The sequence below is a fragment of the Actinacidiphila glaucinigra genome, assembly GCF_035918135.1.
Classification (GTDB): domain Bacteria; phylum Actinomycetota; class Actinomycetes; order Streptomycetales; family Streptomycetaceae; genus Actinacidiphila; species Actinacidiphila glaucinigra.
In genome coordinates this window covers 7614959-7669038 of the sequence record NZ_CP109144.1, presented here as the reverse complement: position 1 = coordinate 7669038, position 54080 = coordinate 7614959, and the positions used below count along the sequence as shown (strand labels likewise).

General features: G+C 74.0%; 57 protein-coding genes, 1 pseudogene and 1 riboswitch (2 of these 59 running past the window's edge). Of the genes and pseudogenes, 34 read left to right on the top strand and 24 right to left on the bottom strand.

Annotation, left to right across the window (positions count from 1 at the left end):
- The 3 genes from OIE69_RS34580 to OIE69_RS34570 all read right to left on the bottom strand — a co-directional run.
- Positions 1-573: the 5' portion of a hemerythrin domain-containing protein gene (locus OIE69_RS34580; RefSeq protein WP_326578532.1), read on the bottom strand. 117 nt of this gene lie to the left of the window's left edge; only the first 573 of its 690 coding nucleotides appear in the window; the start codon lies at positions 571-573; the stop codon falls past the left edge of the window.
- A 150-nt stretch (positions 574-723) separates the two neighbouring features.
- Complete coding sequence (locus OIE69_RS34575) at positions 724-1068, bottom strand: hypothetical protein (RefSeq protein ID WP_392567604.1); 345 nt, start codon at positions 1066-1068, stop codon at positions 724-726.
- 159 nt (positions 1069-1227) lie between these two features.
- The gene (locus OIE69_RS34570; protein ID WP_326578530.1) at positions 1228-1932 is read right to left on the bottom strand and encodes a TetR/AcrR family transcriptional regulator; all 705 of its coding nucleotides are present in this window, start codon (positions 1930-1932) and stop codon (positions 1228-1230) included.
- A gap of 132 nt (positions 1933-2064) precedes the next feature.
- On the opposite strand from OIE69_RS34570, the gene OIE69_RS34565 reads away from it, so the two are divergent.
- The 5 genes from OIE69_RS34565 to OIE69_RS34545 all read left to right on the top strand — a co-directional run bounded on the left by OIE69_RS34565 (position 2065) and on the right by OIE69_RS34545 (position 6873).
- A complete protein-coding gene (locus OIE69_RS34565; protein WP_326578528.1) occupies positions 2065-3510 on the top strand; it encodes an MFS transporter in 1446 nt (481 codons plus the stop codon).
- Between the two features lie 261 nt (positions 3511-3771).
- On the top strand, positions 3772-4488 hold the full coding sequence (locus OIE69_RS34560; protein ID WP_326578526.1) for a lysophospholipid acyltransferase family protein: 717 nt from the start codon (positions 3772-3774) through the stop codon (positions 4486-4488).
- A gap of 78 nt (positions 4489-4566) precedes the next feature.
- Entirely contained in the window at positions 4567-5637 is a 1071-nt protein-coding gene (locus OIE69_RS34555; protein WP_326578525.1) for an NAD-dependent epimerase/dehydratase family protein, read from the top strand.
- Positions 5638-5664: 27 nt separating this feature from the next.
- Positions 5665-6501 carry a TIGR02452 family protein gene (locus tag OIE69_RS34550; protein ID WP_326578524.1) on the top strand — a complete coding sequence of 279 codons (837 nt, stop codon included), beginning with the start codon at positions 5665-5667 and terminating at the stop codon, positions 6499-6501.
- A 9-nt stretch (positions 6502-6510) separates the two neighbouring features.
- On the top strand, positions 6511-6873 hold the full coding sequence (locus OIE69_RS34545) for a cupin domain-containing protein (RefSeq protein ID WP_326578522.1): 363 nt from the start codon (positions 6511-6513) through the stop codon (positions 6871-6873).
- Positions 6874-6954: 81 nt separating this feature from the next.
- Here OIE69_RS34545 and OIE69_RS34540 read toward each other — a convergent pair whose 3' ends face one another.
- The gene (locus OIE69_RS34540; RefSeq protein WP_326578520.1) at positions 6955-8556 is read right to left on the bottom strand and encodes an alpha/beta hydrolase; all 1602 of its coding nucleotides are present in this window, start codon (positions 8554-8556) and stop codon (positions 6955-6957) included.
- A gap of 614 nt (positions 8557-9170) precedes the next feature.
- Here OIE69_RS34540 and OIE69_RS34535 point away from each other — a divergent pair.
- Both OIE69_RS34535 and OIE69_RS34530 read left to right on the top strand, forming a co-directional pair.
- Positions 9171-9365: a type 2 periplasmic-binding domain-containing protein gene (locus OIE69_RS34535; RefSeq protein WP_326578518.1), complete on the top strand. Its 195-nt coding sequence runs from the start codon at positions 9171-9173 to the stop codon at positions 9363-9365.
- Between the two features lie 275 nt (positions 9366-9640).
- A complete protein-coding gene (locus OIE69_RS34530; RefSeq protein WP_326578516.1) occupies positions 9641-9952 on the top strand; it encodes an antibiotic biosynthesis monooxygenase family protein in 312 nt (103 codons plus the stop codon).
- 76 nt (positions 9953-10028) lie between these two features.
- Here OIE69_RS34530 and OIE69_RS34525 read toward each other — a convergent pair whose 3' ends face one another.
- The 8 genes from OIE69_RS34525 to OIE69_RS34490 all read right to left on the bottom strand — a co-directional run bounded on the left by OIE69_RS34525 (position 10029) and on the right by OIE69_RS34490 (position 15771).
- Positions 10029-10472 (bottom strand): type II toxin-antitoxin system PemK/MazF family toxin, encoded by a 444-nt coding sequence (locus tag OIE69_RS34525; RefSeq protein ID WP_326578514.1) that lies wholly within the window; start codon positions 10470-10472, stop codon positions 10029-10031.
- A complete protein-coding gene (locus OIE69_RS34520) occupies positions 10469-11272 on the bottom strand; it encodes an urease accessory protein UreD (protein ID WP_392567603.1) in 804 nt (267 codons plus the stop codon). The genes OIE69_RS34525 and OIE69_RS34520 overlap by 4 nt, the downstream gene beginning before the upstream one ends.
- Positions 11227-11922 (bottom strand): urease accessory protein UreG, encoded by a 696-nt coding sequence (ureG, locus tag OIE69_RS34515; protein WP_326578511.1) that lies wholly within the window; start codon positions 11920-11922, stop codon positions 11227-11229. The genes OIE69_RS34520 and ureG overlap by 46 nt, the downstream gene beginning before the upstream one ends.
- An 11-nt stretch (positions 11923-11933) precedes the next feature.
- Positions 11934-12608 (bottom strand): urease accessory protein UreF, encoded by a 675-nt coding sequence (locus tag OIE69_RS34510; RefSeq protein ID WP_326578509.1) that lies wholly within the window; start codon positions 12606-12608, stop codon positions 11934-11936.
- Between the two features lie 16 nt (positions 12609-12624).
- A complete protein-coding gene (locus OIE69_RS34505; RefSeq protein WP_326578507.1) occupies positions 12625-14346 on the bottom strand; it encodes an urease subunit alpha in 1722 nt (573 codons plus the stop codon).
- Entirely contained in the window at positions 14339-14650 is a 312-nt protein-coding gene (locus OIE69_RS34500) for an urease subunit beta (RefSeq protein ID WP_326578505.1), read from the bottom strand. Before OIE69_RS34500 ends, OIE69_RS34505 begins: the two co-directional genes overlap by 8 nt.
- Before the next feature lie 10 nt (positions 14651-14660).
- Positions 14661-14963, bottom strand: coding sequence for an urease subunit gamma (locus OIE69_RS34495; RefSeq protein WP_326578504.1), 303 nt, complete (start codon positions 14961-14963; stop codon positions 14661-14663).
- Between the two features lie 514 nt (positions 14964-15477).
- Positions 15478-15771, bottom strand: coding sequence for a type II toxin-antitoxin system Phd/YefM family antitoxin (locus tag OIE69_RS34490; protein ID WP_326578502.1), 294 nt, complete (start codon positions 15769-15771; stop codon positions 15478-15480).
- A gap of 85 nt (positions 15772-15856) precedes the next feature.
- Here OIE69_RS34490 and OIE69_RS34485 point away from each other — a divergent pair, with 85 nt between their 5' ends.
- The 3 genes from OIE69_RS34485 (at position 15857) to OIE69_RS34475 (ending at position 17795) form a co-directional block, all read left to right on the top strand.
- Positions 15857-16498, top strand: coding sequence for an ATP-dependent Clp protease proteolytic subunit (locus tag OIE69_RS34485; protein ID WP_326578500.1), 642 nt, complete (start codon positions 15857-15859; stop codon positions 16496-16498).
- 6 nt (positions 16499-16504) lie between these two features.
- The gene (locus OIE69_RS34480) at positions 16505-16810 is read left to right on the top strand and encodes a hypothetical protein (RefSeq protein ID WP_326578498.1); all 306 of its coding nucleotides are present in this window, start codon (positions 16505-16507) and stop codon (positions 16808-16810) included.
- Between the two features lie 351 nt (positions 16811-17161).
- Positions 17162-17318: riboswitch (cyclic di-AMP (ydaO/yuaA leader) on the top strand.
- A gap of 3 nt (positions 17319-17321) precedes the next feature.
- Positions 17322-17795: a C40 family peptidase gene (locus OIE69_RS34475; RefSeq protein ID WP_089224666.1), complete on the top strand. Its 474-nt coding sequence runs from the start codon at positions 17322-17324 to the stop codon at positions 17793-17795.
- A gap of 219 nt (positions 17796-18014) precedes the next feature.
- Here OIE69_RS34475 and OIE69_RS34470 read toward each other — a convergent pair whose 3' ends face one another.
- Entirely contained in the window at positions 18015-18452 is a 438-nt protein-coding gene (locus tag OIE69_RS34470) for an ATP-binding protein (RefSeq protein WP_326578495.1), read from the bottom strand.
- Between the two features lie 288 nt (positions 18453-18740).
- Here OIE69_RS34470 and OIE69_RS34465 point away from each other — a divergent pair, with 288 nt between their 5' ends.
- The gene (locus OIE69_RS34465) at positions 18741-19592 is read left to right on the top strand and encodes a helix-turn-helix domain-containing protein (protein ID WP_326578493.1); all 852 of its coding nucleotides are present in this window, start codon (positions 18741-18743) and stop codon (positions 19590-19592) included.
- A gap of 15 nt (positions 19593-19607) precedes the next feature.
- A complete protein-coding gene (locus tag OIE69_RS34460; RefSeq protein ID WP_326578491.1) occupies positions 19608-19859 on the top strand; it encodes a DUF397 domain-containing protein in 252 nt (83 codons plus the stop codon).
- Positions 19860-19861: 2 nt separating this feature from the next.
- Here the strand turns inward: OIE69_RS34460 and OIE69_RS34455 are convergent, their stop codons facing one another.
- Positions 19862-21010 carry an 8-amino-7-oxononanoate synthase gene (locus tag OIE69_RS34455; RefSeq protein WP_326578489.1) on the bottom strand — a complete coding sequence of 383 codons (1149 nt, stop codon included), beginning with the start codon at positions 21008-21010 and terminating at the stop codon, positions 19862-19864.
- A gap of 149 nt (positions 21011-21159) precedes the next feature.
- On the opposite strand from OIE69_RS34455, the gene bioB reads away from it, so the two are divergent.
- From bioB to OIE69_RS34425, 6 genes are all read left to right on the top strand, one after another.
- On the top strand, positions 21160-22377 hold the full coding sequence (bioB, locus tag OIE69_RS34450) for a biotin synthase BioB (protein WP_326578487.1): 1218 nt from the start codon (positions 21160-21162) through the stop codon (positions 22375-22377).
- A complete protein-coding gene (locus OIE69_RS34445) occupies positions 22370-23662 on the top strand; it encodes an adenosylmethionine--8-amino-7-oxononanoate transaminase (protein ID WP_326578485.1) in 1293 nt (430 codons plus the stop codon). The genes bioB and OIE69_RS34445 overlap by 8 nt, the downstream gene beginning before the upstream one ends.
- Positions 23659-24390: a dethiobiotin synthase gene (gene bioD, locus OIE69_RS34440; protein ID WP_326578484.1), complete on the top strand. Its 732-nt coding sequence runs from the start codon at positions 23659-23661 to the stop codon at positions 24388-24390. The genes OIE69_RS34445 and bioD overlap by 4 nt, the downstream gene beginning before the upstream one ends.
- A 201-nt stretch (positions 24391-24591) precedes the next feature.
- Positions 24592-25269, top strand: a complete 678-nt coding sequence (locus OIE69_RS34435) for a class I SAM-dependent methyltransferase (RefSeq protein ID WP_326578482.1) — start codon at positions 24592-24594, stop codon at positions 25267-25269.
- A gap of 62 nt (positions 25270-25331) precedes the next feature.
- Positions 25332-25895 carry a TetR/AcrR family transcriptional regulator gene (locus tag OIE69_RS34430; RefSeq protein ID WP_326578480.1) on the top strand — a complete coding sequence of 188 codons (564 nt, stop codon included), beginning with the start codon at positions 25332-25334 and terminating at the stop codon, positions 25893-25895.
- A gap of 40 nt (positions 25896-25935) precedes the next feature.
- Complete coding sequence (locus OIE69_RS34425; protein WP_326578478.1) at positions 25936-26532, top strand: DUF4865 family protein; 597 nt, start codon at positions 25936-25938, stop codon at positions 26530-26532.
- Positions 26533-26536: 4 nt separating this feature from the next.
- On the opposite strand, the gene OIE69_RS34420 is transcribed toward OIE69_RS34425, so the two are convergent.
- The 3 genes from OIE69_RS34420 to OIE69_RS34410 all read right to left on the bottom strand — a co-directional run bounded on the left by OIE69_RS34420 (position 26537) and on the right by OIE69_RS34410 (position 27869).
- Positions 26537-26908, bottom strand: coding sequence for a fic family toxin-antitoxin system, toxin component (locus OIE69_RS34420; RefSeq protein WP_326578476.1), 372 nt, complete (start codon positions 26906-26908; stop codon positions 26537-26539).
- The gene (locus OIE69_RS34415; protein WP_089224654.1) at positions 26905-27132 is read right to left on the bottom strand and encodes a toxin-antitoxin system HicB family antitoxin; all 228 of its coding nucleotides are present in this window, start codon (positions 27130-27132) and stop codon (positions 26905-26907) included. Before OIE69_RS34415 ends, OIE69_RS34420 begins: the two co-directional genes overlap by 4 nt.
- 137 nt (positions 27133-27269) lie before the next feature.
- Positions 27270-27869 carry a DUF3558 domain-containing protein gene (locus OIE69_RS34410; protein WP_326578473.1) on the bottom strand — a complete coding sequence of 200 codons (600 nt, stop codon included), beginning with the start codon at positions 27867-27869 and terminating at the stop codon, positions 27270-27272.
- Between the two features lie 241 nt (positions 27870-28110).
- Between OIE69_RS34410 and OIE69_RS34405 the strand changes: the two genes are divergently transcribed.
- The 7 genes and pseudogenes from OIE69_RS34405 to OIE69_RS34375 all read left to right on the top strand — a co-directional run bounded on the left by OIE69_RS34405 (position 28111) and on the right by OIE69_RS34375 (position 36317).
- A complete protein-coding gene (locus OIE69_RS34405; RefSeq protein ID WP_326578471.1) occupies positions 28111-28896 on the top strand; it encodes an ABC transporter ATP-binding protein in 786 nt (261 codons plus the stop codon).
- 9 nt (positions 28897-28905) lie between these two features.
- The gene (locus OIE69_RS34400) at positions 28906-31473 is read left to right on the top strand and encodes an ABC transporter permease (protein WP_326578469.1); all 2568 of its coding nucleotides are present in this window, start codon (positions 28906-28908) and stop codon (positions 31471-31473) included.
- Between the two features lie 59 nt (positions 31474-31532).
- The gene (locus tag OIE69_RS34395; RefSeq protein WP_326578467.1) at positions 31533-32459 is read left to right on the top strand and encodes a TIGR03621 family F420-dependent LLM class oxidoreductase; all 927 of its coding nucleotides are present in this window, start codon (positions 31533-31535) and stop codon (positions 32457-32459) included.
- 30 nt (positions 32460-32489) lie between these two features.
- Positions 32490-32933: pseudogene (locus OIE69_RS34390) on the top strand (GNAT family N-acetyltransferase); the annotation flags it as partial.
- A 183-nt stretch (positions 32934-33116) separates the two neighbouring features.
- Complete coding sequence (locus tag OIE69_RS34385; protein WP_326578465.1) at positions 33117-34487, top strand: hemolysin family protein; 1371 nt, start codon at positions 33117-33119, stop codon at positions 34485-34487.
- Positions 34484-35509, top strand: coding sequence for a hemolysin family protein (locus OIE69_RS34380; RefSeq protein ID WP_326578463.1), 1026 nt, complete (start codon positions 34484-34486; stop codon positions 35507-35509). Before OIE69_RS34385 ends, OIE69_RS34380 begins: the two co-directional genes overlap by 4 nt.
- 37 nt (positions 35510-35546) lie before the next feature.
- A complete protein-coding gene (locus OIE69_RS34375) occupies positions 35547-36317 on the top strand; it encodes an SGNH/GDSL hydrolase family protein (RefSeq protein ID WP_326578461.1) in 771 nt (256 codons plus the stop codon).
- A 90-nt stretch (positions 36318-36407) separates the two neighbouring features.
- On the opposite strand, the gene OIE69_RS34370 is transcribed toward OIE69_RS34375, so the two are convergent.
- Complete coding sequence (locus tag OIE69_RS34370; RefSeq protein ID WP_326578459.1) at positions 36408-36743, bottom strand: hypothetical protein; 336 nt, start codon at positions 36741-36743, stop codon at positions 36408-36410.
- A 221-nt stretch (positions 36744-36964) separates the two neighbouring features.
- Between OIE69_RS34370 and purB the strand changes: the two genes are divergently transcribed.
- From purB to OIE69_RS34355, 3 genes are all read left to right on the top strand, one after another.
- Entirely contained in the window at positions 36965-38443 is a 1479-nt protein-coding gene (purB, locus tag OIE69_RS34365; RefSeq protein ID WP_392567602.1) for an adenylosuccinate lyase, read from the top strand.
- Between the two features lie 68 nt (positions 38444-38511).
- Positions 38512-39000 carry a G/U mismatch-specific DNA glycosylase gene (gene mug / locus OIE69_RS34360; RefSeq protein WP_326578456.1) on the top strand — a complete coding sequence of 163 codons (489 nt, stop codon included), beginning with the start codon at positions 38512-38514 and terminating at the stop codon, positions 38998-39000.
- Positions 39001-39007: 7 nt separating this feature from the next.
- On the top strand, positions 39008-39766 hold the full coding sequence (locus tag OIE69_RS34355; RefSeq protein ID WP_326578454.1) for a hypothetical protein: 759 nt from the start codon (positions 39008-39010) through the stop codon (positions 39764-39766).
- 27 nt (positions 39767-39793) lie between these two features.
- Here OIE69_RS34355 and OIE69_RS34350 read toward each other — a convergent pair whose 3' ends face one another.
- From OIE69_RS34350 to OIE69_RS34335, 4 genes are all read right to left on the bottom strand, one after another.
- Positions 39794-40480, bottom strand: coding sequence for an HAD family hydrolase (locus OIE69_RS34350; protein WP_326578452.1), 687 nt, complete (start codon positions 40478-40480; stop codon positions 39794-39796).
- A gap of 4 nt (positions 40481-40484) precedes the next feature.
- Complete coding sequence (gene ribB / locus OIE69_RS34345; protein ID WP_326578450.1) at positions 40485-41135, bottom strand: 3,4-dihydroxy-2-butanone-4-phosphate synthase; 651 nt, start codon at positions 41133-41135, stop codon at positions 40485-40487.
- Positions 41136-41247: 112 nt separating this feature from the next.
- Entirely contained in the window at positions 41248-42591 is a 1344-nt protein-coding gene (locus OIE69_RS34340) for a glycoside hydrolase domain-containing protein (protein WP_326578448.1), read from the bottom strand.
- Between the two features lie 179 nt (positions 42592-42770).
- On the bottom strand, positions 42771-43217 hold the full coding sequence (locus OIE69_RS34335) for a hypothetical protein (RefSeq protein WP_326578446.1): 447 nt from the start codon (positions 43215-43217) through the stop codon (positions 42771-42773).
- Positions 43218-43345: 128 nt separating this feature from the next.
- Here OIE69_RS34335 and OIE69_RS34330 point away from each other — a divergent pair, with 128 nt between their 5' ends.
- Positions 43346-44503 carry an ROK family transcriptional regulator gene (locus OIE69_RS34330; protein WP_326578444.1) on the top strand — a complete coding sequence of 386 codons (1158 nt, stop codon included), beginning with the start codon at positions 43346-43348 and terminating at the stop codon, positions 44501-44503.
- A gap of 196 nt (positions 44504-44699) precedes the next feature.
- Positions 44700-46322: an alpha/beta hydrolase gene (locus OIE69_RS34325; RefSeq protein WP_326578442.1), complete on the top strand. Its 1623-nt coding sequence runs from the start codon at positions 44700-44702 to the stop codon at positions 46320-46322.
- A gap of 27 nt (positions 46323-46349) precedes the next feature.
- Here OIE69_RS34325 and OIE69_RS34320 read toward each other — a convergent pair whose 3' ends face one another.
- Positions 46350-47114, bottom strand: a complete 765-nt coding sequence (locus OIE69_RS34320; RefSeq protein WP_326578440.1) for a GntR family transcriptional regulator — start codon at positions 47112-47114, stop codon at positions 46350-46352.
- A gap of 249 nt (positions 47115-47363) precedes the next feature.
- On the opposite strand from OIE69_RS34320, the gene OIE69_RS34315 reads away from it, so the two are divergent.
- Positions 47364-48110: an SDR family oxidoreductase gene (locus OIE69_RS34315; RefSeq protein ID WP_326578438.1), complete on the top strand. Its 747-nt coding sequence runs from the start codon at positions 47364-47366 to the stop codon at positions 48108-48110.
- 18 nt (positions 48111-48128) lie between these two features.
- Here OIE69_RS34315 and OIE69_RS34310 read toward each other — a convergent pair whose 3' ends face one another.
- Complete coding sequence (locus OIE69_RS34310; RefSeq protein ID WP_326578436.1) at positions 48129-49952, bottom strand: tetratricopeptide repeat protein; 1824 nt, start codon at positions 49950-49952, stop codon at positions 48129-48131.
- A 405-nt stretch (positions 49953-50357) separates the two neighbouring features.
- Here OIE69_RS34310 and OIE69_RS34305 point away from each other — a divergent pair, with 405 nt between their 5' ends.
- The 3 genes from OIE69_RS34305 to OIE69_RS34295 form a co-directional block, all read left to right on the top strand.
- The gene (locus OIE69_RS34305; RefSeq protein WP_326578434.1) at positions 50358-51809 is read left to right on the top strand and encodes an NCS2 family permease; all 1452 of its coding nucleotides are present in this window, start codon (positions 50358-50360) and stop codon (positions 51807-51809) included.
- Positions 51810-52313: 504 nt separating this feature from the next.
- Positions 52314-53540: an MFS transporter gene (locus OIE69_RS34300; RefSeq protein ID WP_326578432.1), complete on the top strand. Its 1227-nt coding sequence runs from the start codon at positions 52314-52316 to the stop codon at positions 53538-53540.
- Between the two features lie 50 nt (positions 53541-53590).
- Positions 53591-54080, top strand: the 5' portion of a protein-coding gene (locus OIE69_RS34295; RefSeq protein ID WP_326578429.1) for an N-acetyltransferase. Its footprint extends 272 nt past the window's final position; 490 of the gene's 762 nt are visible here — the first part of the coding sequence; the start codon lies at positions 53591-53593; its stop codon lies beyond the right edge, outside the window.

Here is a 54080-nt window from a genome sequence, read left to right as displayed (position 1 = left end):
TCGCACCACGATCCGGTGGCCCGCCGGGTCGATGCCGTCGAGCAGCCAGTGCCCCTCCATGCCGAGCTGCGTCAACGACTTGGACCTGACGTTGTACTCCTGGTCCCAGGCGTGCCATTCGGCCTGGGTGAGGGTCGCCGACACCACGGGCATGGCCTCCGCGACCTCGCGCTCCAGGTGCGGCACGAGAACGGCCGTCAGCGAGTCGAGCGCCGCGAGGAGCCTGATGCGCGCCTCGTCGGAGGCCGTCTCCGCGTACCGCCGGGCGGCGTCCGTCACGGTCACGGCCGCCGGGGTGATCCTGCGGTGGTCGGTGTCCAGGGAGTCCAGCAGCGGCCCCGTGGCTGGGTCGCGCTCGCGCACCTGCGGCCACAGGCCCTCGTCCTCGCCGGTGTGGTGCGTGTGGAGGAACTCCATCAGCCACACGACGTGGCGGCCGACCGCGCTCCCCTGTCGCGGCTGCGGAAGCGGCTCGGAGGTCAGCACCGTCCGCGTGCGCTCCAGGTCGCGGCGCAGCGCGCCGTGCACGATCCCCATCATCCGTGTGTCCGCCGGCGCGGAACCCGTCCCCATGTCGCCCTCCCCGTGGCTGCCTTGGCAGGAGAGTAGAACGGCGCCACTTTCCCTACAAGGCTGTTCCGGTGAATTCTGGTGCACGGGCACGGGCACGGGCGCCGGGTCACGGGCACGGGCGCCGGGGCCCGGACGTCAGGCTCCGGTCCGTCACCCGCGTCGTGCGGCGGAGGCGGTCACCGCGGCCACGGCGGCGGTCACCACGAGGCTCCCGGTCGTGACCATCCCCACGCCGACCAGGAAGAGGCCGCTCGAGTCGTCCGACCAGTCATAGAAGGCGGCGGCGGTCAGGTCGGCCGTGGTGCCGAGCACGGCGGCCCGGACGAGGCCCCGGGACGCGGCCCAGCACACGGGCGGCAGCAAGGTGAGCCCCAGCCCCACGACCTGCCACGCTTCGTAGGGGCCGGTCTCCGTGCCGTCGGGTTGCACATCACGTTGCCGGTCCCCGCCCAGCCAGGCGGCCGACGCGACGACGGCCTGCAGGAGGACCGGCAACAGCCGGGACAGGGGATTCGCCGATTCTTGAGGCCTGGCCCGAGCGTCCCCTCTCGCCGCTTCGCCGACCGGAGCGCACGTACTCAGCCCCCACCGCGTACATGACACCGGCCGGACCAAAGCGCCGAACACGCGACGGAGCAGACGGAGTCCCCGGTGTCAGGCGGGAGCGTGGCGGGCGAGGCCGGAGACGAGGAGGTCGAGGCCGAACTCGAAGCGCTCGTCGCCCTCGTCGCGCATGAGGGCGTCGACCATACCCGTGATGTGGGGGAAGCCCTCGGGTGGCAGGGAGCCGAAGTACTCGCGGATGCGCACGATCTGCTCGTCGAGGGTGACTCCGCTCTCGCCGAACCCCTGGCTGCGCAGGCTCTCCTCGACCGCGGTGGCCGTGACGAAGAGCGCGAGGGCGTCCACGCCGTAGGCGCAGACCTGGTCGGAGAGGCCGCCGGCCTTGAGGATCGCGAGCATCGCCTCGGCGTTGAGGAGGGCGTTGGGGCCGAAGGGGATGCCCTGGCCGATGGCGGCGCGCGCCAGGTCGCGATGGGCGACGAGGACGCTGCGGCCCTGCCGGGCCAGCTCCTTGATCTGCTCCTGCCACCGCTCGGGGTCGGGCTCGGGACGGGTCACGTCGGCCTGGATGCGGTCGAGGAGCAGCTCCAACAGCTCCTCCTTGTTGGCGACGTGCGCGTAGAGCGAGGCGGCGCCGGTGTCCAGTTCCTGGGCGACCCGGCGCATGCTCAGCGCGTCCAGGCCCTCGGCGTCGACGACGTGGAGGGCCGCTGTGACGATCGCCTCGCGGCTGAGGCTGCGACGGGGGGCCTTCTTGCGCTCGGCGCGCCAGGGCGGGACGGGGACCGATGTCACGTGCTGCGTACCTCCGGGAGCGGAACACGGACAGCGTACTTGACACGAACGCCGTTCGTTGTCTAGAACACTGTTCGTTCAACACGAACGCCGTTCGTCCGACAGGACGCCACCCGCCCCGATGGAGGACCCATGAGCACCCAGGCGCTCTCCCCGCCCGCTCCCCCGGCCACCGGCCATCCCCTGCGCAAGCTCGGGCTGGCCGTGATCCTCGCCGTCGAGATCATGGACCTGCTCGACGCCACGATCGTCGGCGTCGCCTCGCCCTCGATCCGCGCGGACTTCGGCGGCAGCTCCACACAGATCCAGTGGATCACCGCCGCCTACACGCTGGCCTTCTCCGTACTGATGATCACCGGGGCGCGGCTCGGCGACATCGTCGGCCGCCGCAGGATGTTCCTCGTCGGGCTCGCCGGGTTCACGGTGTGCTCCGCGCTGTGCGCGGCCGCGGGCTCCGCCGGGATGCTGATCGCTGGGCGGGCCGCGCAGGGGCTGTTCGCCGCGATGATGGTGCCGCAGGGCCTCGGCATCCTGCGGCAGATGTTCCCGCCGAAGGAGCAGGGGGCGGCCTTCGGCGCGTTCGGGCCGGTCATGGGTCTCGCCGCGGTCGCCGGGCCGGTCCTCGGCGGTTTCCTCACCGACGCGGACCTCTTCGGCTCCGGCTGGCGCTCGGTGTTCCTCATCAACGTCCCGATCGGCGTCCTCGCCTTCGCCGTCGCGCTGCGCATCCTGCCCGAGGGCCGCTCGCCGCACGCGCCGCGGCTGGACCTGCCGGGATCGGCACTGGTCAGCCTCGGCGTGCTCATGCTCGTCTACCCGCTGGTCCAGGGCCGCGACCTGGGCTGGCCGTTGTGGACACACCTGTCGATGGCGGGCGCGGTCCCGGTCCTCGGTCTCTTCGCCTGGTACCAGCGGCGGCTGGTGGCGCGGGGCGGTTCCCCGCTCGTCGAACCCGGGCTCTTCCGCCACCGCGGCTTCTCCGCCGCGCTCGTGGTGGGCGTCGCCTTCTTCGCCGCGGTCAGCGGGCTGATGCTGGTGCTCACCCTGCACCTGCAGGTGGGGCTCGGCTACAGCGCCCTGCACGCCGGGGCGTCGATGATCCCCTGGTCCGCCGGCACGGTCGTGGGCGCGGTCCTCTCCGGTGCCGTCCTCGGCCCCAGGTACGGCCGGCGCACCATCCAGGCCGGCTTCGCGCTGTCGGCGGTCGCGGTCGCCGCGCTGGCGCTCACCGTGCACCTGGCGGGCCACGGGGCCACCACCTGGCAGCTGCTGCCCGCCCTCCTGCTGAACGGCTTCGCGATGGGCCTGGTCATGGCGCCCTTCTTCGACATCGCCCTCGCCGACGTCGAGGAGCGCGAGACCGGCTCGGCCTCCGGTGTCCTCAACGCCGTGCAGCAGCTCGGCGGTTCGGTCGGCGTCGCGGTGCTCGGCACGGCGTTCTTCTCGTACGCCGCCGACGGGGGCACGGTGCCCGCGACCCAGTGGACGGCGCTCATGGCCGCGGCCGCCTTCGTCGCGGCGCTGGCGGCCGCCTTCCTGCTGCCCCGCCACGCGCGGGAGGGCACGGCGGGCCACTGAAGGGAGCCATGGCACCGGGCGGTGTGCGGGGAGCCGGTCGCAAAGGCGCGGCGGCCGGGACGAGCGCGGTGGAGGTCGCGTCCGGGCCCGGCCCCGAGCCCGGACGTGACGGCGGGTCATGTCCTGGCCATTCACCTGGCGGACGCGTGCGGGCCCGGTGACGCGCGGGGTCCGCCACGCCTAGACTGACGATCCTCGAACCGCGTTGTGACCTGGCAGAACGCCGCCCGGAGCCGATCGGCGCCAGTTGGGAGTCAGTCCGTGTTCTACTACGTGCTCAAGTACGTGGTCCTCGGCCCGTTGCTGCGGGTGCTGTTCCGCCCGAGGATCGAGGGCATGGAGAACATCCCGGAGGAGGGCGCGGCGATCGTCGCGGGCAACCACCTGTCGTTCTCCGACCACTTCCTCATGCCCGCGATCCTGCCGCGCCGGATCACCTTCCTGGCGAAGGCCGAGTACTTCACCGGCACCGGCCTCAAGGGCCGGCTGACCGCGGCGTTCTTCCACAGCATCGGGCAGATCCCGGTCGACCGCTCCGGCGGCAAGGCGGGCGAGTCGGCGATCCGCGAGGGAATGAAGGTGCTCGGCAAGGGCGAGCTCCTCGGCATCTACCCCGAGGGCACCCGCTCCCACGACGGACGCCTCTACAAGGGCAAGGTCGGCGTGGCCGCCATGGCCATCCGCGCCAAGGTACCGGTCGTCCCGTGCGCGATGATCGGCACGTACGAGATCCAGCCCGCCGGGCGGCGGCTGCCGCGCATCAAGCCGGTGACGATCCGCTTCGGCGAGCCGATGGAGTTCTCCCGCTTCGAGGGGATGGACAACGAGCGCTACGTGGTGCGCTCGGCCACGGACGAGATCATGTACGCCATCCTCGCCCTGTCCGGCCAGGAGTACGTCGACCGGTACGCCGCCGAGGTCAAGGCGGAGCAGCAGGGCCAGTCCGGCATCGGCTCCCGGCTGCGCCGCGGCGCCTGACCCGTTGCGCCCTGCGCGGATCCGCGCAGGGCGAACGACCCTGGTCCCGCCGCCCGCGGGCCGCCTAGCGTCGCCGTCATGACGGGAACTGCGTTCGTGATCGGGGCGACGGGACAGATCGGCCGGGCGGCGGTGCGCGCCCTCGCCGAGGACGGCTGGGAGGTGCGGGCCGCCTCCCGCGGGGGCGGCGGTGAGGTGGAGTGGCCCGACGGGGTCCGGCCGGTGGCCGTGGACCGCGAGGACACCGCCGCGCTGGCGGCGGCGCTCGGCGAGGGCTGCGACGTGCTGCTGGACTGCGTGGCCTACGGGCCGGAGCACGCGCGGCAGCTGACGGAGCTGGCGGACCGGATCGGCTCCGCGGTCGTCGTCTCCAGCTGCTCCGTCTACGAGGACGGCCGGGGCCGCAGCCTCGACACCGACGGGGAGCCGGGCGGCGCGCCCGTCTTCCCGGTGCCCGTCGCGGAGACGCAGCCGGTGCTGGCCCCCGGCGAGGGCGGCTACTCGGCGCGCAAGGTGGCGCTGGAGCGCGACCTGCTGGCGGCGGAGGGGCGGTTGCCCGTCACCCTGCTGCGCGCCGGGGCGGTCCACGGCCCGCACAGCCTGCGGCCGAGGGAGCTGTACTTCGTCAAGCGGGCCGTGGACCGGCGGCCGTTCCGGGTGCTCGCGTACGGCGGGCAGAGTCGCTTCCACCCGGTGCACGCCGCGAACCTCGCCGAGCTGGTGCGCCTGGCCGCCCGCCGCCCGGGCTCCCGGGTGCTCAACGCCGGCGACCCGTACGCCCCGACGGTGGCGGAGATCGCGGACGCGATCGCCGCGGTGCTCGGCCACGAGGCGCGGACGTACGCCGTGGCCGGCCCTCCCCCGGCGAAGAACGTCGGCGACACCCCGTGGACCACGGCGCACCCCTTCGTACTGGACATGTCGGCCGCGGAGCGCGACCTGGGCTACCGCGCCGTGACCGGCTACGCGGAGTCGCTGCCGGAGAACGTGGCCTGGCTGGTGGAACGGCTCGGCGGACGGGACTGGCGGGAGGCCTTCCCCGTCCTGGCGTCGACGTACGACCGTTTCGGCGACCTGTTCGACTACGAGGCCGAGGACCGCTGGCTGGCCGCCGGAAAACCGCTCGCCGGGCCCGGGGAGGCCAACTAGCCTCGGAGTCGTGGGAAGGGACAGGACATGAGTGCGCGGCTGCGGGCCCTCGCCAAGGAGACGGAAGGCCTCGTCGCGACCGGCCGCTACCGGACGGCACGCGGCGTGGAGGTGGCCATCGGGGAGGCCGTCGCACGGTCCGTGCTGGGGACGCGGATGTACGGCCCGGGACCCGTCGACCCCGGCCCCGGCCCCGGCACGGAGCGCATCGGGCCCACGGCCTTCGAGGTGACCGGCGAGGACAGCCTGCAGGCGGCGCGCCGCCTGGTGAGGCAGGCCCCGGGGGTCCCGGTCGCCGTGCTGAACTTCGCCTCGGCGCGCAACCCCGGTGGCGGCTACGTCAACGGTGCCCAGGCCCAGGAGGAGGCGCTGTGCCGCGCGTCGGCGCTCTACACGACGCTGCTCACGGTGCGGGAGTTCTACGAGTGGCACCGGGCGGACCGCAGCCCCTTCTACAGCGACCGGGTGATCCACTCCCCCCGCGTCCCGGTCTTCCGCGACGAGCGCGGCGTCCTGCTGGACGAGCCGTTCGAGGCCGGCTTCCTCACCTCCGCCGCCCCCAACGCGGGGGTGATCGTCCGTCAGGAGCCGGACGCCGCGGGCCGCGTGCCCGCGGCGCTGTCGGCCCGGGCGGGCAGGGTGCTCGAGGTCGCCGCGGCGCACGGCTACCCCTCCCTGGTGCTGGGCGCCTGGGGTTGCGGGGTGTTCCGCAACGACCCGGCGGCCGTCGCCGCCGCCTTCCGCGAGCACCTCGGCCCGGGCGGCCGGTTCGCGGACCGCTTCGGCCGCGTCGTCTTCGCCGTACTCGACCGGCGCCCGGACTCGCCCACCCGGGCCGCCTTCGCCGCCGCCTTCCCCGGGTAGAGGAGTCCCATGAGCGACAAGCGCAACATCGACACCGTGATGGACGCCGTGGACCAGAAGTGGATGCCGCACGTCCTCGCCGAGGTCAACGACTACGACGTCAAGGTCGCCGACGTGGAGGGCGACTTCCCCGAGCACGCGCACGCGGACACCGACGAGTTCTTCCTCGTCCTCGCCGGCCGGCTGCACCTGGAACTGCCGGACCGCACGGTGACCCTCGGCCCGCACGAGGTGTTCACCGTCCCCCGCGGCGTCCCGCACCGGCCGCGCGCCGAGGAGGGCACCCGCATCCTGATGTTCGAGCCGCGTGGCACGGTCAACACCGGCGACGGCAACGAGGGCTCGGGCACCACCGGGGTGCGGCTCGGTTAGCCTCCCGGGCCCGGAACGCCGGACGGCCCCGCCGCGCCCCGGTGGGCGCGGCGGGGCCGTCCGTCCTGGTACCGCGGTGGGTCAGCTCGTGGGCGGTACCGGCGCGGCGTGCGGGGCGCACGTCACGTCGGACCGGTCGAGCCTGCCCGTCACGAAGTAGCCGGTGACGCGGTCGTTGATGCAGGGGTTGACCAGGCCGGTGACACCGTGCGAGCCGGCGCCCTTCTCGGTGATCATGAGCGAGCCCTTGAGCCGCTTGTGCAGCTCCACGGCGCCGGTGTACGGGGTCGCCGCGTCACGGGTGCTCTGGACGATCATGACGCGCGGCAGGCCGTGGCCGGTCCGCACCTCCACGGGGTTCTGCTGCGGGACGCCCCACGTGGCGCACGGCAGGTTCATCCACGCGTTGGACCAGGTCAGGAACGGGTACTTGGCGTGCAGCCGGGTGTTGTCGCGGTCCCAGGTGTGCCAGTCGCGCGGCCACTTGGCGTCGGTGCACTCCACCGCCGTGTAGACCGCGTTGCCGTTCTCCGAGGAGATGTTGCCCGCGGTGTCCGACAGGTCGGGGGCCGCGGCGTCGACCAGTGCCTGGGTGTCGCCCCCGAGGTAGGCGCTCCAGATCCCGGCCACGGCCGCCCACGAGGAGTCGTAGTACGGGGCGCTCTGGAAGAGGCCGAGCAGTTCGGCCGGGCCCACGACCCCGCCGATGGGGTGCGCCTTGGCGGTGGCCCGCAGCTTCTCCCACTGCGCCTGGACCTTCGCCGGGGTGTTGCCGATGTGGTAGACGGAGTCGTACGTGGCGACCCAGGCCTTCCAGTCGTTCCAGCGGCCCTCGAAGGCGACGTCCTGGTCGAGGTTGTTCCGGTACCAGATCTGGTCGCGGGACGGGTTCACGACGCTGTCGACGACCATGCGCCGCACGTGCGACGGGAAGAGCGTGGCGTAGACGGCGCCGAGGTAGGTGCCGTAGGAGACGCCGAGGTAGTTGAGCTTCCGCTCGCCGAGGGCGGCGCGGACGACGTCGAGGTCGCGCGCGGTGTTGGCCGTCGTCATCTGCGACAGCATCGCGGCGCCGGTGCGCTCCTTGCAGCCTTCCGCGTACTCGGCGGCCAGCTTGCGCTGCGCCCGCTTGTCGGCCTCGCTGTCCGGCACCGGGTCGGCCTTGGGGGCCTTCACGAACTCCTGCGGGTCGGCGCAGGAGATGGGCGCCGAATGGCCGACGCCGCGCGGGTCGAAGCCGACGAAGTCGTAGGCCTTGGCGGTCGCCGCCCAGATCGGGTTCTTGGTCGTCACGCGGAGCGGGAAGCGCATGCCGGAGCCACCGGGCCCGCCCGGGTTGTAGATCAGGGCGCCCTGGCGCTCGGCGGCGGTGCCGGTGTTGCCGATGCGGTCCACCGCGATCTTGATCGTCTTGCCGTGGGGCTTGGCGTAGTCCACGGGTACGGTCACCCAGCCGCACTGGACGGGGCTCGCGATGCCCCAGTCCGCCGGGCAGGCGGCCCAGTCGATGCCCTTCGCGGCCGCGTGCGCGGCGGCGATCCGTACGCCTTGGGCCTCGGCGGCGCCGCTGTGTCCGTGGGCCGTCGGCGCGCTGCGGGCGACCGCGGTCTGCGGTGCCGCCGTGGCGACGGTGCCGGCTATCAGGGCTGCGGTCAGCCCGAGCACGGCCGTGCGTCTCACCATGAACTCCCCCTGCTGGTGATGCCGCTCGTGGCGGCCCGATCACAACTGCAGGGGGATCCTTTCGCCTCGAAGGCCTCCGAGAGAAGATCCTATGAGCGTTTCTTTACCAACCCATAGGCCGGGACCCGCGGTTGGCGGCGTACTCCACCGCCGCCTCGGCGAGGCCGCGGACGAAGGGGTGCGGCACGGAACCGTCGCCGGCCGGCTCCGGCTGGAAGAGGGTCGCCAGGCAGAAGGGGTGGCCGGGGGGGGTCGGCGACCCGCGGTTCGCCGTCGGGGTCGTGGCCGGTGAACCGGAGGCCGTGCGCGGTGAGGTCGTGCGCGCGGCCGGCTCCCCGTCCTCGCGGATCGCGGCCGGGGCCTCGCCGCCGGCCGCCGGCGCCCGGCCGGCCGGCCGCGGCCCTGGCGCGGCTGCGGGAGCGGCGACCACGCACCCGGGTGACGCTGCGGGTGCTGGACCGCGCTGCGGTCGTCGCCGGGGTGGCCGCGGCGGAGCTCGACGTCGGGCCGGTCGACGGGGCGGCGGCGCCCAGCGATCCGCTGCGGCTGCCGGAGACCGGTCCGCCGCGCCGAGCCGGCGGGGGCTGCGGCACGAGGGTCCCGAGGTCCGGGAGGTGCTGGAACTCGTCCGGTCCGCGCTCGGCCTGGCGCTGCTGCCGCGTTCCGCGGCCGAGGGGACGGCCCGCGTCGCCGCGGTGCCGCTCACCGCGCCGCGGCCGGTCCACCGTACGGAGGTGCTGCACCGCGGCGGTGCGGGCGGTCCGGCGGCGGTGCTGATCGGCCCGCTGACGGGTGCCTCCGTCCCGTAGCGGCCGACCGGGCCTCACCCGTTCGGCCCAGCGCCTTTTGCCCCGCCCTGGTGAGGGCCGCACAGTCGAGTGACGGCGGTGACTGGGCGCCATCCCCCCGGGATGGACGACGCGATCCCCCGGGCGACCGTCCCGGGACCCGCGCTCGACGGGCCCTGCCACGCGATCCCGCACCGCCCCGTGCGAGCGAGCGGCCCTCCCGGGCCCCACGCCACCGTCCTCAGCGCGGCTGCGGCGTGCGCACGGCCCTCGCGCCCCCAAAGGATCGAGGTCCCATGGACAGCACCCCGAAGACACGCGTCGTTCTGCGCATTCGGCTTCACCAGGGCAAGGGGGATCAGTATGCGCAGGCATACGACCTCGTGCACCGCGGCATCGTCAAGGCGGACGGCTTCATCAGTTCGCAGCTGTGCCGCTCCCTCGCGGATCCGGACAGCTGGATCGTCACCAGCGAGTGGCGGTCGCTCGACCAGTACCTCGCGTACCTGGCGAGCGAGGACTTCAAGGCGCGGCGGGTCGGGCTGCGCGAGTGCATCCTGGAGCACGAGTCGACGCAGTACGCGGTCGTCGCCGACGTGACGCGGTGATCGCGTGAAGCCCTGACGCGGTGCCGGCCGCGGCCCCCGGGGCGGTGCCCGCCCCGGGGGCCGGTCCGCGTGCGCGTCAGCGCCAGCGGTACAGCTCCTTGAGCCGGTTCACGACGATGTTGAAGCGGCCCCGGTCGAGCGCGCAGGCCTCGCGGCGCATGCCGTCGGCGTGGACGCGCAGCACCCGGTCGACGTTCACCCAGGAGGCGCGGCCGGACTTGTCCCACGGGCCGGAGCCGATGGCGACCCACTCCCGGTCGTCGTTGTGCTCCTTGCTGGAGAGCTGCACCGCGAGCAGGGTGTCGCCCCGCTCGCGTGCGACGACGAGGACCGGTCGGTCCTTGCCGCGGCCGTCGTTCTCCTCGTAGGGCACCCAGGTCCAGACGATCTCGCCCGGGTCGGGGTCGCCGTCGTGGGCCGGTGCGTACTCGGTGCGGACGGGCCCGACCTGCTCCGGCTGTGCCTCGGTGGTCGCGCTGGGGCCGTAGCGGCCGGGGTTCTCGGTGTCTATGGACGTCACGGGGCCACGCTAGCCGACAGCAACCGGCGCAGGCACAGCCCGTCCGGGGCGACGGCGGTCAGCAGCGCGGCGGGACCGGCCAGCGGCGTCAGGACGGACTCGCCCTGTTCCGCTTCCCGTACCGGCACCCGCGCCTCCACCGGCTTCTCCTCGAACGCCGGGTCGACGAAAAGCAGTTGGCCCGCGGCACGGTACGTGTGCAGGACGGCGGGGCCCGCCCAGCCCGCCGCGCCCGGCCCGAAGGAGAGCTCCTGGTCCAGCAGCGGACGGCCGCCGATCCGTACCGTGAGGCGGGTGGTGAGCCGGCCGGGCCGCTCCCCCGCCCGGCCGAGGATCTGCTCCTCGCGCAGCACGAGGCGGGCGCCCGGGGCGAGTTCGGCCGTGGTGGTCATGAGGAGGTCGCTGCCCTCCGCGGCGATCAGCGGCTCCGGCAGCCAGTGCAGTTCGGCGTCCTCGCCGACGGTGAGCCGTACGTCGTACCGCGCCCGCTCGCCACCGCGGCCGGGCAGCGCCACAGTGGCCGCCGCCGCGTCCACGTGCAGCACGGCGCCCGGCGCGGCGGTGACGTGCACGGCCAGCCGGTCGCCGCCGAGGGGGGCCGTCATGGCGCCCACGACCGTCACGCGGGCCGCCCGTTCGTCCGCGGACCTGGTGCGGCGCAGCGCGAACGGCCCCTCACCGGCGAGTTCGGGCAGCGCGGTGCCGCCGCGGCCGTCCGGGACGGCGGTGATCCGCGCGGTGGCGTGGACGCCGCTCACGCGGGAACCGCCGCCCAGGCCGCGAGCCGCGCCCGGACCCACTCGGCGACGGGGGCGACGCCGTTCTCGGCCACGAGGGAGGTGAAGACCACGGGCAGTTCGCCGCGCTGCTGCTTCGCGTCGCGCGCCATGCGGCCGAGGTCGGAGCCGACGTAGGGAGCGAGGTCGGTCTTGTTGACGACCAGCAGGTCGGCGGTGGTGACGCCGGGACCGCCCTTGCGCGGGATGTCGTCGCCGCCGGCCACGTCGATGACGAACACCTGGGCGTCGGCCAGGCCCTTGGAGAAGGTGGCGGTGAGGTTGTCGCCGCCGGACTCCACCAGCACGAGGTCGAGCGGCCCGACGGCGTCCTCCAACTCCTCGACGGCCTCGAGGTTGGCCGAGATGTCGTCGCGGATCGCGGTGTGCGGGCACGCGCCCGTCTCCACCGCGGCGATGCGCTCGGGCGGCAGGACGGCGTTGCGCAGGAGGAAGTCGGCGTCCTCGCGCGTGTAGATGTCGTTGGTGACGACGGCGATGGACAACTCGTCGCGCAGCGCGCGGCACAGCGCGGCGACGGTGGCGGTCTTGCCCGAGCCGACCGGGCCGCCGAGGCCGATGCGCAGGGCGCGGCGGCTGCCGTCGGGGCGGGCGGTGGGGCCGGCCCAGGTGTGCCGCTGCGGGAAGACGGTGTGCTCGTGGTCGAGGTGCATGAGGGTTCCCCCTAGGAGGCGAAGAGGCGGACGGGCCACCCGGCGTGGGCCTCGGCGTACACGTCGAGCAGGGGCGCGGAGGCGGCCGGCAGGGCGCCGGTGCCCTCGGTGAGGCAGCGGTGGGCGGCGTCGGCGGCCCGGGCGGCGACCTCGTCCAGGTCCGGGGCGAGCCGGGCGAGGACGGCCGTCACCGCGAACGGGTCGAGGCTCAGCAGGCGTACGGCCGCGGTGGCCGGGCCGGTCACGGCCTCGTACGCCGCCGCGTGGGCGGCGTCCAGCGGGGTGAGCCCGGCGGCCCGGGCCGTGACGCCGAGCACGACGGGCTGGTGGGCGCCCCGCGGCCGCGCGGTGGCGAGCGCGTCGAGGCCGGGTGACGGCCAGGCGGCGCGCGCGGCGCGCATCATCTGGCGGCCGAGGCGCCGGGCGGTCTGCCGCAGTGCGGGCGAGGGGGTGCGGGCGTCTGCGGCCTCGTCCAGGGCGAGCGGGTCGGCGCCCGCCGTGGCCGCGGCGGCGAGCGCCGCGGCCACCAGGCCCGCGGTGTGGAGTCTGCCCCGGCAGAAGTCCTCGAGCGTGCCGGGGCCGGTGATCCGGCCCGCCGTGACGGCGGCCTCGGCCCCTCCGGAGTGGGCGTGGCCCCCGGCGGGGAAACGGCCGTCGGCGAGCAGCAGCAGCGCGGCGCGGTTCATCGTCCTCCTGCTCCGCTCAGAACAGGAAGTACCGCTGGGCCATGGGGAGTTCCACGGCCGGGGCGGGTTCGACGACGTCTCCGTCGATGCGGACGGTGAAGGTGTCGGGGTCCACCTCGACGCGCGGCATGGCGTCGTTCTCGCGCATGTCCGCCTTGGTGACGCGCCGTGTGTCGCGGATCGGGAGGAACCGCTTCCCGAGGGCGAGGCGTTCGGCGAGGCCGTCCTCCAGGGCGGTGTGCGTCACGAAGGTGAAGGAGTTGGCGGCGGGAGCACCGCCGATCGCTCCGAACATCGGGCGCGGCAGGACCGGCTGGGGGGTCGGGATGGAGGCGTTGGCGTCGCCCATCTGCGCGTAGGCGATCTGGCCGCCCTTGAGGACCAGTTGCGGTTTGACGCCGAAGAACGCCGGGTCCCACAGCACCAGGTCGGCGAGCTTGCCGCTCTCGACCGAGCCGATCTCCCCGTCGAGGCCCTGGGCGACGGCGGGGTTGATGGTGTACTTGGCGACATATCGACGTGCGCGCAGGTTGTCGGCCCGCCCGTCGCCGGGCAGGGCGCCGCGCCGCCGCTTCATGACATGCGCGGTCTGCCAGGTGCGCAGTACGACCTCGCCGACCCGGCCCATGGCCTGGGAGTCCGAGGAGATGATCGAGATCGCCCCCAGGTCGTGCAGGACGTCCTCGGCCGCGATGGTGCTGGGCCTGATCCGCGACTCGGCGAAGGCGAGGTCCTCGGGCACGGAGGGGTTGAGGTGGTGGCAGACCATCAGCATGTCGAGGTGCTCCTCGACGGTGTTGACGGTGTGCGGCCGGGTCGGGTTGGTCGAGGACGGCAGGACGTTGGGGTGGGCGACGACGGTCATGATGTCCGGCGCGTGCCCGCCGCCCGCGCCCTCGGTGTGGTACGCGTGGATGCCCCGCCCGGCGATGGCGGCGAGGGTGTCCTCGACGAAGCCGGCCTCGTTGAGGGTGTCGGTATGGACGGCGAGCTGGGCGCCGGTCGCCTCGCAGACCGTCAGGCAGGCGTCGATCGCGGCCGGGGTGGCGCCCCAGTCCTCGTGGATCTTGAAGCCCACGGCCCCGCCGCGCAACTGGGAGAGCATCGCCTCGTGGGAGACGGTGTTGCCCTTCCCGAGCAGGCCGATGTTGACCGGGTAGTGCTCCAGCGCGGCGAACATCCGGGCCAGGTGCCAGGACCCCGGCGTGATGGTGGTGGCCTTGGTGCCCTCGGCGGGGCCGGTACCGCCGCCGACGAGCGTGGTGATGCCGGAGGCCATGGCCTCGTCCACGATCGTCGGGGAGATGAAGTGGACGTGCGCGTCGACGGCCCCGGCGGTGACGATCCTGCCGTTGCCGGCGATGACCTCCGTCTCGGGCCCGATGACGAGGTCCGGGTGGACGCCGTCCATGGTGTCGGGGTTGCCGGCCTTGCCGAGCGCCGCGATCCGCCCGTCGCGGATGCCGATGTCCGCCTTGACCACGCCCCAGTGGTCCAGGACGACGGCTCCGGTGATCACCGTGTCGGGCGTGCCCTCGGCCCGGGTGGCGCGGGCCTGTCCCATGGACTCGCGGATCACCTTGCCGCCGCCGAAGACGACCTCGTCGCCCGAGCCGTCGGCGCCGCCCGACAGGTCCCGCTCGACCTCGATCAGCAGGTCGGTGTCGGCGAGCCGCAGACGGTCCCCGGTCGTCGGCCCGAACAGGTCGGCGTAGACGGCACGCGAGAGCTCAGCCATCGAGGGCACCTCCGGTCTCACCGCGCAGTCCGACCACGATCCGCGCGCCGCCGAGCGGCACGAGATCGACCTCGACGGGGATGCCGGGCTCGAAGCGCACGGCGGTGCCGGCGGCGACGGCCAGGCGCTTGCCGCGGGCCGCGGCGCGGTCGAAGACGAGGCCGGGGTTGGCCTCGGCGAAGTGGTAGTGGGAACCGACCTGGACCGGCCGGTCTGCGGAGTTCAGCACGGTCAGGCGGGTGACCGGTCTGCCCGCGTTGAGCACGACGGGTTCGGCGGCGTAAAGGATCTCCCCGGGGATCACGCGGCGGCCCCTAGACGATCGGCTCGTGGACGGTGACGAGCTTGGTACCGTCCGGGAAGGTGGCCTCGACCTGGACGTCGCGGATCATCTCCGGCACGCCCTCCATGACGTCGTCGCGGGTGAGCACCTTGCGGCCGGAGGCCATGAGCTCGGCGACGGTACGGCCGTCCCGGGCGCCCTCCAGGAGGTGCGAGCTGATCAGGGCGACGGCCTCCGGGTGGTTCAGCCGCAGGCCCCTGGCCCGCCGCTTCTCCGCCACGTCTGCGGCGACGTGGACGAGCAGGCGTTCCTGCTCGTGGGGGGTCAATTGCATGGCCACACCTCGCAGTCGTCCCGGGTGAACGGGTCCGCGGGGCGTCCCCGGCCTGCGGATCCGCTCTGCCGTTGTCCGGAAGCCGCAGGCTAGTTCGGCGGCGTTTCGTCCGCGTTAACTCCCGCCCTCCGGGGTGAAGCAGGCGAGCGCGCGCAGGCCGGCGCCCCCGGGAACGGCGGGTGTCGCAGCGCCGGCCCCTGGCCGGCGCCGATCAGGGTGCGGGCGACCTCCGGCAGCATGCCACGGCGTTTGCGCTCCTTGGCGCACGACACGGGCGCTGCGGCCACCTGGGCGCGCCCCTGCCTCGGCCGCCGGACGCCACGTGGTCGAGGACGTGGCGCCGGCGCCCCGGTGGATCCGCGCGGGACCGCGCCGAGCACCTGCGCGCCGTCGCCCGCCCGGCGGGCGCCGCCGCGCGTCGTGAAGGCCGTCAGGGCGGCGCCGGTGCCGGGCGCCGGGGGCTCACCGATGCCCGCCGGCGCGCGCAGGGGTCGCGCCCGCCGCGACGTGCCGCTCAGGCCCCGTCGTGACGGGCGTTCGTCGTACCGCGGTGCTCCGCGGCGATGCCGAAGCGGCGGCGTTCGCCCGTGGCGGACACCGGCCCGCGCACCGAGGAGACCGTACTGACCACCGCCTCCTCGGGGGCGGCGTCCAGTTCTTGGAGTCGTTGCAGGTCAGCGGCGGAGACCAGAGCGACCAGCGGCTTGCCGTGACGCGTCACGACCACCCGCTCACCGCCGTAGACGACGCGGTTGATCAGCTCCGCCAGCTCCGCACGCGCTTGTGTCACCGGGACTTCGTGGGCCATGCTCCCCATCATAACGAGATGTACGTCCTGTACATTTTGCACAGCGACGGACACCCCTGCCCAGGGTGCCCACGGAGGTGCAGTGATGCTTCGACCGACCGCCCGCTACGTCCTGCCCGAGTTCACCGAGCGCACCAGCGAGGGCGTGCGTTCCATGGACCCGTACTCCAAGCTCCTCCAGGAGCGGATCGTCCTGCTCGGGACACCCATCGACGACACCTCGGCCAACGACGTGATGGCGCAGCTGATCCACCTGGAGGCCGCCGCCCCGGAGCAGGACATCTCGCTCTACATCAACTCCCCCGGCGGGTCCTTCACCGCGATGACCGCGATCTACGACACCATGCAGTTCGTCAGCTGCGACGTGTCGACGGTGTGCGTCGGCCAGGCGGCCTCGGCGGCGGCCGTCCTGCTCGCCGCCGGAACGCCCGGCAAGCGGCTGGCGACCCCCGGCTCGCGGGTGCTGATCCACCAGCCCTCGTTCGCCGAGGTGATCCAGGGCACCACGGCCGACCTGGAGATCCAGGCCAGGGAACTGCTCCGCCGGCGCGACCAGTTGGAGGAGCTGCTGGTCAGGCACACCGGGCAGGACCCGGAGCGGATCCGGGCCGACATCGAACGGGACACCATTTTTGACGCCCCGTCGGCGCTCGCCTACGGCCTGGTGGACCGGCTGACGATGAGCCGCAAGGACGGCGCAGGCCGCGCACCGCGCGCCCTGCGGTGACCGGCGGTGGTGCCCGAACTGCCCCCGCTCCCGGCCCTGACCCGGGCCGAGGGCGAGCTCGTCGACGCCTATCTGGGGGTCGTGGACCTGCTGGGCCGGATCAACCCGTCCCGTTCCAGGGACACCTACGGGGCGCTGCGCGCCGCGCAGGCCCTGGTGGGACGGGCCGCGGAGCTGCGTGACGCGCTGACGCTGATGCACACGCGCGGGGAGAACGAGGTGCACACGGCGACGATGGAACGGGCGCTGCGGGTGCTCGACGGCGAACGGCGCGCGGGGCAGGTCGCCTTGCCGCCGTCAAGGCCTCGCTGACGGAGCGTCACGACACACTGGTCCGTTCGGGCGGCACGAACTCGAACCGAATGGACTCGCCCGATCGTTGTATCTGTCGTGGACGGCCGAGTGGCCCCGAGTTGCGCGATATGGCCGCACACATCCGGAATCTGACGCTCCGTCCCTGGTGTTCGACTCCTTTCGAGTCGTCAGTCCGGGCCATGTGTCGTGGAGTCCACCCGAATAGGTGAGTCGTGAACAGACTCACATTCGACCGGTTGCGCTGGGAATCGGACGCTTCGGTGGGTGATCATCCCTTCGACGACAAGCCCCCGCCATCCCGGCGGGGCGGTCCGCGCGGACGCCGAATCCTGCCGCCGCGCGGATGCCAGGTCGACGACGACGCATCGGCAGGAGCGGAGGACCCGAGCACGACGGGTCCGGCGCCGGTCGCCGGACCCTTGGGGTGAAGCCGCATCCGCGGCCGGGCATCTTCGCCTGCCCGAACCCGACAGGTCATCCTTCGCAGGCGGACGACGAAGGGTTGCGCATGAGTGCGCCGACAGCCATGTCCGGGGTCCTGTGCCGGCTGGGGGCGGTATCCGCCCTCACGGCGGCCGCCGTTGCCGGTCCCGCGGTACTGCCCGAACTCGCCCAGCAGGCCGAGGCGGCGACGGTCTCCGCCAAGGCACTGAAGATCGCGGCGTCCAAGAAGGGCGCGCTGTACCAGTACGGGGCCGCCGGTCCCGGCAGGTTCGACTGCTCCGGGCTCACCTTCTACTCCTTCAAGAAGGCGGGCAAGAAGCTCCCTCGCACCGCGGGGGCGCAGTACAACAGCGTCCGGCACATCCGGAAGTCCGCACGGACCCGTGGTGACCTGGTCTTCTTCCACTACGGGAGCAACGTCTACCACGTGGGGATGTACGCCGGGCACGGGAAGATCTGGCACTCCCCCAAGCCCGGCGGACGGGTGCGGCTGGAGAAGATCTGGAGCCGCAGTGTCTGGTACGGCCGGGTGAAGTGACCCCGGTCGCGTCGCCCGGGAGCCGGGGCTCCCGGGCGACGCGACCGGCGCTGTGGACACGGGGCCGACGGCACGTCACATCGCCCCGAGGGCGGAATGGCGTGGGCGCGGATCGCCAACGGCAGCGCGGCGAGCGTGCAGGCGTTCACGGCGGCGGGATTCGTGCCGATGGGCGCCGAGGCGCTGCCGCTCGGCCGGGAGGACCGAGGGCCGCCGGGGTCACTCGACGGCGGCGGTGGCGGTGGCCCAGGGCAGGCTGATCCACACCGTCTTGCCGCCCTCCGCGGTGGGAGTCACCAGGAGCGTACCGCCCGCCTCCGCCGTGAGGTGACGGATGATCACCATGCCCCGGCCGTTGTCCTGCTGCACGGCGGCGGGCAGCCGCTGGGGCCACCGTGGGTGACTGTCGGTGACCCCGATGCGCAGTTGCTCGTCCCGGTCCAGCTGGACGTCGAGGGTGAAGGTGGGCGACTGGCCGAAGGTGTGCAGCACCGCGTTGGTCGCGAGCTCGGAGACGATGAGCCGCACGGAGTCGGCGGGGTCCGAGTCCTCGGACATGCCCCACTCCACCAGCAGGTCGCTCACGTAGCGGCGTACCGCGGGGACCGAGGCAGGGTCGCTCGGCAGGGTGACGGATGCTTCCTGGTGGTCTGCCATGGCGACGCTGTCCCTTTCCCGCCGTGACCAGGACGCCGGCGCCCGCCGCGCCCGTGGCCGCGCGCGCGACGGCCGAAGGCGCCGTGCCCCGCCTTCCGCGCGGCACGTCCCCGTACGGCACTCACGCGCCAGAGTGTCACCCATCGTGCCCTTAATCCGGTGCCACCACAGCTATATGCATATATCTGTCGCCCAAAGCGGTGAACTCTGCTACGAGAGAACGTATTTGCGCGGCAGACTTCGCTCGGGGACCGGCGAGGGTGCCGGGAACCGGGAGGTGCACACACCATGCAGCAGGTGCCGGCGGTACGCCGCCGAAAGATCGGCTCGGAATTGCGCCGTCTGCGCGACACGGCGGGGCTCACGAGCGGTGAGGCCGCCCAGCGCCTGGGATGGCACCAGTCCAAGGTGAGCCGGATCGAGACCGGCCGCAGCGGAGTGCGACCCGAGGACGTCACGGCGCTGCTGGACGTGTACGGAGTGCGCGACCAGCGACTGCGGGAGATGCTCGCCGCCCTCGCGGGCGAGGGCGACCGGCGCGGCTGGTGGCATGAGTTCCGGGAGGAACTCCCCTCCGCCTACCGGGACTTCATCTCCCTGGAGACCGACGCCTGCCGTGCGCGGACACTGGAGACGACGGTGGTGCCGGGGCTGCTGCAGACCCCGGACTACGCCCGCGAGCTCACCCGTTCCGTCCTCCCGCAACTCGGTCCGCGGCAGATCGCGACCCTGGTGCAGGTGCGGATGGCCCGCCAGGCGGTGCTGCGCGCCGAACCGCCGCTGGAGCTGTGGGCGGTGCTGGACGAGGCGGTGCTGCGCCGCAGCGTCGGGGGTCCCGGAGTGATGGCGGCGCAATTGAGCCATCTTGTGGAGCTGGGTTCACTGCCTCATGTGCATCTGCAGGTGCTGCCTTTCTCGGCCGGTGGGCATATAGGCGTTACAGGCCCTTTCGTAATCTTCTCATTTCCGCGCATTGCTGATCTGGACGTGGTTGTTCTCGACCATTTGACGAGTAGTCTCTATCTGGATCAGCACGAGGACGTCAGGGCGTACGGTGCTGCCTTCAATCGGTTGCGCTCCCATGCCCTGTCGAGTGAGCAGTCGCTGTCCTTCATCTCAGGCATCCGCAAAGGCGCGTAAGGAGGCACACCCCCCATGTCCGACGCTCTGCCTCAGTACGTCACCTCCAGTGCGTCCCTCTTCGGTGTGAATTGGCGACGCAGCAGCTACAGCACGGCGGCGAACAACTGCGTCGAGACGGCCCTCATCGGGGACGGGCCGCTCTCGGGACAGCTCGCCGTACGCGACTCCAAGGATGTGCGCGGCCCCGCCCTGCTCTTCCCCCCGGCGGCCTGGGCGGAGTTCCTCGCCGCCGTGGCGACGGGGAGCCTGACCGAACACCCCTGATCTCAGGGGCGCGGCGGCGCCGTACGGACGATCGTCCCCACGGCGTCGCCGATCTCCCGGTCCGTCAGATCCGCCCGCGCGGTGAGCCGCAGCCGCGAGATCCCGTCGGGCACGGACGGTGGCCGGAAGCAGCCCACCGCGAGACCCGCCGCGCGGCACGCCGCGGCCCACTCGACCGCCGCCTCGGGCGACGGCGCCCGCACCGACACCACGCACGCGTCCGGTGCGGTGGCGTCCAGCCCCGCCCCCGTCAGCCGCTCGTACAGCTCGCGGGCGACCGCCCGGGCCCGTACGGCACGCTCCGGCTCCCGCCTCAGCAGGCGCAGCGCGCCGAGTGCCGCGCCCGTCGCCGCCGGGGCGAGGCCCGTGTCGAAGATGAACGTCCGCGCGGCGTTGACCAGGTGCTCGATGACCCGGGCCGGGCCGAGCACCACGCCGCCCTGGCTGCCCAGGGACTTGGAGAGGGTGGCGGTGCACACCAGTCCGGGCTGGCCCGCCAGACCCGCCTCCGCGGCCGCCCCCCGGCCCCCGGGGCCGAGCACCCCGAGTCCGTGGGCGTCGTCCACCAGCAGCGCGGCCCCGTGCTCAGCGCAGGCGGCGGCCAGCGCGCGGAGCGGGGCGGCGTCGCCGTCCACCGAGAAGACCGAGTCGGTGACGGCCACGGCGGGCCCGTCGTGGCCGCCGAGCGCCTTGCGCAGGGCGTCCGTGTCGGCGTGCGGCACGACCTCTGTGCCGGCACGGGAGAGCCGGCAGCCGTCGATGAGCGAGGCGTGGTTGCCGCTGTCGGAGACGATGAGCGTGCCCGGCTCGGTGGTGAGCGCGGTGACGGCGGCGAGGTTGGCCGCATAACCGGAGGCGAGGACCAGCGCCGCCTCGAAGCCGCAGAAGGCGGCGAGTTCGGCCTCCAGTTCGGCGTGCAGCTCGGTGCTGCCGGTGACCAGCCGCGAACCGGTCGATCCGGCGCCCCAGCGCAGGCAGGCGTCCGCGCCGGCCCGGGTCACCTCGGGGTGGTGGGCGAGCCCCAGGTAGTCGTTGGAGGCGAGGTCCAGCAGGGGTGAGCTCGCGGGCCGGGGCCGCAGGGTGCGCACCAGTCCGGCGGCGCGACGCCGTTCGGCGTGCGCGTCGATCCAGTCGAACGGGTCGCGGGTCATGGTCGTCCCCTGGGGTCGGCTCGGAGGTTTCGGCAGCACCGTAGTGTGCCGGACCGTCTCGCACGGTGTGGTGATGCACACACCCTGAGCGAGCGGTCTTGTGGGATGTCCCATTGGCCGCGGCCCGTGCCGTGCGTCAGGATCGCGGCATGGAACTGCTCAATGCTTTGGTGGAGAAGGGCCTGCGCCGCGAGCTGCCGACCCGCGAGGAGGCGCTCGCCGTGCTGGCGACCTCCGACGACGGACTCCTCGACGTGGTGGCCGCGGCCGGCAAGGTGCGCCGCGCGTGGTTCGGCCGCCGGGTGAAGCTGAACTACCTGGTCAACCTGAAGTCGGGGCTGTGCCCGGAGGACTGCTCGTACTGTTCGCAGCGGCTCGGCTCGGAGGCCGGGATCCTCAAGTACACCTGGCTGAAGCCCGACGAGGCGGCGGCCGCCGCGGCGGCGGGGGTCGCCGGCGGCGCCAAGCGGGTCTGCCTGGTGGCGAGCGGGCGCGGCCCGACCGACCGCGACGTGGACCGGGTCTCCAGGACCATCGAGGCCATCAAGGAGCAGAACGAGGGCGTCGAGGTCTGCGCCTGCCTGGGCCTCCTCTCCGACGGGCAGGCCGATCGGCTGCGCGGCGCGGGCGCCGACGCGTACAACCACAACCTCAACACCTCCGAGGCCACCTACGGGGACATCACCACCACCCACACCTACGCGGACCGGGTCGAAACGGTGCAACAGGCCCAGGCGGCGGGCCTGTCGGCCTGCTCGGGGCTGATCGCGGGCATGGGCGAGAGCGACGAGGACCTGGTCGACGTGGTCTTCGCGCTGCGCGAGCTGGACCCCGACTCCGTCCCGGTGAACTTCCTCATCCCCTTCGAGGGCACGCCGCTGGCGAAGGAGTGGAACCTCACCCCGCAGCGCTGCCTGCGCATCCTGTCGATGGTGCGGTTCGTCTGTCCCGATGTGGAGGTCCGCATCGCGGGCGGCCGCGAGGTGCATCTGCGGAGCATGCAGCCGCTCGCGCTGCACCTGGCGAACTCCATCTTCCTGGGCGACTACCTCACCAGTGAGGGCCAGGCCGGCAGGGCCGACCTGGACATGATCGCGGACGCCGGTTTCGAGGTGGAGGGCGCCGGCGAGGTGACCCTGCCCGTGCACCGTGTGGACGCGGCCGCCGCGGCCGGGGGCTGCGGTGCCCACGCCTCCGCGGGCTGCGGTTCACCCGGCGAGGGCGGCGGCTGCGGCCCCTGCGGCGGCCACGCCCACGGCACCGGCCACGGCGACGCCGCGCAGCCGGCGGCCGCGGGTGCCGCCCGCACCGACCTGGTGGCCGTGCGCCGCCGCGGCACCGGCACGGACCTGCCCCCCAATGCCTGAGCCGCTCACCCCGGGCGAGCTGCTGGCACTGGACCGGGAGCACGTCTGGCATCCGTACGGGCCCATGCCGGGCCGTCAGGAACCGCTCGTCGTCGAGTCCGCGGCCGGGGTCCGGCTGCGGCTCGCCGAGCCCGTCGAGGGGATGACCGACCTCGTCGACGGCATGTCGTCGTGGTGGTCGGCGATCCACGGCTACAACCACCCCGTGCTCAACGAGGCGGCCCGCGGCCAGCTGGACCGGATGAGCCACGTGATGTTCGGCGGGCTCACCCATGAGCCGGCCGTGCGGCTCGCCGCCCGCCTGGTGGAGATCACCCCCGAGCCGCTGCGGCACGTCTTCCTCGCCGACTCCGGCTCGGTCTCGGTCGAGGTCGCGGTCAAGATGTGCCTGCAGTACTGGCGTTCGCTCGGGCGGCCGGAGAAGCAGCGGCTGATGACCTGGCGCGGCGGCTACCACGGCGACACCTGGCAGCCGATGTCCGTCTGCGACCCCGAGGGCGGCATGCACGGGCTGTGGTCCGGCGTCCTGCCCCGGCAGGTCTTCGCGGACGCGCCGCCGGCCGCTTACGAGGAGGCGTACGCGGGCCACCTGCGGGAGACGATCGCCCGTCACGCGCACGAGCTCGCCGCGGTCGTGGTGGAGCCCGTCGTGCAGGGCGCGGGCGGCATGGCCTTCCACTCCCCCGACTACCTGCGGGTGCTCCGCGAGGCGTGCGACGAGCACGACGTGCTGCTGGTGTTCGACGAGATCGCCACCGGCTTCGGGCGCACCGGGACGCTGTTCGCCGCCGACCAGGCCGAGGTCTCCCCGGATGTGATGTGCGTCGGCAAGGCCCTGACCGGCGGCTACCTCACGATGGCCGCCACCTTGTGCACCTCGCGCGTCGCCGACGGGATCTCCCGGGGCGAGGTGCCGGTGCTCGCCCACGGCCCGACCTTCATGGGCAACCCGCTGGCCGCCGCCGTCGCCTGCGCCTCCCTCGACCTGCTGCTCGGCCAGGACTGGGCCCAGGAGGTCAAGCGGATCGAGGCCGGGCTGCGCGAGGGGCTCGCGCCCGCCGCCGATATCCCGGGGGTGCGGGACGTGCGGGTGCTGGGCGCGATCGGCGTCGTCCAGCTCGACCACCAGGTCGACCTCGCCACCGCCACGCGGGCCGCCGTCCGCAGGGGGGTATGGTTGCGCCCGTTCCGGGACTTGATCTACACGATGCCTCCGTACGTCACGGGGGACGAGGACATCGCGCGCATCTGCGCGGCGGTGCGCGCGGCGGCGGAGGCGGCATGACGGTGTTGTTCGTGACCGGTACGGGCACGGAGATCGGCAAGACGGTGACCACGGCGGCGATCGCGGCGACGGCGCTGTTCAGCCAGTACAGCGTCGCGTACCTGAAGCCCGCGCAGACCGGGGTGGGCCCCGGCGAGCCGGGCGACGCCGCCGAGGTCACCCGGCTCGCCGGGCCCGAGGTCACCAGCGTCGAACTGGCCCGGTACCCCGAGCCGCTGGCGCCCGCCACCGCCGCCCGGCGCTCCGGGGCCGCCCCCGTGAGCCCGGCCGACATCGCGGAGGCGGCGGCGAAGCTGGCGGCGGTGCACGACATCGTCCTCGTCGAGGGCGCGGGCGGGCTGCTCGTCCGCCTCGACGACGTGGGCTCGACGCTGGCGGACGCGGCGCGGATGCTCGCGGCACCGGTGCTCGTGGTCACCCCGGCGGGACTCGGCGCCCTCAACGGCGCCGCGCTGACCGCGGAGGCGCTCAAGGCGCGGGACCTGAAGTGCGCGGGCTTCGTCATCGGCAGCTGGCCGGAGGACGCGGACCTGGCCGCCCGCTGCAACCTCGCCGACCTCCCCGAGGTCACCGTCGCGCCGCTCCTGGGCGCCCTGCCCGCCGGCGCGGCCGCACTCGACCCCGCCGCCTTCCGTGAGGCGGCACCCGGCTGGCTCTCCCCCCGCATCGGCGGCATGTGGGACGCGGCCGCCTTCACCTCCTACTGGGCACCCGCCGCCCTGGCCTGAGGCTCGTCGGCACCCGCGCGCGACCCGCGCTTGACCCGCCCCGACCGCCCCCGGGCGCGTCCCCTTGACGGACGCGCCCGGGGGCGGCGCCGCGCGGACGGCGGGCGACACGCCGAATTCGCCCCGGTACGAGGAGGCTTGGGCCGGGCTCCGGAGCGGCAGAATCGGAGGGAGGGGTGCCCAGGCGAAGGAGGTCCGGCCATGAGAAGCCGTACCGGCGTGACGCGCGAACCGGTCCATCACCCGCTGTTCGCCCGCTTCTACGCCCGCTGCGGTCCTGTCATGGACGCCCGCGCGGGCTTCGGCGCGCACCGGGAGACCGTGCTCGCGGGACTCACCGGCCGGGTCATCGAGATCGGCGCGGGCTCGGGGCTGAACTTCCGCCACTATCCGCGCACCGTCGCCGAGGTGGTGGCGATCGAGCCGGAGCGGCATCTGCGCCGGCTGGCCGTGGACGCCGCGCAGCACGCCGAGGTGCCGGTGGACGTCGTACCCGGTGTCGCCGAGGCGCTGCCGGTCAAGAGCGAGGCCTTCGACGCGGCGGTCGCGTCGCTGGTGCTGTGCTCCGTACGCGACCAGAAACGCGCCCTGGCCGAGCTCCACCGGGTGCTGCGCCCGGGCGGGGAGCTGCGGCTGCTGGAGCACTGCCGGGCCGAGGGCCGCGGGCACGCGGCGCTGCAGTGGGTGGCGGACCGCACCCTGTGGCCGCTGCTGTTCGGCGGCTGCCGGACGGGGCGGGACACGCTCGCCGCGGTCGAGGCGGCCGGTTTCGACGTGCTGGAACTGCGCCGCTTCCACGTCCCGGAGCGCGGCAAGGGCCTCACGCTGCCGCTGCCGAGCTCCCCGCACGTCCTGGCCACCGTCCGGCGCCCCGGCTGAGCAGCCGGTGGAGCACCACGGCTGTGCACGGCTCCGTACCTACTGGTATGTACACTGCTGCCATGGAGACGACGCCGGACCGCCTGATCGAGAGCACCCGCGAACTGCTCTGGGAGCGCGGCTACGTCGGCACCAGCCCGAAGGCCATCCAGCAGCGCTCGGGCGTCGGCCAGGGCAGCATGTACCACCACTTCTCCGGCAAGCCGGAACTCGCGCTCGTCGCCGTCCGCCGTACCGCCGAGCAGATGCGGGAGGCCGCCGAGCGCGAACTCGCCCTCCCGGGCACGGCGGTCGAGCGGGTCTCCCGCTACCTGCGCCGCGAACGCGACGTGCTGCGGGGCTGCCCTATCGGACGGCTCACCCAGGACCCGGAGGTCGTGACGAGCCCGCGGCTGCGGGCGCCGCTCGACGAGACCTTCGAGTGGCTGCGCGGGCGGCTGGCGGACGTGCTCGCCGAGGGCCAGGCGCGCGGCGAGATCGCGCCCGGCCTCGACACCGGCGACATCGCGGCCACGCTCGTGGCCGTCCTCCAGGGCGGCTACGTGCTCGCCCGGGCGGCCGGCACCGCCGCGCCCTTCGACCAGGCCGTCAGCGGCGCGCTGGCGCTGCTGGCGCAGCGGGCCTGAGCGGGCCCCGGCCCGCGGCCACCACTCCCCAGGGGGACACATGTACGCGATGCAGTACGGGATCACGCTGCCCGCCGACTACGACATGAAGATCATCCGGGACCGGGTCGCCGGCCGGGGCCGGCTCACGGACGCCTACGAGGGCCTGGGCTTCAAGGCCTACCTGATCCGTGAGCGCGGTACGGAGGGCTCCCCGGTCAACGAGTACGCGCCCTTCTACCTCTGGGACGACACCGGCGGCATGAACCGCTTCCTGTGGGGCGGGGGCGGCTTCGGCGGCATCGTCGACGACTTCGGGCGCCCGGACGTCAGCCACTGGACGGGCGTCGCCCACCGTCCGGGGCCCGCGTTCGGCACCGCGCCGGGCGCCGCGAGCCGGCTGCGGCAGCGGTTGCCCGCCGGGGCCGACCCGCGCGAGCCGGTGGCCCGGGCGCTGGAGACCTGGGAGGAGCGCGCCGCCACGCCCGGCGTCCACACGACCGTGCTGGCCGCGGACCCGCGCCACTGGGAGACCGTCCTCTTCACGCTCTGGGACCGGACGCCGCCCGCCGGCGTCACCGATCCCGACCGCTACGAGGTGCTGCACCTGTCGGCCCCGCACCTGCACGAGGTGCCGGTCGGACGCCAGTGGCCGTAGCCGCTCAGACGCACCAGGAGCGCAGCTCGTCGGCGATCTCGTGCACGTCGGCGGTGCCGCTCTTGACCAGCCGGGCCAGGTCGCGCACCCGCTCGGGGGAGGTGGCGACCTTCAGGCCGCCGGCCACCAGGTAGGCGTAGGCGACCGCGGAGGCGAAGAGCGCGTTGGAGCGTTCCAGGGCCGGAACGTGGACCAGCAACTGCAGCAGGCTCGCGGCCCGCTCGTGGGGGTCGGCGTAGACGGGCACGCCGAATATCTCCGCCTGGTGGCGGCTGACCGCGGCGACGAGGGCGCCCCAGTCGATCACCTGCGGGTCACCGGGGGTGTTGTGCTCGGCGACCATGAGCAGCCATGCGAGGTCGATCCGCAGGGTCAACGGCGGCCTTCGCGCTCTGCGCCGAACTCCTCGGCGAAGACGGACTCGTAGCGCTCCATGAAGTCGGCGGCGGCCTCGACGAAGCTGCGGCCCCGCTCCCCGGCGTCCTTCCGGACGAGTTCCTCGATGTACCGGTTGACGCTGACGCCCCGCTGCGCGGCCCGTTCCCGGGCGGCCGCGGCGGTGGTCTCGTCCACCCGCACGTTCAACTGCGTCTTGGCCATACCGTCAAGCTAGCGCCACCGCACTAGCAGAGACAAGCGGCCGCGGGGGGCGCATCCGCCCCGGTGCCCTATGCGCCCCGGAGCCGGGGCGGGCTCCGGGGCGTACGGGGCGCGCGGGGCGCACGTGGAGCGCGTGCTCAGAGGCGGCCCGCAACCGTGCGGGCCAGTTCCTCGAGCGGCCTGTCGAACCGGGACGGCTCCTCGTTGCGGACCAGCCGGATGGCGACCCACTGCCCGGACGCCCTGAGGAACACCGATCCGTCCTCCAGCCAGGCCTCGTCGCCGATGCCGTCGAGCGGCTTCAGTTCGTGGCCGAGCCCGCGCTCGGCGTCGTAGTAGTTCTTCCCGGGCTCCCCCGCGAAGACCTCGACCTGGGCCGTCGGGCCGGACTCCGGCGCGGTGTAGGCGCAGGTCCCCTCCAGGTCCTGGCCGGGCTTGAGGGCCGTACCGGCGAGGCGCTCGGCCTCGGCCTGCGTCACCAGGGCACACGGGTCGCCGGCAGTCCCGGCCGTCCCGCCCGTCGGTGACACGGTCGGCTGCCCCGGGGGCGCGGCGGGCGACCCCTCCGCGCCCGCGGCGCCCGGCGCGGTCGCGGACGGCTTGCCGCCGGCGCCGTCGGCCGCCGGGTCCTGGCACCCCTGGAGCGCCAGGACCAGCAGCGCCGCCACGGGAACCCCCGCCAAGGCCCGCGCGCGCCTGCGGTCGCCGGACCCGGCCCGGCTGTGTGTGTGCACCATCGATTCGGTCCCCCCTCGGTACGTGTCCTCGTCGCCGTCCCGGTCACACGGTGCCCGGCGCGGGTGCCCCTACAGACGTACCGGGACGGCCGGCCGGTTTCGGCTGGGCGAACTCGCGGTCGCGCGGCGGCCGCCCGCGGCCCCGGCGCTCACCCCCGGGGACGATGCGGCGCCGCATCCGACGACCTACGCTCGGGTCGCATACGGACAAGTACGCACTTCCTCATCTTGGGGGGCAAGCGTGTCGACATGGACGGCAGCGGACACAGAGGGCATCGAGGCGGGAGCGGAACCCGCCGCGCGGGCGACGGCGCTGACGAAGTCGTACGGGACGGGCGAGACCCGGGTGGTGGCGCTGGACGCGGTGGACGTGGAGATCGCCCGCGGCCGCTTCACGGCCGTGATGGGGCCCTCCGGCTCGGGGAAGTCCACACTCATGCACTGCCTGGCGGGGCTGGACTCGGTCACCTCGGGGCAGGTCTGGATCGGCGAGACCGAGATCACCCGTCTGGCGGAACGCGAACTGACCCGGCTCCGCCGTGACCAGGTCGGCTTCGTCTTCCAGGCGTTCAACCTGCTCCCGACGCTCACGGCCGCCGAGAACATCACGCTGCCGATGGACATCGCCGGCCGCAGGCCCGACGGGGAGTGGGTGGACCGGGTGATCGACACGCTGGGCCTGCGCGACCGGCTGGGGCACCGTCCGGCGCAGTTGTCGGGCGGGCAGCAGCAGCGTGTGGCGTGCGCCCGCGCCCTCGCATCCCGCCCGCAGCTGATCTTCGCCGACGAGCCGACCGGCAACCTCGACTCGCAGGCGGGCGCCGAGGTGCTGGGTTTCCTGCGCGAGGCCGTGGACGCCCTCGGCCAGACCGTGGTGATGGTGACCCACGACCCCGGCGCGGCGGCCTGGTCGGACCTGGTGCTCTTCCTGGGCGACGGACGGATCGTCGACGAGATGCACGAGCCGACCGCGGACGGCGTCCTGGAACGGCTCAAGCGTTTCGACGCGCTGCGGAAGCAGGGCTAGGCACCGGCGATGCTCCGGGCGACGCTGCGCAGCTTCCTGGCCCACAAGGGCCGGCTGCTGCTCAGCGCGCTCGCCGTCCTGCTGTCGGTCGCGTTCGTCACCGGCAGCATGATCTTCTCCGACACCGTCAACCGCACCTTCGACCGCCTGTTCGCCTCCACGTCCGCCGACGTGACGGTGGGACCCCCAGAGGCCTTCAGCGAGGACCAGCAGTTCGCCTCCGGACAGGTGCGCACCCTGCCGGCGTCCCTGCTGGACCGGGTGAAGGCGGTACCGGGCGTCGCGGACGCGCGGATCGACGTCACCGTGCACAACACCACCGTCGTCGACGCGGAGGACCGGCCGGTGGAGCCGACCACCGGGGCCCTCACGGTCGCCACCAACTGGTCGGGCAGCCCGCGCAGCAGCGTCCGGCTGACCGAAGGGCACGCGCCGCACGGCCCCGACGAGGCGCTGATCGACGCCGACACCGCCGCGAAGCGGCACCTGGAGATCGGCGACCGGCTGCGGGTGCTGGCGCAGCCAGGCGCGTTCCCGGTCCGCCTCGTCGGCATCGCCACCTTCACCACCACCAATCCGGGCGCCGCCCTGCTGTTCGTCGACACCCCCACCTCGCAGTCGCGGCTGCTGGGGCAGACCGGTGTCGCGACGTCGGTGCAGGCCGACGCCGCTCCCGGAGTCTCGGACGACGTGCTGAAGAAGCGGATCGCCGCCGCGCTCGGTCCGCACTACACGTACACGACCCAGGCCGAGCAGGCGAAGTCGGCGGTGGAGAGCCTGGCCACCTTCCTGGACGTGATCAAGTACGTGATGCTGGGCTTCGCCGGGGTCGCGGTCCTGGTCGGCGTCTTCCTGATCGTCAACACCTACTCGATGCTGATCGCCCAGCGCACCAGGGAGCTCGGCCTGCTGCGCGCGCTCGGCGCGGACCGCGGGCAGGTGCGGCGGTCGGTGCTGGTGGAGGCGCTGCTGCTCGGGGTGGTGGGCTCCACCCTGGGCCTGCTGTGCGGGATCGGTACGGCCGCCGGGCTGGTCCGGCTGCTCGGGGTGTTCGGGATGAACATCGACGCCGCCGAGATGGTCATCCGCGCGCGCGTGCCGGTGGCGGCGTTCGCCGTCGGCCTGCTGGTGACGCTGGTCGCGGCCTACCTGCCGGCGCGGCGGGCGTCGCGGGTCTCCCCGATGGCCGCGCTGTCCGACGCCGAGGTCGCCGGGGCCGGGCGGAGCCTGCGGTCGCGGGCGGTGGGCGGCGCCGTCGCCACGCTGGTGGCCGCGGGGGCGCTTTCCGGGGCGGCGGCGGCCGGCAGCACCGGTGACGCCGCGACGTTCCTGGGGGCCGGCATCGGGCTGTCGCTGATAGCGGCGGTGGTCGTGGGGCCGCTGCTGGTGCGCCCGGTGATCCGGGTGCTGGGCGGGGCGTTCCCCCACGTCTTCGGGCCGGTGGGCCGGATGAGCCAGCGCAACGCGCTGCGCAACCCGCGCCGTACGGGCGCGACGGCCGGCGCGCTGATGATCGGACTGGCCCTGGTCACCGGCATGTCCATCGCCGGCTCGTCGATGGCGAGCTCCTTCGACCAGGAGATCGACCGGGCGCTCGGCGCGGACTACGTCGTGCAGGGCACCCACTTCGCGCCGTTCACCCCGGAGATCACCGAGCGGGTGCGGAAGGTGCGCGGCGCCGGGGAGGTGGTGCCGGTACGGTACGTCTCCGTCATGATGACGCTGCCCGGCCGCCGCACGGCCAAGCTGACCGGGACGGCCATCGGCCCCGGGGCGGACCGGGCGCTCAACCTGGACTACGCCGCGGGCGACACGGCGCGCGCCCTGTCCCGCGACAGCATCTCGCTCTCCGCGACGTACGCCGCCCACCACGGTCTTCGCGTGGGCAGCCGCATCCCCGTGCGCTTCGTCGACGGCCGCTCGGCGACGTTCACCCTGCGCGCGCTGACCACCAGCCAGAGCACCCTGCTGGGCGACGACGCGACCCTCACCATGGGCCTCGCCACCGCCGAGCGGTTCCTCCCCCGCGGCCAGGACGCCGCGCTGTACGTGAACGCCGCGCCCGGCACGGACAAGCCGACGCTGCGGGCGGACCTCGAGCGGGCGCTCAAGGCCTATCCGCAGGTCGAGGTCCGCGACCAGGCCGACTACAAGGAGCTGGTGCGCACCCAGATCTCCGTGCTGCTGAACCTGGTGTACGCGCTGCTCGGGCTGGCGATCATCATCGCGGTGCTGGGCGTCGTCAACACCCTCGCCCTGTCGGTCATCGAGCGCACCCGGGAGATCGGGCTGCTCAGGGCGATCGGTCTGTCGCGGCTGCAACTGCGCCGGATGATCCGGCTGGAGTCCGTGGTGATCGCGGTCTTCGGCGCGGTGCTGGGGCTCGCCCTGGGGCTGGTCTGGGGTGTGGTGACGCACGAGGTGCTGGCCCTGGAGGGCATGCGGGCGTTCACCGTTCCGTGGGCCACGGTCGGGGCGGTCATGGCCGGTTCCGTGGTGGTGGGGCTGGTCGCGGCGCTGCTGCCGGCCCTGCGCGCCTCGCGGATGAACGTCCTGGCCGCGATCGCCCACGAGTGAGCGACCCGGCGGCGGGGAAGGTCGTCGAACGGCGGACGCGTCGGGACGAGGGGGCGGTCATGGCACATCGGTTCCGGTTCGGGGTGAATCTGCTGGAGCCCGCGCGGGGCGAGGCGTGGGAGCGCAAGTGCCGGCGGGTGGAGGAGCTCGGCTACGACGTGCTGCAGGTGCCGGACCACCTGGACTGGCCCGCTCCCTTCCCCTCGCTGGTCGCGGCGGCGCACGCCACGCGGCGGCCGCGGCTGGGGACCTTCGTGCTAAACACGGCGTTCTGGAACCCCGTCCTGCTGGCCCGCGAGGTCGCCACCACCGCCCGGCTCACCGGCGGCCGCCTGGAACTGGGCCTCGGCGCGGGCTACGTACGCGCGGAGTTCGAACGCGCGGGCCTCGCCTACGGCACCGCCCGCGACCGGGTCGACCACCTGGAACGCACCGTCGAGGCGCTGACCGGGGTGCTGCCGGGGCAAGGCGGCGCGGACGGCCGGGACGGCGCGGGCGTGCCGCTGCCCCCGCTGCTCCTGGGCGGGAACGGCCCGCGCATGCTGCGCCTGGCGGCACGGCACGCCGCCGTCGTCGCCTTCACCGGCGCGGAGGCCGACCCGGCCATGGACGACGGCTCGCTGCGGCTGCTGTCCGCCGCGGCCGTGGAGGAGCGGGTGGCGATCGCGCGCGGCTTCGCCGCGGAGTACGGCACCGACCCCGACTTCAACGTCCTCGTCCAGCGGGTCGTGGTCACCGGGGACCGCGCGGCGGCGGTCCGCGAGCTCGCCCCGCACGCGCCGCACCTCGACGAGGAGGAACTGCTCGACCTGCCGACGCTCCTCGTCGGCACGGTGACCGAGATCGCGGAGCAGCTGCGGCGGGGCCGGGAGCGCTTCGGCTTCGGCTACGTCACCGTCCTGGAACCCGCCATGGAGGCCTTCGCCCCCGTCATCGCGGAGCTACGGCGCGGGGAGGAGCCGGGGATGGGGCACGGCGTTTCGTGATTCGCCCGCCGCCCCGGACGGCGGGCTGCTTGGCTGACCCGCATGGACGATCTCGCGATACGCGGCGCCGCACCGGCGGACGCCGAACGGGTGCTGGACTTCTGGCGGACGGCCGCCGAGGGCACCAGCATCAGCGACGACCCGGACGGCGTCGCGCGGCTGATCGCACGCGACCCCGGCGCCCTGCTGCTCGCCGAGGCCGGCGGCGTGCTCGTCGGCACGGTCATCGCGGGCTTCGACGGCTGGCGCTGCCACCTGTACCGTCTGGCGGTCCACCCCGAGCGGCGGCGGCAGGGCGTCGCCCGGGCCCTGCTGGCGGCGGCCGAGGAACGCTTCACCGCGCTGGGCGGCCGGCGCGGCGACGCCATGGTGCTGGAGCGCAACGAGCGCGCCCACCACGCCTGGCGCTCGGCGGGCTACGCGCCCGAGCACCACTGGCGCCGCTGGACCAAGCCGTTCGAGCGGACCCCGTAGCGCGCCCTCGAGGCCCGGGGCGCAACCCCGGCCGCGGTGTTCCCGGGCTGTCCGTTGTGCCCGCGCTTCCTACGATGGGCGTATGGACGACCCCGCGAGTCCGCCGCGTCCCAGGTCCCGTCGCCCACGCCCGCGGCGCGCGCTCCACACCGGCCTGACCGATCATGGGACCGAGGTGTCCCGATGACCGAAGTGCTGCTCCTGGCCGTCGCCCTGCTGCTGACCCTGGCCTGCGCCGTCTTCGTCGCCGCGGAGTTCTCCCTGACCACGGTCGAGCGCACCGACCTGGAACGGGCCGAGAAGGCGGGCGAGCGCGGCGCCCCGGCGGCGCTGCGGGCCGTGCGCAGCCTGACGGTGCAGCTGTCCGGCGCCCAGCTCGGCATCACCGTCACCGGACTGGTCATCGGCATGCTGGCACAGGCCTCCATCGCCGAGCTGCTGGCGGGTCCGCTGCGCGCGCTGGGGATGTCCGCCGCCGGGGCCGCGTCACTGGGCCTGGTGCTCGGCACCGGCATCTCCACGGTGGTGCTCATGGTGGTGGGCGAGCTCGTCCCCAAGAACTGGGCGATCTCCCGGCCGCTGCCGGTGGCCAAGACCGTCGCCCCGCCGCAGACCGTCTTCACCGCCGCCTTCGGCCCGCTGATCCGCCACCTGAACAACACCGCCAACCGTGTGCTGCACCGCCTGGGCATGGAACCCACCGAGGAGCTCGCCTCGGCCCGCAGCCCCGAGGAGCTGGTGGCCCTCGCCCGGCACTCCGCCCGCGCGGGCGCGCTGGAGGCCGACACCGCCGAGCTGTTCGTACGGACGCTGAGCCTGGCCCGGCTGACCGCCGAGAACGTGATGACCCCCCGCGTCCAGGTCGTCGCCCTGGAGGAGGGCGCCACCTGCCGGGACGTCGCCGACATCACCCGCGCCACGGGGCTGTCCCGCTTCCCCGTCCACCGGGGCGGCCTGGACAACGTGATCGGCATCGTCCACATCAAGGACGTCCTGGCCGTGCCGTACGAACGCCGGGAGGGCCACCCGATCACCCCGCTGCTGCGCGAGCCGGTGCCGGTCCCCGAGTCGCTCACCGTGGACCGGCTGCTGGACCGGCTGTCCGGCTCGATGAGCATGGCCGTCGTCATCGACGAGTACGGCGGCACGGCGGGGGTCGTCACGCTGGAGGACATCGTGGAGGAGGTCGTCGGCGAGGTCCGTGACGAGCACGACCCGATGGAGTCCCCCGACCTGGCCTTCATCCACCAGGACCGCACCGGCCGCCGCGTCTACGACGCCGACGGGGCCATACGGACGGACCAGCTCGCGCACATCGGCCTGCGGATCGGGGACGGCCCCTACGAGACGCTCGCCGGCCTGGTCGCCGAGCGGCTCGGGCGGATCCCGGCGACCGGCGACACCGTCGAGGTCAACGGCTGGATGGTCGAGGTCACCGACGACTCGCACCACCGCGCGGCGCACGTACGGCTGATCTCCCCGGCGCCCCGCGGGCAGAACGGGCTCGCGACGCGGGCGCAGGGTGCGGACGACGGGACGGCGGGTGCGCGATGATCTTCCTGCAGCTGTTCATCGGGGCACTGACCCTGGTCGTGAACGCCTTCTTCGTCGGCGCCGAGTTCGCGATGATCTCCGTCCGGCGCAGCCAGATCGAGCCCCGCGCGGAGGCCGGGGAGCGCGGCGCGCGCCACGTCCTGTGGGGGCTGCAGCACCTGTCGCCGCTGATGGCCGCCGCCCAGCTGGGCATCACGCTGTGCACGCTGGTGCTGGGCATCGTGGCGGAACCGGCCATCGAGCACCTGCTGGCGCCGCTCTTCCACCTGCTGCACGTGCCGCAGGGCGCGATCCACGCCCTGTCCTTCGCGATCGCGCTGACCCTGGCCACGTACGCGCACATGCTGTTCGGCGAGATGGTCCCGAAGAACATCGCGCTCGCCGCCCCGGAGCGCACCGCGCTGGTCCTCGGCCCTCCGCTGGTGACCCTGGCGCGGGCGCTGCGCCCGGTGATCTTCACCGTGAACGCCTTCGCGAACGGGCTGCTGAAGCTGCTGCGGGTCGAGCCGAAGGACGAGGTCGCGGCGGTGTTCTCGGACGACGAGCTGGCCCGGATGGTGACCGACGCCGGTCAGGCCGGGCTGCTGGACGAGAGGGCCGCGATCCGCCTGCAGGACGCCCTGGAGCTGGGCCGCCGTCCGGTCCGCGCCGTCGTCGTCCCCTGGGAGCGCGTGGTCTCCGCGCGCTTCGGGACGACCCCGGCGGGGCTGGAGCGCCTGGCCGCCCGGTCCGGCTTCTCGCGCTTCCCCGTCACCGACGAGACCTGCCGCATCCTGGGCTACCTCCACGTGAAGGACGCCCTCGCGCTCGGCCCCAGCCGCCACGACCAGCCCTTCCCGCGCGGCGCGCTGCGCCGGATCACCCGGGTCGGCGCGGGCACCCCGCTGGACGACGTCCTGGCGGCGATGCGGGCCAGCGGCGCGCACCTGGCGGCGGTCGTCGACGACCAGGGCCGCGGCCTCGGTCTGGTGACCATGGAGGACGTGCTGAAGGAGCTCGTGGGCCACGCACCGGCCGCCTGAAGGAGCGCTCCGCGGGGCCGGTAGGATCTCGCCCGCCATGCAGATGAACGCCACCCACACCAGCTTCGTCGCGCTCGGCGACTCCTTCACCGAAGGCATGTCCGACGCGCTCCCCGACGGCTCCTACCGGGGCTGGGCCGACCTCCTCGCCGGACGGCTCGCCGCTCACGCGCCGGACTTCCGCTACGCCAACCTGGCGGTACGCGGCAAGCTCATCCAGCAGATCGTCGACGAGCAGGTCGAGACCGCCGCCTCCATGGAGGCCGACCTGATCACCCTGGTGGGCGGGCTCAACGACGTACTGCGGCCCAAGTGCGACGTGCCGAAGGTGTGCGCGCTGCTGGAGGAAGCCGTGGAACGGCTGGCGCCGGCCTGCCGGCAGCTGGTGCTGATGCGCAGCCCGGCCCGCCGGGGCCCGGTGGCGACGCGGTTCCTGCCCCGCATGGAGGAGCTGTTCGGCTTCGTCGACGACCTGGCCGCCCGGCACGGCGCGCTCGTGGTGGACCTGTACGGCGCCCATGTGCTGGGCGACCCGCGCCTGTGGGCCGAGGACCGGCTGCACCTCGACGGCGAGGGCCACCGCCGGGTCACCGAGGCGGTCTGGCAGACCCTCGGGCACACCGCCCAGTTCGACTGGACCGAGGCCCTGCCCGACTCCCTCCCCCTCTCGTGGCCCGCCCGCCGCGCCGCCGACCTGCGCTTCACCCGCCAGCACCTCGTCCCGTGGATCGGCCGCCGCCTCACCGGCCGCTCCTCCGGCGACGGCCTGCCGCCCAAGCGCGCGGAGCTCGTACCGTACGAGCTCTGACCGAACGCCCGGGCGGTGCGTGACGACCGCCCGACCCACGGGTGCGCCCCGCAGTCCTCGGGGACGGCGGGGCGCTTCGCCGTGTGCGGGCTACGTCGGGGGTGGGAACGTCTTCTCGCAGTTGAGGCAGATCCTCTTCCCGAGCCATTCCTTGCGCTCCTTCTCGTTGGACCGCATGGTCTGGTTGACCCGGGACAGCCACACGGCGCCCCCCACCGCGACGAGGATCCCCGGCAAGATCGCGCCGGAAATGAGCGCCACCACTCCCACCGCCACGATCAGCAGCGGCCGGCCGCGCGACAGCGACACCTCCTCCGGCTGGAGCCATTCCTTCCTCAACCCCGGCCCCGCTCCCACCATCGCCACGAACAACGGCAGGCTCTGCACGCGCGTCGACCCGCACAACGAGCACTGCGACTCCGCCATCACGTCCCCCGATCCGTCGACAGATACCCGCAGAGTGCAGCCCGCGCGGCTAAGTCGACAAGATGACAAAACGCCTCCTGCTGGTGGCGGCCGACGGCGCCTCGTCGCACGGATCGTGCGGGAGTTCGGCCGGGAGCGCCCGCCCACTCGGTGCGCGGGGAGGCCACGGGTGGCGCCGCGGTGCGTTCCTGGGGCTTCTGACCTGGCCTTTCCTGGCCGCCATGGACGTGAGCGGTCGCCATGGTCGCCAGGTAAACTCTCGCTACGTGACTTCCAAGCCCCGCATCCCCAACGTCCTGGCCGGCCGCTACGCCTCCGCGGAGCTCGCCACCCTGTGGTCCCCCGAGCAGAAGGTGGTGCTGGAGCGCCGTCTGTGGCTGGCTGTGCTGCGGGCCCAGAAGGACCTGGGGATCGAGGTGCCGGACCAGGCCGTCGCGGACTACGAGCGCGTGCTGGAGCAGGTCGACCTCGCGTCGATCGCCGAGCGGGAGAAGGTCACCCGGCACGACGTCAAGGCGCGCATCGAGGAGTTCAACGCCCTCGCCGGGCACGAGCACGTCCACAAGGGCATGACCTCGCGCGACCTCACCGAGAACGTCGAGCAGCTGCAGATCCGGCTCTCCCTGGAGCACGTGCGCGACCGCACCGTCGCCGTCCTGTCCCGGCTCGGCGCGCTCGCCGCCGAGTACGCGGAGCTGGTCATGGCCGGCCGTTCGCACAACGTGGCCGCCCAGACCACCACCCTCGGCAAGCGGTTCGCGACCACGGCCGACGAGCTGCTCGTCGCCTTCGCCCGCGTCGAGGACCTCCTCGGCCGCTACCCGCTGCGCGGCATCAAGGGCCCGGTCGGCACCGCGCAGGACATGCTCGACCTGCTCGGCGGCGACGCCGGCAAGCTCGCCGAGCTGGAGCGCCGGATCGCGGCGCACCTCGGCTTCTCCGAGGTCTTCACCTCCGTCGGCCAGGTCTACCCGCGCTCGCTGGACTACGACGCCGTCACCGCGCTGGTGCAGCTGGCCGCCGCGCCGTCGTCCCTCGCGAAGACGATCCGCCTGATGGCCGGGCACGAGCTGGTCACCGAGGGCTTCAAGCCCGGCCAGGTCGGCTCCTCCGCCATGCCGCACAAGATGAACACCCGCTCCTGCGAGCGCGTCAACGGCCTGGCGGTCATCCTGCGCGGCTACGCCTCCATGGTGGGCGAGCTGGCCGGCGACCAGTGGAACGAGGGCGACGTCTCCTGCTCCGTGGTGCGCCGGGTGGCCCTGCCGGACGCGTTCTTCGCCTTCGACGGTCTCCTTGAGACCTTCCTGACGGTGCTCGACGAGTTCGGCGCCTTCCCGGCCGTCATCGCCCGCGAGCTCGACCGCTACCTGCCGTTCCTCGCCACCACGAAGGTGCTCATGGGCGCGGTGCGGGCCGGCGTCGGCCGCGAGCTGGCGCACGAGGTCATCAAGGAGCACGCGGTCGCCTCCGCGCTCGCGATGCGCGAGAAGGGCGCCGAGCGCAACGAGCTGCTGGACCGGCTCGCCGAGGACGAGCGCATCCCGCTCGACCGCGGCGGGCTGGACGCGCTCATGGCCGACCGCCTCTCCTTCACCGGCGCGGCCGCGGACCAGGTCGCCGAGGTCGTACGCCGCATCGGCGAGGTCGCCGGCCGGTACCCGCAGGCGGCCGCCTACACCCCCGGGGCCATCCTCTGACCACGGTCCGGCGGACCCGCCCCACCCAGGACGAGCTGGAGGCCGCCCGCGACCGCGTCATCCCCGACGTGATCGCGGACGGCCTGCGGGTGCTGTTCTGCGGCATCAACCCCGGGCTGATGTCGGCCGCGACCGGTCACCACTTCGCCCGCCCCGGCAACCGCTTCTGGCCGGTGCTGCACGCCTCCGGGTTCACCCCGCGCCGGCTCGACCCGGCGGAACAGGACGAACTCCTCGCCTCCGGGCTCGGGATCACCAACGTCGTCGCCCGCGCCACGGCCCGCGCCGACGAGCTGACCCGCGACGAACTCCTCGAGGGCGGGCGGCTGCTGACGGAGCGGGTCCTGCGGTACGAGCCGCGCTGGCTGGCCGTCGTGGGCGTCACCGCCTACCGCGTCGCCTTCGCCGAGCCCCGTGCCCGCATCGGCCCCCAGGAACGCACCATCGGCGGCACCCGGATCTGGGCCCTGCCCAACCCCAGCGGCCTGAACGCCGGTTGGTCCACGCAGGCCATGACGGAGGAGTTCGGTCGCCTTCGCGACGCGTCGCAGGGATGATGCGCCGATGGCACCGGGGACCGGGGAGGACGCGCGGCGCTGGCTCGCCGGACGCGGCGTCCGGCAGACCGGCGACGACGCGTGGACCGACGACGAGCGACCGGGCCGCCGGTTCACCACGAACGAGATCGCGCACTCCAGGGCCTACGAGGTCTTCACCGACGACCACCTCGACGCCGAGGGTCAGGTGCGGCCGGCGTTCGGCCTGCTGGACCTCCTCGACGACTACTGGGTGACCTGCGAGATCTGCATGGCCGACCGGGGACCGGACGGGCCGCTGCCCGCGGACGCGCTGTGGGCGGGCTACCGCCGGCGCCTGGAAGCGGAGCGGGACGCCGAGCCCGTCACGTACTCCCTGTGGGTGGACTGGTTCGGGGACCGGAGCACCGCCGCGACGGCCTTCGCGCAGGTCCTCGGGCGTGATCTGGAACGACTGCGGGACGGCGCCGCCCCCGCCCTGCTGCGCCGCGCCCGCCGTGTGCTGGAGTGTTCGGGTTCGGTGCCCTGGCCGGTGAAGGAGGAGGCGTACGAAGCGGCCGCACGCCTCCCCGCGCTGCACGGGGCACTCTTCAAGGCCCTGTCTGCCTCGTACCACGACTTCCACGGCGACGTGCGTCCGGAGGCCGCACTGCGCCTGCTCTCCGGGCTCGAACTCGCCCCGGACACACGGCACCTGACGGAGCTGCGGCTCGTCCTGGCCGAGGGGCACCGGAACCACTACCGCAGCCCCGGCGCGTGGGACACCGCCGTCCGGGGCGCGTCCTGACGCTGCCCGCACGGTCCCGGCGGCGCCTCACACCGTGCCCTCGCGCACCAGCGGGCCGGGCTGGGGCGCGAGGAGGCGGGTCAGCAGCGGCAGGGCGGCGGCTGTCGTGGGGGCCTGGGCCGCGGGCAGGTGGGCGACGTCGGGCGGCAGCGTCATGCCGCCCCGGGGGACGGCGAGGACGCGCATGCCTGCGGCGGTCGCTGAGCGGATCCCGTTCGGGGAGTCCTCGACGGCCAGGCAGCGGTACGGCGGGACGCCGATCTCGGCGGCCGCGCGCAGGTACGGGTCGGGCGCGGGCTTGGCGCGGGCCACATCCTCCCCGCACACGACGGCGCTCAGCCGTCCGGACAGGCCCAGCCCGTCGAGCACCGCCAGGACGAAGCGGCGCGGGCTCGCCGTGGCCAGGCCGACGGGGCCGTGGCGCCCGGCTTCGAGAACCAGGTCCACGGCTCCGGGCAGCGCGGGGACCCGCCCCGCGGCGACCTCGCCGGTCGCGGCGGTGGTGCAGGCCTCGACCACTTCGGCGGGGTCGGCCGCGCCGCCGCACAGGCCGGCGACGTACGCCGCCCAGCGGCCGTTGCCGTGCAGGGCGGCGGTGTCCTCGGCCCGCCACGGGTGACCGTGGCGGGCGGCGAAGGCGGCGCAGACGCGGACCCAGGTGTCCGCGCTGTCGACCAGGGTGTCGTCCAGGTCGAAGATCGTCGCTCGGGTCATCCGGTCACACCGTCGCGGGGTCCGCGAGGCGCGGTCCGTTCGACAACTGCTCGATCGAGATGAGCGCCAGGCCGTGCCGGTCGGCGAAGGCGCGCAGCCGGTCGAAGCGGGCGACCGAACCGTCGTCCTCGCAGACCTCGCTGATCACTCCGACCGGGGGCAGCCCGGCACGCCGCAGCAGGTCGACGGTGGCCTCGGTGTGGCCGCGTCGCTCGGCGACGCCCCCGGCGCGGGCCCGCAGCGGGAAGACGTGCCCGGGGCGGTGCAGTTGGTCGGGCCGGGTCGCGGGGCCGGCGAGTGTCCGCGCCGTGAGCGCGCGGTCCTCGGCGGAGATCCCGGAGCCGGCCCCGACCGCGTCGACGGAGACGGTGTAGGCCGCCGTGTCGAAGCCGGGACGGGGCGGGACCATCAGCGGCAGTTCCAGGCGGTCGGCGATCTCCGGCGCCATGGGCGCGCAGATCAGGCCGCTGGTCCAGCGGACGAAGAACCCCAGGGTCTCCGCGGTGGCGAACTCGGCCGCCATGACCAGGTCGCCCTCGTTCTCGCGGTCCTCGTCGTCGACGACGATGACGGGCCGTCCGGCCCTCAGGTCGTCGACGGCTACGGACACGGTGTCCAGGCCGGCGGCCGGGCGTGGCGTCGATGCAGACGTCACAGGAATTGTCCCTTCGTCGGATCCACCCCCCGCGGGATGCATCGGTGACCGAACGAGGGAACTTGAGAAACCCGTACGCCGAACGGGCTTTCCCCTTGACGCCGTGCGGGGCTCAGCAGCGCGGGAGGGGCTTGCTGTACGTCGTGGCGGAGGATGTGGCCACGTAGTGGTCGGAGACGTAGCGGCCGTTGTCGAGGCGGTTCCAGATCCTGGTCGTGCCGACCTTGGAGCCGGACTTCTGGCAGACGACCCAGGCGAGGGCGCCGTTCGGCGACTTGCCCTTGGCGGCGTGGGAGGTGCCCGGGCCGCTGCGTTCGGTGAGGCCGCCGGTCGCCGTGACCTGGTACGGGAGGACGCAGCGCGGCAGGGGGGCGCTGTAGCCCGTGGCCGACGGGGTGCTGACGTAGTGGTCGCTGACGTAGGTGCCGTCGGTGAGCTTGTCCCACACGGGGGTGGTGCCCACCTTCAGGCCCGGGGCCTGGCAGACGACGCTCAGGGCGGAGCCCGTCGCGTGGGTGGTCACGACGGGATAGGTCGTCGAGGGACCGCTGCGGGCCTTGAGGGCGGTGGAACTCGTCACGCTGTAGGTGAGGGCGACGGTGGCGACGGGCGCGTCGAGCCGGTCGTTGTCGATGTTGACGGTGACGCCGCCGTAGGTCTCGTCGTGGCTGCCGCGGTACTGCTTCGCGCGCTGGTGGACGGGCCACTTGGCGTCGGCGACGCCGCTCCAGCCCTTGAGGGTGTCGGCGCCGTCGTAGCGGGCGATCCACAGGGCGTCGGGGCGGGCGTAGGAGGCCGAGGTGTAGACGTCGGCGAGCTGCTTGGCGCCGAGGTTGAGGTTCATGTAGACGCCGGATACGTAACCCAGCCGGTGGAGTTCCTTCGTCCAGGCCGACAGGTAGGTGAGGACGCCGGTGCGGCAGGCGGCGTCGGTCTGGGTGTAGTGCTCGATGTCGTTGTAGAGGGCGCTGCCGGGCCGCATGCCCAGCGCCTTGGCCGCGGCGACGGCCTCGGCGGCGGCCCTGGTGCCCTGGGTCCGGGCGGAACCGGGGGTGGTACTGATCTTCGCGTCGCCGGGCCGGGCGCCGCAGGGCGGCTGCAGGCCCTTGTGTATCGGCAGCAGGCGCCACTTGAGTCCGGTCACGGAGGTGACCCAGGCGGCCGTGAGCTGCGGCTGGGCGCAGGTGCGGTTGACGCCCGATATGTACACGCCGAGCGCGCGGTACGGGGAGGCGTTCCACGCCTGGATCGTCGACAGGGCCGGCGCGGTGCACGTGTCGAAGGCGAGCCCCGCGTAGCGGGTGGCGCTCGCCCCCGCGGGGTAGCCGGCCGGGGTGGCGGGCTCGGCGGAGGCGGCGGGGGCGAGGACGAGCGCGGTGGCGCCGCCCAGGACGAGGGCGCAGGCGGCGGCGAGGAGTCTTCTCGCGGCGCGGCGCAGGAGGTGCGGGTTCGGCATGACGGCCCCCCGGTACGGCACGGCGCCATGGCGCCGGGATCGCTGTGTCAGCCGTGCCAGCGGTGCGCGCCGTGTGTGCCGGGCCCGCGGTGCCCGAGTCGTCGCGCTTGATGACACATCAGGCTGTTCCGGGCAAAGGGTAGTGGGCGCGCGGCGGGGCGTCGAGGTGTGCGACGTGGTCAGGGTACGGCCGCGGCGTCGCCGACGGCGGCGACGAGCTGGAGGGGCAGCTCCCGGTCCCACTGCCCGACGCACACGCCGATCCAGCGGCCGTCGACGCGCCAGGCCCACGCCTCGTGGGCGTAGGTGCACAGGGTGCGGAGCGGGCGCGGCACCGGCTCGCCCTCGACGAGACGTTCGAGGTGAGTTGCGAGGTCGACCGTCTCCGGGGCGCCCCAGCGCTCCGTGAACACCTCGACCAGTGCCTGGCACTCGGCTTCCATGTCGTCCTCGGCCTGCCGTCCGTCCGCCGGGTCGCCGTCGGCTTCCCAGGAGTCCTCGCCGATGCGGAGGTCCGCTATGTGGTAACCAGGGCCGCTTTCGACCGCGCCGGAGCGCTCTTCGCGCGCCGGGAAGGGGCGGGCGCGCAGCGCGTCGACGGTGGCCACATGGCCGGGCAGGTCCATGGCTCCAGTAAACCCCGCGCCTGTGACACTTGACATCGAGTCAGTAACCCTGTGCCGGTGCCACTCGCCGCGGGCCGCCGGGACGGGTACGATCCGGCCAACACGCGCGCGAGCAGGGAGGACGTACGTTGGGGCGGCTCACCGGCGGGGACCCGTCCCTGCTCCGGCGGATCAACTCCGCGGTGGTGCTCCATGCGCTGCGCGGCGGGCCCGCCGTGAGCCTGACCGAACTGGTGCAGACGACGGGGCTTTCGCGGCCCACCGTCGAGGGCGTGATCGAGGGCCTGGCGGAGTCGGGCCTGGTGGTGGAGGTGCCGCAGGAGCCCGGTGACGCCCGCAAACAGGGCCGTCCGGCCCGCAGGTTCCGCTTCCACGCGGAGGCGGGGCACCTGCTGGGCGTGGAGATCGGGGCCCGGCAGATCCGGGCGCTGCTCTCGGACCTGAGCGGCCGGGTCCTCGGGTCGCTGACGCACGACGTCGCCGACGCGCTGCCGGCCGACGAGCGCCTGGAGCGGGTCCGCGGCACCGTCGCCGAACTGCTGCGCAAGGCCGGTGTGGCCCGCAGCACGCTGTGGGCGGTCGGTGTGGGCAGCCCGGGGATCGTGGAGACCGACGGCGCGGTGCGGCTGAGCACGGCGCTGCCCGGTTGGACGGGGCTGCCGCTGGGCGAGCGGTTGCGCCGGTCGTTCCGCTGCCCCGTGCTGGTGGAGAACGACGCGAACGCCGCCGCCGTCGCCGAGCACTGGAAGGGCGCGGCCGCCGGCACGGACGACGTGGTGTTCGTGCTGGCGGGCCTCAGCCCCGGGGCCGGGTCGCTGATCGGGGGCCGGCTGCACCGCGGCTTCGGCGGGGCCGCGGGCGAGATCGGGGCGCTGCACCTGCTGGGCCGCGAAGCGAGGCCGGAACGGCTGCTGTCCACGACGGGGACGCCGCTGCACCCGCTGGACGAGTCCGCGGTGGCCGAGGTCTTCGCGCTCGCCAAGTCGGGGGACGTCCAGGCGCGGGAGGCCTTCGACCGGTTCCTGCAGCGCCTGGTGCACGACGTGGCGGCGCTGGTGCAGGCGATCGACCCGGAACTGGTGGTGATCGGCGGCTGGGCGGCCGGACTGGACGGCGTACTGGAGCCGCTGCGCACCGAGTTGGCGCGCTACTGCCTGCGGCCCCCGGAGGTGGCGCTCTCGGCGCTGGGGCACGAGGCGGTCGCCACGGGGGCGCTGCGGCTCGCGCTCGACCACGTCGAGGAGCAGTTGTTCGCGGTGGCCCGGACCTCGCTGCTCGGCCGCTGAGCCGCACGCCGCGGGAGCCCGAACGGCAACGGCGGCCCCCGAAGCGGCGGGACCGCGGGACCCGGCCAGGGCAATACGGGCGAAATTCCACGGCTCATCGGCCTGCCTGCTTTGCCGGGTTGTCCGACCAGCCGACGATCCGTCGCATCGGCGAGCGTGCCGCGCCGGCGGGCGCGGCCGGCGAAAGGGCGTCCGCGTGCGGCGAGCAGTGGTCCTGGCAGTGTCCGTGGTGCTGACGGCCGGCGCGGCGACCGCCCCGGCCGCCGCGCACTTCCCGGAGCCCGTGGTCGCCGAGCAGTTGCGGATGGCGGGGGCCTCGGTGGCGGCCCGGGCGGCCGGGGCCGCGGGGATCGACTTCGGGGCGTGCCCGTCGGACAGCGGACTCAAGGCGCCCGTGCAGTGCGGCACGGTCCGGGTCCCCGTGGATTACACGGAGCCGGCAGGCGCGAAGATCGGCCTGCTCGTGAGCCGCCTGCGCGCCGCCGGCCCCGCCTCCGTCCGGCAGGGCTCCCTGGTGTTCAACCCGGGCGGCCCCGGCGCGTCGGGGCTCTGGTACCCCGCGGTGGGCCGGCCCGGGGTGGGGGCGGTGACCCGCAAGGTCTGGGAGACCGCGGCCAGGACGTACGACCTGGTGGGCTTCGACCCGCGCGGGGTGGGCCACTCCGCGCCGCTGTCCTGCCCGGACCCGGCGGCCACCCGGCACGCCCCCGGCGCCGACCCGCGCGCGGCCACCGCCGCGGTGAAGGCCGCCAAGCGCGCGGAGGCCCGGCGCAGGGCGGAGAGCTGCGGCGCGCGGGGCGGCGCGCTGCTGCGGAACATGCGCACCGCGGATCTGGCGCGGGACCTCGACGTCGTCCGCGCCGCCCTCGGCGAGCCGCGTCTCAACTACTACGGCGTCTCCTACGGCACCTACCTCGGCGCGGTGTACGCCACCCTCTTCCCCTCGCACGTGCGCCGCATGGTCGTGGACAGCGTCGTCAACCCCGACCCGCGCGGCGTCTGGTACGGCGCCAACCTCGCCCAGGACGTGGCCTTCGAGCGCCGCTGGGCGGACTGGCGCGCCTGGGCGGCCGGGCACGACGCCGTGTACGGCCTCGGCGGGACGCCCGGCCGTGTGCAGGCGAGCTTCGACCGGGCGATGCGCATGCTCGGCAAGCGCCCGGCCGGCAACGTGGGGGCCGGGGAACTGCACTCGGCGGCGGTCCAGGCCGCGTACTACGACCAGCGCTGGGTCTCCTTCGCCCATCTGCTCTCGCGCTACCTGCGCGGGGACGACGACCCGCTGATCGCCGCGGCCGCCCCCGACCCCGGGGCGGCGAAGGACGAGGAGAACAGCGAGGCGGTCTACCTGGCGGTGGAGTGCTCGGACGCGGCGTGGCCGCGCGACTGGAACGTGTGGGACCGCGACAACTCACGGGTCGCCCGGCAGCACCCCTTCGAGACCTGGGCGAACGCCTGGCTCAACCTGCCCTGCGCCTCGTGGCCGGTCGAGGGCGGGCGGGCGGTGGACGTCGGGGCCCGCCCCGGGTCGGGGCTGCCGCCGGTGCTGATCGTCCAGTCGGAACGGGACGCGGCGACGCCGTACGAGGGCGCGGTCGAGCTGCACCGCAGGCTGCCGGGCTCACGGTTGATCACCGAGGCGGGACGGGGCTCGCACGGCCTGATCAGCTTCTGGAACGAGTGCGTCACCGCACGCGTCGACCGCTACCTGGTGTCCGGCGCCACCGGCGACCGGGACGTCAGCTGCTCCGGGCACCCGCTGCCCGTGCCGTCCGGCAGCGGCGGCGCCAAGGACGCCAACACGGGCCGCTTCTACTGACCGGACGGGACGGGGGCGGCGCCGGGGTCACGACGCGGCCGCGTGCCGCTCCTGGCCGTGGTGGGTGATCTCCATCGCGCCGCTGTCGCCGAACGTCAGCCGGCAGGTGTCGGCGCGGTACGTGGCGACGGCCACCGCCGCGACGCGTCCGCCGCTGAAGTAGCGGGTGGTGACGACCAGCACGGGGGCGCCGGGCAGCCGGTCGAGCTGCTTGGCGTCCTCGGCGCGGGCCGAGCCCAGCTCCACGGCCCGGTCGTCGCCGTCGAGTTCGACGGCGTGCAACTCCCGCAGGACGGCGGGGGCGTGGTCGGCCGGAGTCAGGTCGCCGGGAAGGCCGGGAACGGAGGCCCGGGGGACGTAGAGCAGCTCCGTGGCGACGGACTGGCCGCCCATCGAGCGGACCCGGCGGACGGTGTGCACCGCCTCGTCGGTGTCGGTGCCGAGCACGTCCGCGACGGCGGCCGGGGCGGCGGCCTCTACGCAGCCCACGGTGCGCCAGGCGTCACCGGTGGCGCCTGGCCAGCTGCCGCTCGACGGGCCGACGGAGACACCCACGCGGGGCGGGGCGACCATGGTGCCGACACCGCGGCGGCGCTGCAGGCGGCCCTCGAGCTCCAGCTGCTCCAGCGCCTGGCGCAGGGTGGCCCGGGCGACACCGAAACGGGCGGCGAGATCACGCTCGTTGGGGAGGATCTCACCGACCTCGAACTCGGAGTCGAGCGCGTCGATGAGGACGGTCTTGAGGTGCCAGTACTTGGGCTCCGGCACATTCTCGAGCTGCGTGGTCCCCACCCTGTCCTCCGCAATCCGCCTGACGCCGTCCGGGGTTTGTTCAGCCTTGTTTCCGAACGGCTCTTTATTAAAGGTTCTTGCACTACTAGGCGACGATAGAGCTGCCCCCCGAGTTGGTCAAGACCAATGCTGAGGGGCCCGGGCATGTGCGGACGGCGGGACCGCGCACCGTTCACGAGGTGTTCGCGCCCGTCATGCGCCGTTCGTCCGCTGGTAGCGTTCGTGATCACGTCGAGCGAGGGAGCTGCCATGGGTCCGGTCACGGTGGTCACCGGAGGCGGCCGCGGCATCGGCGCGGCGGTCGCCCTGCGGCTGGCCCGCGAGGGGCACGCCGTCGGCATCGGTTACGAGAAGGACGCCGACGCCGCCGAGGACACCGCCCGCAAGGTGCGGGACACGGGCGCCCGCTGCGTCGTGGTGCGCGTCGACACCAGCGACGCCGCACAGGTGGACGCGCTCTTCGACACGGTGGGCGAACAGCTCGGCGCGGTGACGGGCCTGGTCAACAACGCCGGCGTCACCGGGCCGCTGGGGCGGTTCACCGAGACCCCGGTCGAGGTCATGCGCCGGGTGATCGACGTCAACGTGATGGGCGCGATCATGTGCGCCCGGCGCGCGGCTCTGGAGATGTCCACCCGGCACGGCGGCCGCGGCGGCGCGATCGTCAACATCTCCTCCGGCGCCGCGACGCTCGGCGGTCCCGGGGAGTACGTGCACTACGCCGCCAGCAAGGCCGCGGTCGACGCCCTGACCGTGGGCCTCGCCAAGGAGCTGGCGCCGGACGGCGTCCGCGTCAACTCCGTGCAGCCCGGCATGATCGTGACCGACATCCACGCCGCGATGGGCGACCCCGAACGGCCCTGGCGCAACCCGGACCGCGTGCCCATGCGGCGGCCCGGAGAGCCGGACGAGGTCGCCGGCGCGGTGGCGTGGCTGATGTCGCCGGACGCGTCGTACACCACGGGCGCGGTGCTGCGCGTCTCCGGCGGTCTGTAGCGTCGCGGCGCGCTCCGGCTACTGTGAGGCGGCGGCCTCCTCGTCGTCCTCCGTGTCGATCACGCGGAGTATGTCGGTGGCGAGCGCGGCGACCTGCGGGATCAGCTCCGGGGTGGCCAGGGCCAGATGGCACAGCGACCAGGTCAGGGTGACGACCCGGGTCCGCCTCGCCTCCAGGGCGTCCAGCAGGCGGCGCCCGACGAGCTCGGCCGCGTCCTTGCGCACGGCGGGGTCGGTCCAGGCGGTCGCGACGATCGCGAGCGCGGCCGCCTCGCACACCCAGTCCTCGGCGTTGTTCAGCACGTCCACGAGGAGCGCGCGGCGCCGGGAGACGGCCCAGGGCTCATCCGTGCGGTGGTGCGCCAGACCCAGGCACGCCCAGACCTGCACGCAGCGGATCCACAGGTCGGGGGCCTGGGCGGCGAGCGCGCGGCCCATCTCGTCCTCGCGCGGGGCCGGCGGGTGGACGAGCACACCCAGCAGGTCCTCGGGGTCGAGCCCGGAGAGCGCCACCGCGTCGTCGTAGGCCGCGACCAGGTGCGGCCAGCCGTGCCACGCCAGACGGCGCACCGCTTCGGCCGCCTCCGGGGACGGCGGGCGCACCGCGGGCCGTGCGGTCGTGCCCTGGTAGGCCCAGAGCTCGGCCTCCACGGGGCGCGGGGGGATCCGCGGATCCGGCTCGGGCACGGACTGGATCTCGGTCACCGCGTTCGGGTAGGCGGCGCGGAGCGCGAGCAGCGCGCTCGGCGGCTCCAGCGCGGAGATGGTCAGCGTCAGCCCGGCGTCGCCCGGCACGGACTGCCCGAGCGCCTGGTGCAGCAGGCTGATGACGGCCTCGTTGCCGCCGGGTATCCAGTTGAGCCACGGCGTGCCCTGGCTCAGCCGGGCCAGCAGGTCCGCCGCGTAGCCGTGACCGGGCTCGGCCCGCAGGTGGTCGGCGAGGGCGACCAGATGCCGCAGGTCCGGCTCCACGGCGTGGCGCAGCGCGTGCACCGCGGGGGCCGCCTTGGGGTGCGAGGGGTCGGCCGCCAGCGCCCGCTCGGCCCACGCCACGCCCTCGGCGGGACGGCCGAGACCGTCCAGCAGCTCGGCGATGTCGACGTACAGATCGAGGTCGGAGGGGTCGCGGGCGACCTCGCGCCGCCAGACCTCCAGCGCCTCCTCGGAACGGCCGGCGCTGCGCAGCGCGTAGCCGAGCATCACCGCGGCGGGGTGGGAGGGTTCGAGCTCGTACGAGCGCCGCGCCCAGCCCACCGCCTCCTCGGTGCCGCCCATGCGGCGGGCGAGGGTGGAACCGCACCACAGCAGCATCGTGTGGTCGGGATGGCGCGCGGCGCTCGCGCGGACCAGGTCGAGCAGCGGCAGCAGCGGGCCGCGCCGCTCCTCGTCGACCGGGTCGGGTAGTTGCGGCGCGACGCGCGCCGCCGCGCGGGCCACGGTGTCCGGCGCGACGAGCTCCGCGATGTCGGGGCGGCACAGCCACGCCACGTCCAGCCAGGGCCGCTGCGGTTCGTGCCCGGCGCACTGGGCGAGCAGGCCGACGGCCTCGTCCCAATGGCCCGCCACCGCGCAGAGGTGGCCGCGCGCCGCCACGGTGCCGATGAACGCCCGCTCCTCGGGGGCGAAGTACGTCAGCGCCGCTTGCGCGCCCCCGACGCGCGCGGCGAACTCGGCCAGCGCCTCGTGGATCTCGGGGAGCCCCGGGTCGCGCGCCAGCGCGTCCTCCAGGTGCCGGGCCGCGTGCCCGAGGTCGCCCCCGGCCAGCGCGATGCGCGCGGTGGCCACTTCACCCTCCGCCTCCAGGCGCGCCCCGCTCTCGTGACCCTCCGGATGACCGTGCACAGCCGCTCCCCACCTCGAACCGCTCCTGGCGCCTCCGCCCCGTGGGCACCCTAACCGACACCCCTGAACGCCCTTCCGGTGCGGCCCGGAGGGTCCTCCACGTCTGTCCGCCGCCGGGACGGGGCGTGGTGCGCACCGTCGGCGCGCGGCGCGGTGTCGTCGTGGCGGCCGGCCGGTCGGGCATCTCGACCCCCGCATTACTCTTTGCCGGATGGGCCGGTGCGCCGGGACAGCCGAACCGCCGGCGCACCCCGTACGCAACTCCCGGCAGCGCCCTTCTGCCGCGCAATGCCGATTCGTTAACACAAGGAAACGGATTCAAAACCCGAGCGGGCGCTTCGGCGTACACAATCCCTCCAGCCTCCAGCAGGTTGCCCGGTTGTTGCACCAACCCCGAGGAGCACCATGTCCGCTCAGGCCACCGACGTGGCGAAGGGCTCTCCGCCACCACCACCTCAGAACGCACTGGACCGCTACTTCCGCGTCGGGGAGCGCGGATCGACCTTCGGCCGCGAAGTCCGCGGCGGTTTCGCCACCTTCTTTACGATGGCGTACATCCTCGTGCTGAACCCGATCATCCTGGGAAGCGCGAAGGACAAGTTCGGACACGTCCTGTCGACCGGTCAACTGGTCACCGCCACCGCGCTGGTGGCGGCCGTCATGACGATCGTCATGGGCGTCGGCGGCAACCTGCCGCTGGCCATCGCGGCGGGCCTCGGCCTCAACGCGGTCGTCGCCTTCCAGATCGCGCCCCTGATGAGCTGGGACGACGCGATGGGCCTCATCGTCATCGAGGGCCTGGTCATCTGCGTCCTGGTGGTCACCGGGCTCCGCGAAGCGGTGATGCACGCGATACCCCAGCCGCTGAAACAGGCGATCAGCGTCGGCATCGGCCTGTTCATCGCCTTCATCGGCTTCGTGGACGCCGGCTTCGTCAGCCGCATCCCGGACGCCGCGAACACCACGGTTCCCGTGCAACTGGGCGGGAGCGGGGCGTTGTCGGGCTGGCCGGTGCTGGTCTTCTGCCTGGGCGTGCTGCTGACGATCGCCCTGCTGGCCCGGAAGGTGAAGGGCGCGATCCTGATCAGCATCGTCGCCATGACGGTGCTGGCGATCGTGGTCGACGCCGTCGCGGACGTGAAGAGCTGGGGCCTGACCACGCCCAAGGTGCCCGACGACGTGTTCGCCGCACCGGACTTCGGGCTGCTGGGGCACTTCAGCCTCTTCGGCGCCTTCGCCGAGGTCAGCTTCATCACGGTCGTGCTGCTGGTCTTCACCCTGATCCTGTCGGACTTCTTCGACACCATGGGCACGGTCGTCGGCATCACGACCGAGGCGGGCCTGCTGGACGAGGAGGGAAAGGTCCCGAACCTGGGCCGGGTGCTGCTCATCGACGGTGCCGCGGCGGTCGCGGGCGGCGCCGCCTCCTCCTCGTCGAACACCGCCTACATCGAGTCGGCGGCCGGGGTCGGCGAGGGGGCCCGTACGGGCTTCGCCAACCTGGTCACCGGCGGCCTGTTCGCGGTGGCCCTCTTCCTGAGCCCGCTGCTGACGATCGTGCCGCTGCAGGCGGCGGCCCCGGCCCTGGTCGCGGTCGGCTTCCTGATGATGACCCAGGTCAAGAACATCGGCTGGGACGACTTCGAGATCGCCGTCCCCGCGTTCCTGACGATCGCCGTGATGCCCTTCACGTACTCGATCACCAACGGCATCGGTGCCGGCTTCATCGCCTTCGTGCTGCTCAAGGCCGTGCTGGGCAAGGCCCGGCAGGTGCACTGGCTGCTGTGGGCGGTGTCGGCGCTCTTCGTCGTCCACTTCGCGATCGACCCGATCGAGCAGCTGCTCGGGGTCAAGTAGGCATCGGTGGGCCGCGGGGGCCGGTGCGGCCTCCCGCGGCCTCACGATGAAGACCCCGACCGGGACGGGGGCCCCCGGTCGGGGCCGCTGGCCGAGCCGGCGTTCCGCCCCCGGCCCGTATCTGTCGAACTACCGGCGCGGGGAGGGAGTTCCCGCCCGTTCCGGACCCCCCGGTGTGATGTGGCGCACGCCCGCGCCGGGCGCCGCCCCGGCAGGCCGCCGGACGTCCGTCCCGGGGTGCCGGACCGACTGCTCTCCCCGGACGCGTGGGCGGCGGCGCACCGGCGGGTGCCCGACGGCCGCCGTGCCTGGCACCTGGGTGCGTGTGCTTCACGCGAGCGTTTGATCTCGATTCGGCAACGGCGGGTTTAAGCCGGGGGCACCCCCTTATCGGCACGCCTGGTTGCTTGATACATATGGTCCGCGCGTTCCTGTCCGTCGACGGTCGCACGACTCCCCCACCTGCTCGCCGTGCCTTCGGCCGTCCCTCACCCAGGAACGCCCATGTCTTCGCGGACCGCGCCCTCGCGCGCCCTGCTGCCGCTCGTCGCGCTCTTCTGCGCCGGCTACCTCGCGCCGTACCTGATGCCGACCGTCGTCGGCCGCCTCACCACCGGTCTCGGCCTGAGCGGTTCCCAGGCCGGGGCGGTGGGCAGCGCGCTGCTGCTCGGCTCGGCCTGCGCCGGGTTCACGCTGGCCTCGCGGGTCGACCGGATCGGCCGGGCGCGACTGGCCCGGCTCGGGCTGCTGATGATCGCGGGCGGCTTCACGACGGCCGCGGCGACCGGCCAGGTGCCCCTGGTCGTCCTCGGCTGCGTGGCGGGCGGGTTCGGCTCCGGCACCTCGACGGCCGTGGCCGCCGTCGGCATCTCCGGTGAACGGGAGCCCCACCAGGTCACGGTGCTCGCGCTGCTGGCCACCTCGGCGGCTGCCGGGTCGCTCTACCTCGTACTGCCGCGGCTGGGCGGCGGCCACGCGCTGCCCTTCGCGGCCATCGCCGCGACGGCCCTGCTCGTGCTCCCGCTGACCCGGCGGCTGCCCGCGCGGCCCTGTCCGCACTCCACGGCCGCCGGGCAACCGACCGGGCTGCCGCTGCCGCACCTGGCCGCCGGGGCCGTGCTCGCCGTGTCGATGCTGTGCTGGTCGCTGGCGCAGAACGCGCTGTGGGGCGTGAGCGGTCGCATCGGGCTGGACCGGGTCGGCCTGTCGGAGGCCGCGGTCGGCATGGTGTTCGCGGTCGCCCTCGGGGGCGGGCTGCTCGGCGTCGTGGCCGCGGGCGCCCTCGGTGCGCGCCTCGGGCGCGCGGTGCCCATCGGGGCGGGCACGGTGGTGATCGCCGTGTGCGTGGCGGTCGGCGCCTCCGCCCGCGGCCCGGTCGCGTTCGCGGTGGGAGAGGTGCTGTGGAACACCGTCTACCCGGTGGTGCTCTCGTACCTGATCGGGCTGGCCGCCGCCCTCGACCCGCGGGGCCGCTGGGCGGTGTACGCCGGTTCCGCGTCCTCGCTCGGGGTGGCCTGCGGACCGCTGACCGGCGCGCTGCTCTGCGCCAGGCTGGGCTTCCCGGCGATGGGCGGGGTCCTGGCCTGCCTGCTCCTGCTCGCCGCCGTGCCGCTCACCGCGGTGGCCCGCGGCGCGCGTTCCGGCAGCTGGGGCCGGGGCGCCGTGGCGGTCGGCGGCCGCGGCGGCGGCGCCGCGGTCGTGGCCCGCACGGACGTCGGCCGGGCGGCCTGAGGGGAAATCGGGATGCCGCGGCGGCGGCGCGTCTGGCAGGGTGCCGCCTCGTGAACGACACCGGAACCGTCCGCATCACCCCGCTCGCCGAGCGCCCCGAGCTGATCCCCCGGCTCTGGGAGATCTCCGAGAACTGGCCGGCCTTCGTCCCCCAGGACCCGGTCGCCGGCGCCCTGTTGCACCGGGTCGCCGAGGACTTCCCCCGGTACTGCGTCGTCGCGACCGACGGCGACCGGGTCGTGGCGCGCGGCTTCGCCGTCCCGTTCGACGCCACCGCTCAGGGCCGCGAGGAGACTCCGGACCAGGGCTGGGACCGCGTACTGGTGTGGGCGTACTCCGACCTGCGCGACGGGCGACCGGCGACGGCCGCCAGCGCGCTGGAGATCACCATCGACACCGGCCACCTGGGGCGGGGCCTGTCGCACCGCATGGTCGCCGCGCTGCGCGACACCGCGCGGGACCTGGGCCACGACGCGCTGCTCGCCCCGGTCCGTCCCACGGCCAAGCACCTGCGGCCGCGGCTCCCCATGGCCGACTACG

Excerpts from the sequence above, each read along its gene's own strand:
- OIE69_RS34565 (WP_326578528.1), top strand. The coding sequence starts at position 2,065 with ATGAGCACCCAGGCGCTCTCCCCGCCCGCTCCCCCGGCCACCGGCCAT.
- OIE69_RS34555 (WP_326578525.1), top strand. The coding sequence starts at position 4,567 with ATGACGGGAACTGCGTTCGTGATCGGGGCGACGGGACAGATCGGCCGG.
- OIE69_RS34550 (WP_326578524.1), top strand. The coding sequence starts at position 5,665 with ATGAGTGCGCGGCTGCGGGCCCTCGCCAAGGAGACGGAAGGCCTCGTC.
- OIE69_RS34545 (WP_326578522.1), top strand. The coding sequence starts at position 6,511 with ATGAGCGACAAGCGCAACATCGACACCGTGATGGACGCCGTGGACCAG.
- OIE69_RS34540 (WP_326578520.1), bottom strand. The coding sequence starts at position 8,556 with ATGGTGAGACGCACGGCCGTGCTCGGGCTGACCGCAGCCCTGATAGCC.
- OIE69_RS34530 (WP_326578516.1), top strand. The coding sequence starts at position 9,641 with ATGGACAGCACCCCGAAGACACGCGTCGTTCTGCGCATTCGGCTTCAC.
- ureG (WP_326578511.1), bottom strand. The coding sequence starts at position 11,922 with ATGCACCTCGACCACGAGCACACCGTCTTCCCGCAGCGGCACACCTGG.
- OIE69_RS34510 (WP_326578509.1), bottom strand. The coding sequence starts at position 12,608 with ATGAACCGCGCCGCGCTGCTGCTGCTCGCCGACGGCCGTTTCCCCGCC.
- OIE69_RS34505 (WP_326578507.1), bottom strand. The coding sequence starts at position 14,346 with ATGGCTGAGCTCTCGCGTGCCGTCTACGCCGACCTGTTCGGGCCGACG.
- OIE69_RS34495 (WP_326578504.1), bottom strand. The coding sequence starts at position 14,963 with ATGCAATTGACCCCCCACGAGCAGGAACGCCTGCTCGTCCACGTCGCC.
- OIE69_RS34490 (WP_326578502.1), bottom strand. The coding sequence starts at position 15,771 with ATGGCCCACGAAGTCCCGGTGACACAAGCGCGTGCGGAGCTGGCGGAG.
- OIE69_RS34485 (WP_326578500.1), top strand. The coding sequence starts at position 15,857 with ATGCTTCGACCGACCGCCCGCTACGTCCTGCCCGAGTTCACCGAGCGC.
- OIE69_RS34475 (WP_089224666.1), top strand. The coding sequence starts at position 17,322 with ATGAGTGCGCCGACAGCCATGTCCGGGGTCCTGTGCCGGCTGGGGGCG.
- OIE69_RS34470 (WP_326578495.1), bottom strand. The coding sequence starts at position 18,452 with ATGGCAGACCACCAGGAAGCATCCGTCACCCTGCCGAGCGACCCTGCC.
- OIE69_RS34465 (WP_326578493.1), top strand. The coding sequence starts at position 18,741 with ATGCAGCAGGTGCCGGCGGTACGCCGCCGAAAGATCGGCTCGGAATTG.
- OIE69_RS34460 (WP_326578491.1), top strand. The coding sequence starts at position 19,608 with ATGTCCGACGCTCTGCCTCAGTACGTCACCTCCAGTGCGTCCCTCTTC.
- OIE69_RS34455 (WP_326578489.1), bottom strand. The coding sequence starts at position 21,010 with ATGACCCGCGACCCGTTCGACTGGATCGACGCGCACGCCGAACGGCGT.
- bioB (WP_326578487.1), top strand. The coding sequence starts at position 21,160 with ATGGAACTGCTCAATGCTTTGGTGGAGAAGGGCCTGCGCCGCGAGCTG.
- OIE69_RS34445 (WP_326578485.1), top strand. The coding sequence starts at position 22,370 with ATGCCTGAGCCGCTCACCCCGGGCGAGCTGCTGGCACTGGACCGGGAG.
- bioD (WP_326578484.1), top strand. The coding sequence starts at position 23,659 with ATGACGGTGTTGTTCGTGACCGGTACGGGCACGGAGATCGGCAAGACG.
- OIE69_RS34435 (WP_326578482.1), top strand. The coding sequence starts at position 24,592 with ATGAGAAGCCGTACCGGCGTGACGCGCGAACCGGTCCATCACCCGCTG.
- OIE69_RS34430 (WP_326578480.1), top strand. The coding sequence starts at position 25,332 with ATGGAGACGACGCCGGACCGCCTGATCGAGAGCACCCGCGAACTGCTC.
- OIE69_RS34425 (WP_326578478.1), top strand. The coding sequence starts at position 25,936 with ATGTACGCGATGCAGTACGGGATCACGCTGCCCGCCGACTACGACATG.
- OIE69_RS34415 (WP_089224654.1), bottom strand. The coding sequence starts at position 27,132 with ATGGCCAAGACGCAGTTGAACGTGCGGGTGGACGAGACCACCGCCGCG.
- OIE69_RS34410 (WP_326578473.1), bottom strand. The coding sequence starts at position 27,869 with ATGGTGCACACACACAGCCGGGCCGGGTCCGGCGACCGCAGGCGCGCG.
- OIE69_RS34400 (WP_326578469.1), top strand. The coding sequence starts at position 28,906 with ATGCTCCGGGCGACGCTGCGCAGCTTCCTGGCCCACAAGGGCCGGCTG.
- OIE69_RS34395 (WP_326578467.1), top strand. The coding sequence starts at position 31,533 with ATGGCACATCGGTTCCGGTTCGGGGTGAATCTGCTGGAGCCCGCGCGG.
- OIE69_RS34385 (WP_326578465.1), top strand. The coding sequence starts at position 33,117 with ATGACCGAAGTGCTGCTCCTGGCCGTCGCCCTGCTGCTGACCCTGGCC.
- OIE69_RS34380 (WP_326578463.1), top strand. The coding sequence starts at position 34,484 with ATGATCTTCCTGCAGCTGTTCATCGGGGCACTGACCCTGGTCGTGAAC.
- OIE69_RS34375 (WP_326578461.1), top strand. The coding sequence starts at position 35,547 with ATGCAGATGAACGCCACCCACACCAGCTTCGTCGCGCTCGGCGACTCC.
- OIE69_RS34370 (WP_326578459.1), bottom strand. The coding sequence starts at position 36,743 with ATGGCGGAGTCGCAGTGCTCGTTGTGCGGGTCGACGCGCGTGCAGAGC.
- purB (WP_392567602.1), top strand. The coding sequence starts at position 36,965 with ATGGACGTGAGCGGTCGCCATGGTCGCCAGGTAAACTCTCGCTACGTG.
- OIE69_RS34355 (WP_326578454.1), top strand. The coding sequence starts at position 39,008 with ATGGCACCGGGGACCGGGGAGGACGCGCGGCGCTGGCTCGCCGGACGC.
- OIE69_RS34350 (WP_326578452.1), bottom strand. The coding sequence starts at position 40,480 with ATGACCCGAGCGACGATCTTCGACCTGGACGACACCCTGGTCGACAGC.
- OIE69_RS34340 (WP_326578448.1), bottom strand. The coding sequence starts at position 42,591 with ATGCCGAACCCGCACCTCCTGCGCCGCGCCGCGAGAAGACTCCTCGCC.
- OIE69_RS34335 (WP_326578446.1), bottom strand. The coding sequence starts at position 43,217 with ATGGACCTGCCCGGCCATGTGGCCACCGTCGACGCGCTGCGCGCCCGC.
- OIE69_RS34315 (WP_326578438.1), top strand. The coding sequence starts at position 47,364 with ATGGGTCCGGTCACGGTGGTCACCGGAGGCGGCCGCGGCATCGGCGCG.
- OIE69_RS34305 (WP_326578434.1), top strand. The coding sequence starts at position 50,358 with ATGTCCGCTCAGGCCACCGACGTGGCGAAGGGCTCTCCGCCACCACCA.
- OIE69_RS34300 (WP_326578432.1), top strand. The coding sequence starts at position 52,314 with ATGTCTTCGCGGACCGCGCCCTCGCGCGCCCTGCTGCCGCTCGTCGCG.